45 protein-coding genes are annotated in these 57,671 nt (G+C 69.2%); 25 read left to right on the top strand and 20 right to left on the bottom strand.

The window, feature by feature from the left end; all coding sequences use genetic code 11:
- Nucleotides 1–53: 53 nt before the first annotated feature.
- A complete protein-coding gene (locus V6V89_RS13660) occupies nucleotides 54–1,637 on the top strand; it encodes a cellulase family glycosylhydrolase (protein WP_334619449.1) in 1,584 nt (527 codons plus the stop codon).
- A 223-nt stretch (nucleotides 1,638–1,860) separates the two neighbouring features.
- Here the strand turns inward: V6V89_RS13660 and V6V89_RS13655 are convergent, their stop codons facing one another.
- From V6V89_RS13655 to V6V89_RS13640, 4 genes are read right to left on the bottom strand one after another with little or no spacing between them, the layout of a single operon-like run.
- The gene (locus tag V6V89_RS13655) at nucleotides 1,861–4,431 is read right to left on the bottom strand and encodes a tetratricopeptide repeat protein (RefSeq protein ID WP_334619448.1); all 2,571 of its coding nucleotides are present in this window, start codon (nucleotides 4,429–4,431) and stop codon (nucleotides 1,861–1,863) included.
- Nucleotides 4,406–5,785: a hypothetical protein gene (locus V6V89_RS13650; RefSeq protein WP_334619447.1), complete on the bottom strand. Its 1,380-nt coding sequence runs from the start codon at nucleotides 5,783–5,785 to the stop codon at nucleotides 4,406–4,408. Before V6V89_RS13650 ends, V6V89_RS13655 begins: the two co-directional genes overlap by 26 nt.
- A 9-nt stretch (nucleotides 5,786–5,794) precedes the next feature.
- Nucleotides 5,795–6,952, bottom strand: a complete 1,158-nt coding sequence (locus tag V6V89_RS13645; RefSeq protein ID WP_334619446.1) for a hypothetical protein — start codon at nucleotides 6,950–6,952, stop codon at nucleotides 5,795–5,797.
- Nucleotides 6,949–8,070, bottom strand: a complete 1,122-nt coding sequence (locus V6V89_RS13640) for a hypothetical protein (protein ID WP_334619445.1) — start codon at nucleotides 8,068–8,070, stop codon at nucleotides 6,949–6,951. Before V6V89_RS13640 ends, V6V89_RS13645 begins: the two co-directional genes overlap by 4 nt.
- A gap of 202 nt (nucleotides 8,071–8,272) precedes the next feature.
- On the opposite strand from V6V89_RS13640, the gene V6V89_RS13635 reads away from it, so the two are divergent.
- Nucleotides 8,273–9,640 carry a pectate lyase family protein gene (locus V6V89_RS13635; protein WP_334619444.1) on the top strand — a complete coding sequence of 456 codons (1,368 nt, stop codon included), beginning with the start codon at nucleotides 8,273–8,275 and terminating at the stop codon, nucleotides 9,638–9,640.
- 16 nt (nucleotides 9,641–9,656) lie between these two features.
- Here the strand turns inward: V6V89_RS13635 and miaB are convergent, their stop codons facing one another.
- Complete coding sequence (gene miaB / locus V6V89_RS13630; RefSeq protein ID WP_334619443.1) at nucleotides 9,657–11,180, bottom strand: tRNA (N6-isopentenyl adenosine(37)-C2)-methylthiotransferase MiaB; 1,524 nt, start codon at nucleotides 11,178–11,180, stop codon at nucleotides 9,657–9,659.
- Nucleotides 11,181–11,280: 100 nt separating this feature from the next.
- Between miaB and V6V89_RS13625 the strand changes: the two genes are divergently transcribed.
- From V6V89_RS13625 to V6V89_RS13615, 4 genes are all read left to right on the top strand, one after another.
- Nucleotides 11,281–11,769: a hypothetical protein gene (locus V6V89_RS13625; RefSeq protein ID WP_334619442.1), complete on the top strand. Its 489-nt coding sequence runs from the start codon at nucleotides 11,281–11,283 to the stop codon at nucleotides 11,767–11,769.
- 74 nt (nucleotides 11,770–11,843) lie between these two features.
- On the top strand, nucleotides 11,844–12,071 hold the full coding sequence (locus V6V89_RS41715; protein WP_442935132.1) for a FitA-like ribbon-helix-helix domain-containing protein: 228 nt from the start codon (nucleotides 11,844–11,846) through the stop codon (nucleotides 12,069–12,071).
- A complete protein-coding gene (locus V6V89_RS41710; RefSeq protein ID WP_442935133.1) occupies nucleotides 12,068–12,478 on the top strand; it encodes a type II toxin-antitoxin system VapC family toxin in 411 nt (136 codons plus the stop codon). The genes V6V89_RS41715 and V6V89_RS41710 overlap by 4 nt, the downstream gene beginning before the upstream one ends.
- Before the next feature lie 5 nt (nucleotides 12,479–12,483).
- A complete protein-coding gene (locus tag V6V89_RS13615) occupies nucleotides 12,484–12,759 on the top strand; it encodes a DUF2277 family protein (protein ID WP_334619440.1) in 276 nt (91 codons plus the stop codon).
- 9 nt (nucleotides 12,760–12,768) lie between these two features.
- Here V6V89_RS13615 and V6V89_RS13610 read toward each other — a convergent pair whose 3' ends face one another.
- On the bottom strand, nucleotides 12,769–13,275 hold the full coding sequence (locus V6V89_RS13610; protein ID WP_334619439.1) for a hypothetical protein: 507 nt from the start codon (nucleotides 13,273–13,275) through the stop codon (nucleotides 12,769–12,771).
- Between the two features lie 140 nt (nucleotides 13,276–13,415).
- On the opposite strand from V6V89_RS13610, the gene V6V89_RS13605 reads away from it, so the two are divergent.
- From V6V89_RS13605 to V6V89_RS13590, 4 genes are all read left to right on the top strand, one after another.
- The gene (locus V6V89_RS13605; RefSeq protein ID WP_334619438.1) at nucleotides 13,416–14,162 is read left to right on the top strand and encodes an amino acid ABC transporter ATP-binding protein; all 747 of its coding nucleotides are present in this window, start codon (nucleotides 13,416–13,418) and stop codon (nucleotides 14,160–14,162) included.
- A gap of 61 nt (nucleotides 14,163–14,223) precedes the next feature.
- A complete protein-coding gene (locus V6V89_RS13600; protein ID WP_334619437.1) occupies nucleotides 14,224–15,108 on the top strand; it encodes a glutamate ABC transporter substrate-binding protein in 885 nt (294 codons plus the stop codon).
- 40 nt (nucleotides 15,109–15,148) lie between these two features.
- A complete protein-coding gene (locus V6V89_RS13595) occupies nucleotides 15,149–15,856 on the top strand; it encodes an amino acid ABC transporter permease (protein WP_334619436.1) in 708 nt (235 codons plus the stop codon).
- Nucleotides 15,853–16,815 (top strand): amino acid ABC transporter permease, encoded by a 963-nt coding sequence (locus tag V6V89_RS13590; RefSeq protein ID WP_334619435.1) that lies wholly within the window; start codon nucleotides 15,853–15,855, stop codon nucleotides 16,813–16,815. The genes V6V89_RS13595 and V6V89_RS13590 overlap by 4 nt, the downstream gene beginning before the upstream one ends.
- Nucleotides 16,816–16,880: 65 nt before the next feature.
- On the opposite strand, the gene rny is transcribed toward V6V89_RS13590, so the two are convergent.
- From rny to V6V89_RS13545, 9 genes are all read right to left on the bottom strand, one after another.
- The gene (gene rny, locus V6V89_RS13585) at nucleotides 16,881–18,659 is read right to left on the bottom strand and encodes a ribonuclease Y (RefSeq protein WP_334619434.1); all 1,779 of its coding nucleotides are present in this window, start codon (nucleotides 18,657–18,659) and stop codon (nucleotides 16,881–16,883) included.
- A gap of 405 nt (nucleotides 18,660–19,064) precedes the next feature.
- Entirely contained in the window at nucleotides 19,065–19,400 is a 336-nt protein-coding gene (locus tag V6V89_RS13580; protein ID WP_334619433.1) for a 3-keto-5-aminohexanoate cleavage protein, read from the bottom strand.
- A 157-nt stretch (nucleotides 19,401–19,557) separates the two neighbouring features.
- Nucleotides 19,558–20,361, bottom strand: coding sequence for a regulatory protein RecX (locus V6V89_RS13575; protein ID WP_334619432.1), 804 nt, complete (start codon nucleotides 20,359–20,361; stop codon nucleotides 19,558–19,560).
- A 14-nt stretch (nucleotides 20,362–20,375) separates the two neighbouring features.
- On the bottom strand, nucleotides 20,376–21,422 hold the full coding sequence (gene recA, locus V6V89_RS13570) for a recombinase RecA (RefSeq protein ID WP_334619431.1): 1,047 nt from the start codon (nucleotides 21,420–21,422) through the stop codon (nucleotides 20,376–20,378).
- A gap of 377 nt (nucleotides 21,423–21,799) precedes the next feature.
- The gene (locus tag V6V89_RS13565; RefSeq protein ID WP_334619430.1) at nucleotides 21,800–22,000 is read right to left on the bottom strand and encodes a DUF3046 domain-containing protein; all 201 of its coding nucleotides are present in this window, start codon (nucleotides 21,998–22,000) and stop codon (nucleotides 21,800–21,802) included.
- Between the two features lie 2 nt (nucleotides 22,001–22,002).
- Nucleotides 22,003–23,232 carry an MFS transporter gene (locus V6V89_RS13560; RefSeq protein ID WP_334619429.1) on the bottom strand — a complete coding sequence of 410 codons (1,230 nt, stop codon included), beginning with the start codon at nucleotides 23,230–23,232 and terminating at the stop codon, nucleotides 22,003–22,005.
- The gene (locus V6V89_RS13555) at nucleotides 23,229–24,371 is read right to left on the bottom strand and encodes an acyl-CoA dehydrogenase family protein (protein ID WP_334619428.1); all 1,143 of its coding nucleotides are present in this window, start codon (nucleotides 24,369–24,371) and stop codon (nucleotides 23,229–23,231) included. The genes V6V89_RS13560 and V6V89_RS13555 overlap by 4 nt, the downstream gene beginning before the upstream one ends.
- Nucleotides 24,372–24,375: 4 nt before the next feature.
- A complete protein-coding gene (locus tag V6V89_RS13550) occupies nucleotides 24,376–25,029 on the bottom strand; it encodes a UdgX family uracil-DNA binding protein (protein ID WP_334619427.1) in 654 nt (217 codons plus the stop codon).
- A gap of 18 nt (nucleotides 25,030–25,047) precedes the next feature.
- Entirely contained in the window at nucleotides 25,048–26,373 is a 1,326-nt protein-coding gene (locus V6V89_RS13545; protein ID WP_334619462.1) for an aminotransferase class I/II-fold pyridoxal phosphate-dependent enzyme, read from the bottom strand.
- Between the two features lie 35 nt (nucleotides 26,374–26,408).
- Here V6V89_RS13545 and V6V89_RS13540 point away from each other — a divergent pair, with 35 nt between their 5' ends.
- From V6V89_RS13540 to mmsB, 8 genes are all read left to right on the top strand, one after another.
- Nucleotides 26,409–27,653, top strand: a complete 1,245-nt coding sequence (locus V6V89_RS13540; RefSeq protein ID WP_334619426.1) for a bifunctional pyridoxamine 5'-phosphate oxidase family protein/GNAT family N-acetyltransferase — start codon at nucleotides 26,409–26,411, stop codon at nucleotides 27,651–27,653.
- A 10-nt stretch (nucleotides 27,654–27,663) separates the two neighbouring features.
- Nucleotides 27,664–28,290, top strand: a complete 627-nt coding sequence (gene leuE / locus V6V89_RS13535; RefSeq protein ID WP_334619425.1) for a leucine efflux protein LeuE — start codon at nucleotides 27,664–27,666, stop codon at nucleotides 28,288–28,290.
- 1,062 nt (nucleotides 28,291–29,352) lie between these two features.
- Nucleotides 29,353–30,402, top strand: coding sequence for a LacI family DNA-binding transcriptional regulator (locus tag V6V89_RS13530; RefSeq protein WP_334619424.1), 1,050 nt, complete (start codon nucleotides 29,353–29,355; stop codon nucleotides 30,400–30,402).
- Nucleotides 30,403–30,434: 32 nt separating this feature from the next.
- On the top strand, nucleotides 30,435–32,087 hold the full coding sequence (gene araB / locus V6V89_RS13525; RefSeq protein ID WP_334619423.1) for a ribulokinase: 1,653 nt from the start codon (nucleotides 30,435–30,437) through the stop codon (nucleotides 32,085–32,087).
- Nucleotides 32,084–32,749, top strand: coding sequence for an L-ribulose-5-phosphate 4-epimerase (locus V6V89_RS13520; RefSeq protein WP_334619422.1), 666 nt, complete (start codon nucleotides 32,084–32,086; stop codon nucleotides 32,747–32,749). The genes araB and V6V89_RS13520 overlap by 4 nt, the downstream gene beginning before the upstream one ends.
- A gap of 162 nt (nucleotides 32,750–32,911) precedes the next feature.
- Nucleotides 32,912–34,051 carry a multiple monosaccharide ABC transporter substrate-binding protein gene (gene chvE / locus V6V89_RS13515; protein WP_334619421.1) on the top strand — a complete coding sequence of 380 codons (1,140 nt, stop codon included), beginning with the start codon at nucleotides 32,912–32,914 and terminating at the stop codon, nucleotides 34,049–34,051.
- Nucleotides 34,052–34,121: 70 nt separating this feature from the next.
- Nucleotides 34,122–35,660 (top strand): multiple monosaccharide ABC transporter ATP-binding protein, encoded by a 1,539-nt coding sequence (gene mmsA, locus V6V89_RS13510; protein WP_334619420.1) that lies wholly within the window; start codon nucleotides 34,122–34,124, stop codon nucleotides 35,658–35,660.
- Nucleotides 35,657–36,904, top strand: a complete 1,248-nt coding sequence (gene mmsB / locus V6V89_RS13505; RefSeq protein WP_334619419.1) for a multiple monosaccharide ABC transporter permease — start codon at nucleotides 35,657–35,659, stop codon at nucleotides 36,902–36,904. The genes mmsA and mmsB overlap by 4 nt, the downstream gene beginning before the upstream one ends.
- Here mmsB and V6V89_RS13500 read toward each other — a convergent pair.
- On the bottom strand, nucleotides 36,901–37,398 hold the full coding sequence (locus V6V89_RS13500) for a hypothetical protein (RefSeq protein ID WP_334619418.1): 498 nt from the start codon (nucleotides 37,396–37,398) through the stop codon (nucleotides 36,901–36,903). The genes mmsB and V6V89_RS13500 overlap by 4 nt on opposite strands.
- 78 nt (nucleotides 37,399–37,476) lie before the next feature.
- Here V6V89_RS13500 and V6V89_RS13495 point away from each other — a divergent pair, with 78 nt between their 5' ends.
- Together V6V89_RS13495 and V6V89_RS13490 are read left to right on the top strand one after the other, a co-directional pair.
- Nucleotides 37,477–38,805, top strand: a complete 1,329-nt coding sequence (locus V6V89_RS13495) for a BTAD domain-containing putative transcriptional regulator (RefSeq protein WP_334619417.1) — start codon at nucleotides 37,477–37,479, stop codon at nucleotides 38,803–38,805.
- 66 nt (nucleotides 38,806–38,871) lie between these two features.
- A complete protein-coding gene (locus tag V6V89_RS13490) occupies nucleotides 38,872–41,628 on the top strand; it encodes a beta-L-arabinofuranosidase domain-containing protein (RefSeq protein ID WP_334619416.1) in 2,757 nt (918 codons plus the stop codon).
- Here the strand turns inward: V6V89_RS13490 and V6V89_RS13485 are convergent.
- Genes V6V89_RS13485 through V6V89_RS13470 form a run of 4 tightly spaced genes read right to left on the bottom strand, consistent with a single transcriptional unit; the run spans nucleotide 41,622 to nucleotide 48,495 of the window.
- Nucleotides 41,622–44,474 carry a glycoside hydrolase family 2 TIM barrel-domain containing protein gene (locus tag V6V89_RS13485; RefSeq protein WP_334619415.1) on the bottom strand — a complete coding sequence of 951 codons (2,853 nt, stop codon included), beginning with the start codon at nucleotides 44,472–44,474 and terminating at the stop codon, nucleotides 41,622–41,624. The genes V6V89_RS13490 and V6V89_RS13485 overlap by 7 nt on opposite strands.
- Nucleotides 44,475–44,525: 51 nt before the next feature.
- Entirely contained in the window at nucleotides 44,526–45,986 is a 1,461-nt protein-coding gene (locus tag V6V89_RS13480) for a family 43 glycosylhydrolase (protein ID WP_334619414.1), read from the bottom strand.
- A 5-nt stretch (nucleotides 45,987–45,991) separates the two neighbouring features.
- Entirely contained in the window at nucleotides 45,992–47,416 is a 1,425-nt protein-coding gene (locus V6V89_RS13475) for a family 43 glycosylhydrolase (protein WP_334619413.1), read from the bottom strand.
- A 50-nt stretch (nucleotides 47,417–47,466) separates the two neighbouring features.
- A complete protein-coding gene (locus V6V89_RS13470; RefSeq protein WP_334619412.1) occupies nucleotides 47,467–48,495 on the bottom strand; it encodes a LacI family DNA-binding transcriptional regulator in 1,029 nt (342 codons plus the stop codon).
- Nucleotides 48,496–48,969: 474 nt separating this feature from the next.
- Between V6V89_RS13470 and V6V89_RS13465 the strand changes: the two genes are divergently transcribed.
- The 5 genes from V6V89_RS13465 to V6V89_RS13445 all read left to right on the top strand — a co-directional run bounded on the left by V6V89_RS13465 (nucleotide 48,970) and on the right by V6V89_RS13445 (nucleotide 57,181).
- Entirely contained in the window at nucleotides 48,970–49,935 is a 966-nt protein-coding gene (locus V6V89_RS13465; protein WP_334619461.1) for an ABC transporter substrate-binding protein, read from the top strand.
- Between the two features lie 92 nt (nucleotides 49,936–50,027).
- The gene (locus tag V6V89_RS13460; RefSeq protein WP_334619460.1) at nucleotides 50,028–51,557 is read left to right on the top strand and encodes a sugar ABC transporter ATP-binding protein; all 1,530 of its coding nucleotides are present in this window, start codon (nucleotides 50,028–50,030) and stop codon (nucleotides 51,555–51,557) included.
- Nucleotides 51,554–52,621 (top strand): ABC transporter permease, encoded by a 1,068-nt coding sequence (locus V6V89_RS13455; RefSeq protein WP_334619411.1) that lies wholly within the window; start codon nucleotides 51,554–51,556, stop codon nucleotides 52,619–52,621. The genes V6V89_RS13460 and V6V89_RS13455 overlap by 4 nt, the downstream gene beginning before the upstream one ends.
- Nucleotides 52,618–53,604: a galactofuranose ABC transporter, permease protein YjfF gene (yjfF, locus tag V6V89_RS13450; RefSeq protein ID WP_334619410.1), complete on the top strand. Its 987-nt coding sequence runs from the start codon at nucleotides 52,618–52,620 to the stop codon at nucleotides 53,602–53,604. The genes V6V89_RS13455 and yjfF overlap by 4 nt, the downstream gene beginning before the upstream one ends.
- A gap of 73 nt (nucleotides 53,605–53,677) precedes the next feature.
- Complete coding sequence (locus V6V89_RS13445; protein WP_334619409.1) at nucleotides 53,678–57,181, top strand: alpha-L-arabinofuranosidase C-terminal domain-containing protein; 3,504 nt, start codon at nucleotides 53,678–53,680, stop codon at nucleotides 57,179–57,181.
- Nucleotides 57,182–57,671 lie beyond the last annotated feature (490 nt).

Genomic DNA, 57,671 nt, shown 5'->3' with positions numbered 1-57,671 from the left:
AGCCAGGGCAACGGTCCTTCTAGCGGCGTTTCCTCTGAACGGAGATCCCTGGCATGTCCCGTAGAGCGCTCGCGAGCGCCCTCGCAGCAGCATTCACAGCCGCCGCCGGCATCCTCGTCGCGATCGTCATCGCGCCGTCGGCGCACGCGGCCGGCACCGGCACCGGATACCTGCGCACCAGCGGCAACAAGATCATCGACAGCACCGGTGCGACCGTGCGCCTGACCGGCATCAACTGGTTCGGCATGGAGACCGACAACAAGACCTTCCACGGGCTGTGGTCCAGCAACCCGTGGCGCAGCCAGCTCGACACCATGGCGCGGCTGGGCTACAACACGCTGCGCATCCCGTACTCCAACGACGCCCTCAAGCCCGACGCGGCGGCCAACAGCATCAACACCGCCGTCAACCCCGACCTCCTCGGCCTGAGCCCGCTGCAGATCCTCGACAAGGTCATCGAGTACGTCGGCACGAAGGGGATGCGGGTCATCCTCGACCGGCACCGGCCCACCTCCGCCGGCCAGTCCGCGCTCTGGTACACCTCGACCGTCTCCGAGGCCACCTGGATCAACGACTGGAAGATGCTCGCCCAGCGGTACGCCGGCAACACCACCGTCATCGGCGCCGACCTGCACAACGAGCCGCACGCCGATGGCACCAACCCCAACGCCACCGGCGCCTGCTGGGGCTGCGGCGACCCGAACCGCGACTGGCGCCTCGCCGCCGAGCGCGCCGGCAACGCCATCCTCGGCGTACAGCCGAACTGGCTGATCTTCGTCGAGGGCGTGAGTTGTCCCAGCGGTGGCCTGTCGAACGTGTGGGACAACGACCCCAGCAACGACGAAAGCTGCGGCTGGTGGGGCGGCAACCTCTCCAAGGCCGGCGAGTTCCCGGTACGCCTCAGCGTGGCGAACCGCCTCGTCTACTCTCCCCACGAGTACGCGACGTCGGTCTACCACCAGGACTGGTTCGACGAGCCCAACTACCCGGCGAACATGCCGGCGCTGTGGGACGGGTTCTGGGGCTACCTGCACAAGCAGAACATCGCACCGATCATGATGGGTGAGTTCGGCAGTACGCTCACCAACCCGATCGACAAGGTGTGGCTCCAGGAGCTGATGAAGTACACCGGCACCGGCGTGGACGGCATGTCGTTCACGTACTGGTCGTGGAACCCCAATTCCGGTGACACCGGCGGCATCGCCCTCGACGACTGGACCAACATCAACACCGAGAAGCAGGCGATCCTCCAGCCGTACCTGATTCCACCGGTGGGCGGCAGCAGCCCGACCAGCGGTGGGCCTTCCGGTGGTCCGACCAGTAGCGCGCCCGGGGCGTGCACCGCCACGTACACGCAGACCAACGCGTGGAACAGCGGCTTCCAGGGTTCGCTCACGGTGACCAACACCGGCGGCGCGCTCAACCCGTGGAACGTGGTGTGGACGTGGCCGTCGGGTGTGACGCTCGGCAGCGGCTGGAACGCCACCGTGACCCAGAGCGCCACCACCGTGACGGCGGCCGCGCCGACGTGGAGCTCGTCCCTCGCGGGCGGCGCGTCGGTGACGATCGGCTTCACCGCGAACGGCACCGCGACCCCACCAGCCTCAGTCCGCCTGAACGGCGCCACCTGCTCCTAGCGGGCACCCCCGCAGGGGCACTCCCCCGCCGATCAAGGGCAAACGCACGTGGTTCGATCTCTTTTCCACGTGCGTTTGCCCTTGATCCATGAGAACGCCCTTGATCGACGCGGCGCGCCCGCCGGAACGGTCACCGCCCTACCCGCGGACGCCCTCGTGCGAGGGCGCGTCCGCGCGGCGCCACAGCCCGCCGGTCAGGCGCACCGAGGGCGCGTGGTGACGGCTAGACCGCCGGAGTGGGGACGGACGCCGCCTCCGTCTCCAGGCGGCTTAGGAGCGCGTCGACCTCCGCGCCACCCGAGATCTGTCCACATCGGACCGCCTCGCGTAGGTCACGGGCGGCCACCTCCAGCGTCCCCCGGTCGCGCGGCGGCCGCGGCGCCGAGTGCAGCGCGAACCCCTGGTCGTACGCGTCCGCGGCCCGCACCTGGTCACCAGCGGCCAGCCAGTTGAGCCCGATGTCGAACAGAACCCCGGTGCGGTCGACGCCGACCGACAGCCCTCGCAGGTACGCGTCGGCCGCTTCCTCGTACCGGCCGAGCCGGTACAGGCACCAGCCGATGTCGCGTTGCCGCTCGGGTTGGGCGTCGGCGAGCCGCCGCGACTGCGCGATCGACCGTTCGTACTCGGGTGCCGCCTCGTCCGCCTTCCCTTGCGACCACAGCATGTCGGCCACGCCGCGCCGGGCGTATGGGTCGTCGGGTGCGATCTCCAGCGCGTTCCGGTACACGGCGAGCGCGTCGGTCGTGTGGCCGCCGTCGAGGTGTTCGAGGGCCCAGCCGAGCGCCAGGTGGGCGCTGAGCTCGGGTGGTGGCATGGCGGCCGCCTCGCGGGCAGCCGCCACGGCCGGCGCCCAGGCGGCGACGCTGGCGAGCAGTTGGCTGCGGGTCACGAGCAGGGCGGCGGTGCGCCGTGTCGCCAGGCCGCGGTCGACGGTCTCCAGCGCTTCGGCGGTCTGCCCGCACTGCGACTGAAGATATGCCAGGTCGGCGAGGGTCGCGGGTTCGGACGAGACCGCGGCGGCCCGTTTCATGGCGTCGAGCCCCTTGGCCTTGTCGCCGAGGCCGAGGTGCGCCCAGCCGAGTGACCGCAGCAGCCCCACGTGTTCGGGCTCCCGCCACAGCGCCTCGTCGATGAGGTCGACGGCTTCGCGGTACCGGCCGGCGAACCGCAGCGCGTCGGCGTAGACCTCCTGAATATCCAAATTGTCCGGATACCGCCGAGCGTGCGCGCCGACCTCGTCGGCCGCTTCGTCGGGTGCCCGCGACGCGCTCAGCGCCTCTCGCAACCATGTCAACGCGAACGTGTCGGGTGAGCGCAGTTCGAGCGCGCGCCGCAGGTCGGGCAGCGCCTCCTCGGCGCGCCCGAGGGACACGAACACGGCACCCCGGCTGCTCAACGCCCAGGCGTCGGCGGGGTCGCCGGCAACCGCCGCCGCAAGCTGCTCCAGCGCCTCCTCGTACCGCCCAACCTGCCGATACGACTCGCCGAGCGCCGCGCGCGCCTCGGCGAAGTCCGGCAGGCGCTCGACGGCGACCTCCAGGTCGGGGATGGACTCGGCGACCTCGCCCTGCGCGTACCGGATCTGCCCGCGCGTGAGCCGCGCGTACGGGTCGTCCGGTGCCGCCTCGCACGCCTGCTCGGCCAGTTCGAGTGCCTCGGCGGGCGCTCCGCGCTGGTTGCGGACGCGGGCCAGGTCGACGAGGACGTTGACTTCGTCGGGGATCAGCTCGTGCGCGCGCCACAGCGCTTCCTCGGCCGCCTCCAGGTCTTCACGCCACCAGTGGGCCTGGCCCAGCAGCGACCAGACCACCCCGTCGGTCGGCCTGATCCTGGCCGCGACGGTGAGGTGCGCGAGTGCCCGCTCGGCGTCGCTGGCGGCGTCGGCGCCCGGGGTCTGTAGCCGGGCGTAGTACGCCTCTCCCGCCTCAGCGCGGATCCAGCCGATCTCCGGCGCCAGCGCGGCGGCCTTCTCGAAGTCGTCGATGGCCTCGTCGAGCCGGTCCTGCGCGCGCCGCACCTGAGCACGGGTGCCGAACGCGTACGCGAAGTCCGGGTCGAGCTGGATCGACTCGGTGAGCGCCTCGGCCGCCTCGTCGAACTGCTCGCCCAACCGGTGCGCCTCGCCGCGGATCGCGTACGCCTGCGCGCTCGCGGGATCGCGCGTGAGCGCCTCCTCGGCGAACCGGAGCGCCTCGGCCAGCCGGTCCTCCTCGGCTCCGCCGAGCGCCGTCTCCGCAAGCCCGACATACGCGGAGGTCATGTCCGGCGCCCCGGCGAGCGCCCGCTCGTACGAGCGCCGCGCCTCGTCGACGCGGCCCCAGCCGGACAGCGCCGCCCCGCGCTTCTGCCAGATGTCCGGGCGGTCAATGAGGGTGAGCGTGTGGTCGTACGCCTCCACCGCCTCCGAGAACTCGCCCCGCTGGGAAAGCAGGTCGGCGAGTTGCAGCCACAGCGAGGCCCACCCGGGCGCCAGCTTTGCGGCCTCCCGCACGTCGACGGCCGCCGCGTCGTCCTCACCCACCTCCAGCAGCACGTCGGCGCGCAGCAGGAAGGCGGGAACGCTGGTGTGGCCCGCGTCGATGAGCATGTCGAGCGCCGCCCGCGCGGCGGACGCTTCGCCCGCGGTCACGAGCGCCGCGGCGGTGGGCAGCAGGGTGCCGTCAGGGTTCTGCAGCGCCGGACGCGCGAGCGCTTCGAGCGCCGCGACCGGCTCGTCACCCATCAGCAGGTCGAGGCTCTCCCGCACCAGCGAACGGGCGCCCGCCTCATCGGGGGAGGAAGGTGGTTCCATATCCGGGCTTTCTCGGGGAGTGGATGGAGCTGCCGGGCCATTTGTCGCCGGCGCCGCCGCCGTGGCGGGGCGTCCAGAGCCGCTTGGCCTTGGTGCCGATCGCGTTGACGTACGCGCGGTTGTCGAACTTCTCCAGGCGCGCCGCCCACGCCGCGTTCAGCAGGCCGCGCACGGTCTCCGGCGGCGGGCCGCCGGGCTCCGCGATCCGCAGCAGGTCGAGCACGCCGCGCGCCTCGCGGTCCCAGAGCTGGGAGTCGAACCGCCGCAGCGTCGTCACGTTGTCGAGCGTGCTGAGGGCCCGGTCGGCGAACCGGTCGAGCTCGTCCCGGTTCGCCGGCTCGATCTGGCCGCCTCGCTGCCGCACCGCCTCGTGCCAGCACTCCTCGACGATGCCGACAACCGCGCCGAAGGTGCCGGACTCACCGAGCGCGCGCAGGATGCGCAGGATGACGTGGGCGCGCGCGGCCTCCGCGGGCGACCCGGCCGGGTCGCCGGCGGCAGGGGTACGCATGCGGAGCAGGATCGCCGCGGAGGCGTAGGCCGGCCCGAGCGCGTAGGTGGCGTACGCGTCGGCGACTAGGCACCCGCGGCTGCCGGCAGGCTCGGCCGCGAGCAGCTGCGCGGCGAGCGGGGTGCCCCGGCTGACCCAGGCGAGGCCCGCGTCGTACCCGAACAGCGGCACGCCCCAGATCGTCCACTCTGGAAACCACAGCTTGATGAGGCTACCCAGCGACGGCGCACCCTCCACGGGAGCCGCGTCGGCCGGGCGAGCGGGCAGCGCGAGCAGCTCGGTGCCGAGCTCGTCGAGGAGCGCGTCGGTCAGCTCGCTGATGCGGTCGTCGAGCCCCGTGTCGCGCAGCGTGAGGCCGCCCAGCAGGTCGACGTAGTCCGAGAAGAGCGTGCGGCACCGGGTGTCGGACAGGTCGTCGAAAGCGGCCCACGCGTCGGCGTACGACAGCTCGCCGCTGCGCACACTGGCCCGGATGTCCCGGATGTCCTCGAGGATCTGCCCGCACCGGTTGTTGATGTCCTCGGCCTCCTTGAGGTGGATCATCGCCCGGTCGAAGTCGGCCACCGTCTCGTTGATCTGGCGGATCTGCGCGGCGACGTCTTTCAGCGAGACGGACAGCGATTCCAGCGCCTCGTGGAACTGGGTCCCCTCGGCATCCAGCGCCGCGTCGTGCGCCTCCTTCCGGGCGGTCCGGAGCCGGTCGGCGGCGGACGCGCCGGCCTCGCGCAGGACCTTGAGGCGTTCGTGGCGGGTCTCCGCCTTCGCCACGACCTGCTGTACCTCCTCGATGTCCTCCTGGAGCTCATCCAGGCGGATCACGAGCAGGTCGGGTGGGGGCGGCACGGGACCTCCTCAGGCCGTAACGGTGCGCAGGCTGGTCACGGCGACCGCACTGAACCGCCGCGTGGTCTCGGGATCGGCTTGCGGGTTGGCGGTGCGCCACCGCCAGGCGGCGTTGAGCACCGCGCCGGGCGCGGCGCTCTCGTCGCCGCCGGCCGCCAGCCGCTGCCCGAGGCCGTCGGCGTCGAAGGCCCCGTCGTACCGCAGGCGCGGCGGCGCGTTTCGGTCGAGGAGCGCCACCAGCGCCTTGGCCTGGCGCCGCACCAGCCGCTGCGCGCGCTCGTCGAGCAGCCGCTCACCGTGTACCGCGAACCAGCGCGGCAGCACCAGGACATTGGCGTCCCGCCGGTACGCCTGCCCGACCAGCGGGCTGGCGACGAGGACGCTCAACTCGCGGATCGCCTCGACCATCGTCCACATGCGACGCGTCCAGGACGGGTGGGTCGCAGTCGCGTCCTCGAACCGGTCCGGGCGCGCCCGGAGGGTCAGCACCGCCAGCGGGTACGCCGGACCGAGCGCGTACGTCGCGTACACGTCGGCGAAGAGCTCGTGCAGCCGGTGCCGCGCCTGTGTCGGGTCGGCCCCGGTGATGGCCGCCTCCAGCTCTGCCTCCGTCGACACGTACTCCTCGACCGGACGGGCGCTGCTCTGCCCCGGCGCGGGCAGTGTGCCGGCGACCATGTGGCCCAGCTCGTGAGCGAGGATCGGCAGCCCCCACACGGTCACGTCCGGAAACCGCATCCGGATGATCCCCACCGTGCGCTCGAACCGCTCCGCGCCGGCCACCGACAGCAGCACGTCCCGCCGTATCCCCGTGCGGTCGACCAGGTCGTCGAGCACCCTCTCGGCGGCGACGGTGACGTCCGCGTACAGCGGATGTGCGCGCAGCAGGATGCCTTCCAGGACACCGAGCGCGGCGGCCTTGACGGCCGCCAGGCGCCCGGCGCGGAGCTGGTCGAGACGGGCCCAGTCGGCGGCTCCGGCGTCGACCAACTCGGTCAGTTCCCGCGTACGCTCGCGCAGCAGCACCGCGAACTCGTCGCGCACCTGCGCGCTGGTGGTGCCGAGCCCGTGCTCCCGGTGCAGCGCGGCCTCGATCTGTTCCATCTCGGCTATCTCCTGCCGCACCTGGGTGAGGAAACCCGCGTTGGCGCCGGTTGATTCACTCATGCGCCCGGCGACGCCTCCCGGATGATCGTGCGTGCGCCCCGTACCCAGCTGGGCGCCATCGTGCTGTCCACATAGTCTAGGGCGAGCACAATCACCACGGCACCGACGAGAAGCTCGGCACCTACCAGTACAGCCGTCAGGTGCGGCACCGCGAGTCCGACCAGCTTGATCAGCCCGAGCCCGGCGATTCCGGCTTGTATCAGCCCGACCATCTCCATGGCCGAGGTGTACCGCGCGGACAGCGCGGTCAGATCCAGCGACGCGGTGTCCAGCCGCGCGATTTCGAGCCCGGGGCGAACGGCGATCGCGTCGGTCTCGGCGCGCACCGCTCCGACACCGAGCAGCCATCCCACCGCCGCGTCCGTGCCGCCGTGCGCCTCCAGCCGGTCGCGCAGCTCGACGAGCTTGACCCGGGCGGTGGCGAGCCAATGGCCCGGCACCAGCCGGCGCAGCGCGTCGATGGCCGACAGCAGCGCGCGGATGCCGAGCCTCGTCAGCCTGCCGCCGAGGTCGCCGACCTGGAGCCGCTCGGTCACCGACTCCCACGCCTTGCGGGCCGCCTCCGGCGCGAGGCCCGCGGCCGCGCGAAACGGGCTGGCCAGGGCGGCGGAGGTCTGCTGGGTGATCGAGTCCAGGGTCTCAGCGACGGTCTTGCGAAGGGTGGCGGTGGCCGTCGCGAGGTCGGGCGAGGTGACCACCGCCGACTCGAAGGACCGCGTCGCGTCCGCCTCCTCGCGGTCGGTGAGCGAGGTCGCGGTGTCGCGGAGCCCGGTGAGGGCGTGGTCGAGGCTTTCCCTTGTAGACGGTGGCTCACCGGTCGCGGTCTCGCCCACCGCTTCGCCCGCCGCCAGCGCCACCTCGGCCACGTGCAGCCGGGTGGCCGCCGCGCCGAGAAGCCGCACCACATCGGTCTCGGTGGCGCCGATCCGGACCGGTTCGCCCAGTCCGGGCGGTGCGTGCAGGCCCGGCGGCACCGCGCTCGGTTCGAAGAGGCTCTGCTCGGGCAAGGAAGCGGCGAGGTCGCGTTCCAGGACGACGGCGAGGCGCTCCGCGGCGTCTTCGCGGCCGAGCGGATCGTCGAGCGCGGCGCGCAGCTCTCGACCGGCGGCAAGGACCACGAACGCCGACCTCGTGGCATAGGGGTTCATATGTGACACAGACTGTCATCGAGGCGCGAGCGTTTGAAGGCTTTCTGCTGTCGGAATCAGGACCGCATTTACATTCGTCACTATATATGATTCCATCAGGGAAAGCGCTTCCCCGGGCTGGACGCGCGGAGCCGGGCACCCTCGATCCCTCGACGTGCCTAGGAGTACCCGCATGTTCAACAGACGCCTCCGTCTCGCGCTTCTCACCACCGTCGCCGGCACCGCCACCCTGGCCGCCGGCGGCGTCGTCGCCGCCGTCACCGCGCACGCCGCGGCCGGTTGCCGGATCAACTATCAGGTCGCCAGCCAGTGGCAGGGCGGCTTCGGCGCGAACGTCACCATCACCAACCTCGGCGACCCGCTCACGGCGTGGTCCCTCACCTGGTCGTACAGCGCCGGCCAGACCGTCACGCAGGCCTGGAACGCCACCGTCACCCAGAGCGGCAGCCAGGTCACCGCCAACAACGCCAGCTACAACGGCAGCCTCGCCACCAACGCCAGCACCTCGTTCGGGTTCAACGGCAGCTGGAACAACAGCAGCAACCCGGTGCCGGCCAGCTTCGCCGTCAACGGCACCACCTGCACCGGCACGACCACGCCGACCACGCCTGGCACCAACCCCACCACGCCGGGCACCAGCCCGACGACCCCCGTGCCACCCACCAACCCGCCGGGCGGCAACACGGGCGCCCTGGTCGGGTGGGCCACCCAGGGCGGCGGCACCACCGGCGGCGGTGGCGCCGCGGCGACGACCGTCACCAGCTCGTCGGCTCTGACCAGCGCGATCTCCGGCACCAACGCCGCGGTGGTCCGGGTCTCCGGCACGATCTCGTGCTCGGGCATGCTGCGGGTCGGTTCCAACAAGACCATCGTCGGGAACGCGGGCGCGACGATCGCCGGCTGCGGCCTGAACGTGTCACAGGCGTCGAACGTCATCATCCGCAACCTCACGTTCCGCAACTGGAACGACGACGCGATCAACGTCCAGTACTCGACGAGGGTGTGGATCGACCACAACACGCTCACCAACGGGTACGACGGCGCGATCGACATCAAGCGCGCGTCCGACTACGTGACCGTGTCGTGGAACCGGATCCACGGCCACGACAAGTCGATGCTGCTCGGGCACAGCGACGACAACGCCGGTGAAGACGTCGGCCGCCTGCGCGTCTCGTACCACCACAACTGGTTCGACGGCACCAACCAGCGTCACCCGCGCGTGCGCTTCGGCAACCCGGTGCACGTCTACAACAACTACTACGCCAACATCGGCTCCTACGGTGTGGCGTCCACGATGAACGCGTGCGTGCTCGTCGAGGGCAACTACTTCGAAAACACCGACGACCCGTTCCACCGAGGCGAAGGCTCGTCCGCGGTGGGCAGCCTCGTGGCGCGCAACAACCACTTCGTCAACTCGGGCAGCGGCCAAGCCGGCGGCAGCAGCTGCGCCGGCATCCCCTACTCGTACTCGTTGGAGGCGGCCAGCGGCGTGAAGGCGTTCGTCATGAACGGCGCCGGCGCGGGCCGGATTTCTGTCTGATCGCTTCTGCGAGTGGTCAGTCGCTGGCGCAGGCCGACACCACGGCCTGCGCCGGCGGCGCACCGACCGTCGGCAGCCCCAGAAGCACACCCTGAGTACGCGGTGCGCGCCCCGCCTCGCTAGCGTCGCCGGCACGGGTGCGGCGGTGGTGCAGCGGTGCACCGTCAGCGTTGAGGTGATGCGGTGCCGCGTACGTGACCACGGTGTGCACGATGTCACCGGGCCGGATCTGATCTCCAAGGTCGCCGACGTTGAAGTGCACGAGCCTGCCGTCGCGCGCCCGCCCCGACATCCGGCCGGTGCGCTCGTCCTTGCGCCCCTCGCCGACCGACGCCAGCACCTCGACGGTCTGACCGACCAACGCCTTGTTCTCCGCCCAGGTGATCTCCTCGACGGTGGCCATCAGCCGCTCGTACCGCTCCTGGACGACCTGCTTGGGCAGCTGGTCGGGCATGGTCGCGGCGGGCGTGCCGGGCCGCTTCGAGTACTGGAAGGTGAACGCCCCCGCGAACCGCGCCTGCCGCACCACGTCGAGCGTGTGCTGGAAGTCTTCTTCGGTCTCGCCCGGGAAGCCGACGATGATGTCGGTGGTGATCGCCGCGTCCGGCATGGCCGCGCGCACCTTGTCGATGATGCCCAGGTACTTCGCCGACCGGTACGACCGGCGCATCGCCTTGAGCACCGCGTCGGAACCCGACTGGAGCGGCATGTGCAGCTGGTGGCAGACGTTGGGCGTCTCGGCCATCGCCGCGATCACGTCGTCGGTGAAGTCCTTGGGGTGCGGGCTGGTGAAGCGCACCCGCTCCAGCCCGTCGACGCCCCCGCAGGCGCGCAACAGCTCGGCGAAAGCGGACCGGCCGCCACTGCTACTCCGGTTCGGCTCGCGAGCTTCGCCGAACGCGACACCGTACGAGTTGACGTTTTGCCCCAGAAGGGTCACCTCGAGCACGCCCTCGGCGACCAGCGCCTCGACCTCGGCCAGGATCTCGCCCGGCCGGCGGTCCTTCTCCTTGCCCCGCAGCGACGGCACGATGCAGAAGGTGCACGTGTTGTTGCAGCCCACCGAGATCGACACCCAGCCGGCGTACGTCGACTCGCGGCGGGTCGGCAGCGTGGAGGGAAAGACCTCCAGCGACTCCAGGATCTCGACCTCGGCCGCGGCGTTGTGCCTGGCCCGCTCCAGCAGCACCGGCAGCGACCCGATGTTGTGCGTGCCGAACACCACGTCGACCCAGGGCGCCTTCTTGACGATCTCGCCGCGGTCCTTCTGCGCGAGGCACCCGCCGACCGCGATCTGCATGCCGGGGTGCTTGTCCTTGACCGGGCGCAGGTGGCCCAGGTTGCCGTAGAGCCGGTTGTCCGCGTTCTCCCGTACCGCGCAGGTGTTGAACACCATGACGTCCGGATTGTCCGAGTCGGCCGCGCGGATATAGCCCGCGCCCTCCAGCAGCCCGGAAATCCGCTCGGAGTCGTGGACGTTCATCTGGCAGCCATACGTGACCACCTTGTAGCTCTTCGCCACCGCGTCGTGCCTTTCCACCGCTAAAGCCTAACGGTCTCGGATCCACCTTCAACGCCCGCCGTGTTGACTCCTTGTTTTACATGCCAATTGCATCTAGGCTCTTCGCGGAGGTGCGGCGATGGTGGACGATGCGAGGCCCGGCACGGTCGGCGGCATGGTCGAGTTCCTGGCCAAATGCGCGCGGGACCCAGACTTCAATTCCGTGACCACGATGGCCATGAAGTCGACGGTCAAAAGCGTCTCCACCCTCCTCGATATCCCCAGTGACCAGCAAGTCTCCGGCCTGGACGTGGAGTCGGTCATGGACCGATTCCAGGCCGCCAAGGGAACAGCGTTTCGCAGCGCCGCCACCTATCGCACCCGCTTCCGGGTCGCGACCCAGCTCTATCTCGCATGGCTCGACGGTGACCCAGAGTGGAAGTCCATCGCCCGGACCAGGAGCAGCGACCGCACGGGACCGCACGAGAGCGCCACGAAGGAGACAATGGTCGTGGAGTTCCCCGTTGACGGCCGGTTGACGATCACCCTGGAGCTGCCTCGGAGTTTAAACAGTCAGACCGCTCAGCGTCTCCACGCACTGATCGACAGCTTCGTTGTCGAGGACTGACCTTCAAACACTCACGGACGGAGCCATGAAGCCTCTTGGAGCCAAAACGCATGCTCTGGAGCTAGACTGGAGCCATGCCGAATATCCAGGTCAAGGACGTGCCAGACGACGTCCACCAGGTTCTCCGGCGCAGAGCGGCGGCGGCTGGCCAGTCACTGCAGGAGTACCTGCTGACCAGGCTCACTCAGGAGGCTCGGCGGCCAACCATCGACGAGGTGCTGAACCGAGTAGCGCAGAGGTCAGGCGGAGCCTTGCCTCTGCACCTGGCGACCAGGCTGGTTCAGGAGGACCGCGAAAGATAATCGTTCCGGACGCCTCTGCACTCGTCGTCGCCCTCGTAGACGACGGCCCGGCAGGCGACGCGGTTCGCGCCAAGCTCCGTGGTAACGAGCTTGCCGCGCCCGCCCTCATCGACGTCGAGATAGCCTCGGTCGTTCGAAAGCACCTCCTGAACGGCGGGCTGACAGAGCATCGTGCGGCGCTGGCCATCGCCGACTTGATCGACCTGCCGATGGAACGGATCCCGCACGCCCCACTGCTCCGACGGGTGTGGGAGCTGATTGCCAACGTCACTCCTTACGACGCCGTGTACGTAGCCTTGGCAGAGACCCTTTCCGCGACCCTGCTAACCGGTGATGGCCGGCTTGCGCGAGCACCTGGCCTGAGATGTCACGTCGAAGTCATGACTGAACCAGTATCGGGAGGTTGAAGATTATGTGCCGGAGCATCGTGACGCTGCGCGAGCCGTACACGGAGAACGTCACGGACGACGACATCGAGGCGGCAGCGTTGCAGTACATCCGCAAGATTTCGGGTTTTCGGACGCCGGCCCCCCACAACGCGGAGGCCTTCGAGGCGGCCGTCGCCGCGGTCGCTGAGGCGACCCGCACCCTGCTCGCGGAGCTGGTGGTCCGTCCCGCCCCGACCGCGCTGACCCCCGCGGAGCGCACGGAAAAGAAGCGCGCCGCCCGCGCCGCCCGCGCGGGCTAACGCCCGGCGTCAGACCACGGCCAGGTCGGGCAGGCGGTACGCCGCGTCGGGCGCCCACCTCGACTGCTGGCAGATCACGGAGTCCCGGCACGGCTGGACGGTGATCGTGCACGGGCGGGCGTTGGAATGGGTCGAGCCGTCCTCCGTATCGGTGACGTCGACGTGTGCCGGCCGCAGCATGCCGTCTGGGCCAGCTAGCAGGTGGCGTCCCGGGTTGAGCGTGTCGTCGGGCACGAGGCAGTGCCGCCCGATGCGCCCGGCGAGCGCCGCCACGACGGCCACCTCGGCGAGGTCCGCCGGGGCGCCGTAGCAGTCCACGACGGTCGGGAAGTCGCCCGTGGTGTGCCATACGTCACACAGCACTCCACCGGGTGGTAACCGCACCGGGTCGGCGGCGCCGAGGGGCACCACGGGGCGCGCCAGCACCGCCGCCAGCGCGATATGCACCTCCGTGGGCGCTATCAGAGCGTCGATCGACCAGTGCCAGAGCGTGCCGCCGGCCGAGGGGGGAACCATACGCACGATGGTGACCGCCCAGCGCGGCGCGCGTGGCCGGTGTTATCCCCCTGTGACCAACTATGCGGTCTGATGACACATCGTCGCGCATAAAGTGACTGCACCGAGGGCAATCGCGATCTACAGGACGGTGGACGACGGTGACAACGGGTGAGCCGCTCATCGTGCTCGAGTCGGTCAACAAATGGTTCGGTCCCCTGCACGTGTTGCAGGACGTGAACCTGTCGATCGACGGGGGCGAGGTGGTCGTGGTGATCGGGCCGTCAGGCTCGGGCAAGTCGACGCTCTGCCGCGCGATCAACCGCTTGGAGCCGATCAACTCCGGCACGATCATCTTCGACGGGCAGCCCCTGCCGGCAGAGGGCCGAGGCCTTGCCAAGCTGCGCAGCGAGGTCGGCATGGTCTTCCAGTCGTTCAACCTCTTCGCGCACAAGACGATCCTCGAGAACGTCACGCTCGGCCCGATCAAGGTTCGCAAGGAAAAGCCGGCGGCCGCGCGCGAGCGCGCCATGACCCTGCTCGAACGGGTCGGCATCGCAAGCCAGTCGAGCAAGTACCCGGCCCAGCTCTCCGGCGGCCAGCAGCAGCGCGCGGCGATCGCGCGGGCGCTGGCGATGCAGCCGAAGGCCATGCTCTTCGACGAGCCGACCAGCGCGCTCGACCCGGAGATGGTGGGCGAGGTGCTCGACGTCATGACGTCGCTGGCACGTGAGGGCATGACGATGGTCGTGGTCACCCACGAGATGGGTTTCGCGCGGCACGCCGCCAAGCGGGTCGTCTTCATGGCCGACGGCCAGCTGGTCGAGCAGGCACCGCCCGACGAGTTCTTCGGCAGCCCGAAGAGCGACCGGGCCAAGGACTTCTTGTCGAAGATCCTGACGCACTGAGCGTCCATTGTGGAGCGACGGGCTTGATCCGGGGGCTCCCATCAAAGGAGGAGATTCTGTAATGCGTATTACGCGTATGGTGGCTGTCGCTGCCGTCGCGGCACTGTCCCTTGGCATCGCGGCCTGCGGTGGCGACGACGGTGGCGACAGCGGTGACAGCGGTTCGGGCAGCAAGAGCTTCGAAGCCGGCAGCACGATGGAAAAGCTGAACAAGGCTCAGAAGATCACCATCGGCACCAAGTTCGACCAGCCGGGCTTCGGCCTCAAGGGCCTCGACGGCAAGCCCGCCGGTTTTGACGTCGAGATCGGCAAGCTCATCGCCGACGAGCTGGGCATCGCCGACGACAAGATCACCTGGGTCGAGACGCCGTCGGCGGTCCGCGAAGAGAAGATCGAAAAGGCCGAGGTCGACCTGGTCGTCGCCACATACACGATCAACGACAAGCGCAAGGAGCGCATCGACTTCGCTGGCCCCTACTACGAGGCGGGCCAGAACATCCTGGTCAAGGCCGACGACACCTCGATCACCGGCCCGGACTCGTTCAAGGCCGGTGACAAGAAGGTCTGCTCGGTGCAGGGCTCGACGCCGGCGACCAACATCGAGAAGTACCTGGCGAACAAGGCCTCGCAGCTCGTCGTCTTCGACGTGTACCAGAAGTGCGTCGACGCGCTCACCAACGGCCAGGTCAACGCGGTGACCACCGACAACGTCATCCTGCTCGGCTTCATCGCCCGCAACGAGGGCCAGTTCAAGCTGGCCGGTGAGAACTTCACCAAGGAGCCGTACGGCATCGGCCTGAAGAAGGGCGACACCGCCTTCCGCACCTTCGTCAACGACACCCTGGAGACCCTCTTCAAGGACGGTCGCTGGGAGAAGGCTTGGAAGGACACCGCCGGCAAGTACGTCGACGAGACCCCCGCGCCGCCGACCGTCAACCGCTACTGACCACTGTGGAGAGCTGGAAGGTGAGTGTTAGGAGTTTTCCGTGAGCGTGCTCGTCGACCACTTCGACGTCTTCGCCAGTGGTTTTTGGCTCACCTTCCAGCTCTGCCTGCTGTCAGCGGTGGGTGCCCTGTTCATGGGCACCCTCGGGGCAGTCATGCGGATCTCGCCGGTGCCGCCCCTGCGCTGGGTCGGCACGGCCTACGTGACGGTGTTCCGCAACTGTCCACTGACGATCGTCTTCTTCTTCGCCGCGTTCGGGCTCCCGTCGCTGGGGTCAAACGCGGACTTCCTGAAGATCCCGGGCGTGAGTTCCCTCTTCACCCGGCTCGGCATCGATCTTCCGTACTTCCGCTTCGCGATCATCGCGCTGAGCCTCTACACCGGCGCGTTCGTCTGTGAGGCGATCCGAAGCGGCATCAACGCGGTGTCGCCGGGTCAGGCCGAAGCCGCCCGCGCCATCGGCTTGACCTTCACCCAGAACCTGCGCTACGTGGTGCTCCCCCAGGCGTGGAAAGCGGCGATCGTGCCGCTGGGCAGCGTGATCATCGCCATGATCAAGAACTCTGCGCTCGCCGGCTTCTTCGGCGTGGTCGGCGACCTGTCCAACGGCGCGCAGAACCTCACCAGCGCCCTCGGCGAGCCCATCATCCCCGTCTTCATCGGCGTCTCGATCGGGTTCCTCATCATGACCGTGCCACTCGGGCTCCTCCTCGACCGCATCGAGCGCCGCCGGGCGGTGGCCCGATGAAAGACCAGCAGACGGTCCTGTACGACGCCCCCGGCCCTCGGGCCCGCCGGATCACGCTCATTGGCAGCATCGTCGCGGTACTGCTCATCGTGGCCGGCGGGTACTTCATGATCTACAAGCCGCTCGACGAAAAGGGCCAGTTCTCGATGGACCTGTGGGGTCCGCTGATCGACCCCAACAACGAGGTCTTCCCGCTGGTCTGGGAGCGCCTCGGCGAAGGCTTCAAGGCCACGCTCATCGCGGCCGCGCTCGCCATCGTGTCCTCGCTGGTCATGGGCACCGCGCTCGCGGTGCTGCGGATCCAGCTCAAGTCGCTGGTCAAGCGCCGGTACGAGGACTTGGCCACGCCGCTCGCGTACCTGCTGCGGGGGCTGAACTGGTTCCTCTCGGCCGTCAGCCGGATCTTCGTGGAGATCTTCCGGGGCCTGCCGGTGGTCATCACGATCTTCTTCGTGGCCAGCGCGCTCCCCGACCTGGGCGTCGACCTGGGCGACATCCTCTGGTACCTGGTCATCGGCCTGACGCTCTACAACATGGTCGTGATCGGCGAGATCCTCCGCTCCGGCATGGAGGGCCTGCCCGGGGGCCAGCGGGAGGCCGCCGAGGCGATGGGGCTCAGCCCCTTCCAGACCACCCGCATGATCCTGCTGCCGCAGGCGTTCCGGATCATGCTGCCCGCACTGATCAGCCAGCTCGTCGTGGTGCTGAAGGACACGTCCCTCGGCTTCATCATCAGCTACGAAGAGGTGCTGCGGGTCAGCACGCAGATCATCCAGGCGCTGGAAGACCCGAACCCGATCCAGACGTACGCGGTGGTCGGCGCCATCTACATCCTGGTGAACTACGCACTCTCCAAGCTGGCCGAGTACGTCCAGCGCCGCCTGGCCCGCGGCCGCAAGACCCGCGCCCTGCCTGTCGAGCAGGCAGCGCCGCCCGCGGCCGTCGCCGCGGACGCGTAACCAACGCTTCCATGTGATCAAGGCGTCCCTCACGTCGTTCTAGCGACTTGAGGGACGCCTTTGATCTAGCGGGCGATCTCCGTTACCCGGGACTCGCGGACCACGGTCACGCGGATCTGGCCCGGGTACGTCAGCTCTTCCTCGATCTGCTTGGCCACGTCGCGGGCCAGCACCGCCGCCGCGATGTCGTCGACGTCGTCCGGCTTGACCATCACCCGGATCTCGCGGCCCGCCTGCATCGCGAAGACCTTCTCGACGCCCGACTTGCCGCCGGCGATCTCCTCGATCCGCTCCAGCCGCTTGACGTACGCCTCCAGGCTTTCCCGCCGCGCGCCCGGCCGCCCGCCGGAGCACGCGTCGGACGCCTGCGTGAGAACCGCTTCGATGGTCTGCGGCTGAACCTCGTTGTGGTGCGCTTCGATCGCGTGCACCACCTCATCCGACTCGCCGTACTTGCGGGCCAGGTCGGCGCCGATCAGCGCGTGACTGCCCTCGACCTCGTGCGTGAGCGCCTTGCCGATGTCGTGCAGGAACGCGCACCGCTTGATCGTCGGTATGTCCAGCCGCAGCTCAGCAGCCATGATCCCGGCGATGTGCGCGGTCTCCACCAGGTGCTTGAGCACGTTCTGGCCGTACGAGGTGCGGTAGCGCAGCCGGCCGAGCAGCGTCATCAGCTCCGGGTGCAGGTCGGTGATGCCGACCTCGACGAGCGCGTCCTCCGCCGCGCGCTCGCACAGCCGCTCGACCTCCTGCTTGGCGCTGTCGAAGACCTCTTCGATCCGGTGCGGGTGGATCCGGCCGTCGAGCACCAGCTTCTCCAGGGTCAGCCGGCCGATCTCCCGGCGTACCGGGTCGAAACACGACAGCAGCACCGCCTCCGGCGTGTCATCGATGATCAGGTTGACGCCTGTCACCGACTCGAACGCCCGGATGTTGCGACCCTCACGCCCGATGATCCGGCCCTTCATCTCATCGCCGGGCAGGTGCAGCACGCTGACCACGCTCTCGGCCGTCTGCTCGCTCGCCACCCGCTGGATCGCGTCGACGACGATGTGCCGGGCGCGCTGCTCCGCGGTGCTGCGGGCGTCGTTCTCGATGTCACGCACCAGCAGAGCCGCCTCGCGCTTCGCCTGGCCCTCGATGGCCTCCACCAGCTCGGACTTGGCCGCGTCGACGGTCAGCCCGGCAACCCGCTCCAGCTCCCGCCGCCGCGCTTCCTCCGCCTCGGCCAGCGCCGACTCGCGGGCCGCCAGCGCGGCATCCCGCTCGCCCAGTTCGGTCTCCACCGTGGCGAGCCGCCGTTCGCGCTCCGCCAGCCGCTCGGCCTGCTCGGCGTGCAACCGCTCCCGCTCGTCGATCCGGGCCGCCCGCCGCTCCGCCTCCGCTGCCTGCTCCTTGACGGTTTCGCTCAGCGCCGCGATCTCCCGCTCGCCGCTGCGGCGCGCCGCCGCGCGTACCTGCTCAGCCTCGGACTCGGCCTGCCGCTGCGCGCGCTCCAGGACGGTGTCGGCCTCCGCACGTGCGGCGTCGAGCACGCGCCGGGCCTCGGCCCGGGCCGCCCGCGCCTCCGCGCGGGCCTCGGCGGCATCCGTGCGCGCCGCGGCCGCAGCGGTCTTCGCCTGCTCGACGGCGGCGCTCGCCTCACCGGCCGCGGTGCGCAGCGCGGCAAGCGCCTGCTCCTGCCGGTCCTTCTCCGCGGTGAACTCCGGATCGTCCGCGGCGGCGACCGTCGGCGTGGCGGTAGTCAGACCCCGCAACACCCGCGCGCCAAGGACAAATCCAACGAGCACGAGTACGGCCAGCGCCAGTACCGCCGCGAACAGTGCCCACTCCGCACCAGCCATGCCGCCTCCCTCCACCGTCCGGCGCCGGAGGATGACGCCCTCCCGCTGCGCGCCGCACGGCTCACGAGTCGCCCGACCGAGGCGGCTGGCCGTGGATACGGTCCACCAGCAGCGCCCGCGGGCACCGCCACTGGCCGGTGTTATGTCGGTACCTCGTCGGCCTGGCCCAGCCAACGAGGGTCAAAGTTGATGCCGTACTGTTACGCGATCTATGTTGTGGGATTAGCCTGCGATTGGTCGGGCTTCCTCGTCTGTAACGCGAGGCTAGGTCGCGAGGACCGGTTCGGTCAAGGACTCATGATCTGACCGAAGCCGGGACGTAGGGCATCGGAACGCTCACACGCAGCTCATGGCCCATGGGGCATTGCGGGACGAGATGGAAACGCGTCACATCTTTCGGCCAGGCTACGCCGCCCCACAGGTCACTGCTGCCTCCACCAGAGCGGCATTTCCCGGCGCCATCCTGCCATCCGGCATCATCCTGGTGTCCTCCAAGCCCACCCGGGTGTCCAATCCGAGCCTGACCGCCCCGCGCAGCACCGCCCACACCGCCGGACCTTCGGCGTGCAGCAACACCGGTGGCCGCCGCCGGGGCAGCAGGGCGAGCATCCGGTGGGCGTTGGCGACCGCTTCGTCCGGATCGCACGCCATGCACTCCAGCAGGACCCGTAGGCACGGCACCCGCCAGTCCAGATAGCCGCGAGCTCCGCGCCCCTTTCCGCCGATCAAGGACGAATGCACGTGGTTTGATCTCTTTTCCGCGTGCATTTGCCCTTGATCCGTGCGGATGCCCTTGATCGGCGGTCGCTGCGTTGCCCTTGATCCACCGAGGCCGCGCTGCGCCCGGCCAGGCCGAAACGCTGTCAGGCCCAGCGGCCCCATGGTCGGTGGGGGCGGGTCAGGTCTCCTGGTCGGCCAAGGCGTCGGGGTCGACGCCGTCGGCGAACTCGGCCGCCTCGGCGCTCTGAGCCGCCAATGCGTCCTTGACCACGCGGTATGCCAGCCCGGCCGGGTATCCCTTGCGCGCCAGCATGCCGACCAGACGCCGGTACACCGACTCGGGCGAGCCGGTCGTCACGCGCAGCTTGCGATCTACCAACGCCCGCGCGGTGGCCGCCTCGGTGTCGTCGTCGAGGTCGTCGAGGGCCTCGCTGACGGTGTCGCCGGCGACGCCGCGCTGGCGCAGCTCGTTGGCCAGTGCCCGGCGCGCCAAGCCACGACCGTGGTGGCGGCTCGATACCCACGCCCGCGCGAACGCCGCGTCGTCGATCATGCCGACCTCGTCGTACCGGTCGAGCACCTCCGCGGCGGTCTCGTCGGAGATGCCGCGCTTGACGAGCGCTTTGGCGAGCTCGGCGCGGGTGCGCGGCCGCACGGCGAGCTGGCGCAGGCAGATCTCCCGCGCCACCTCAGCCTCGTCGCGTGGCTGCTCGTCGCCTCCACCGCCGCGCGCCGGGAAACCGCCCTGCCCACGCGCCGGGAAACCGCCCTGCCCAGAGGCGGCGCGATCCGACTCGGGATCAGCGGGCGCCGCGCCCTCGGGCCACTCCCACTCGTCGGCGGAGACGGCGCCGCCGTCGGCGTCAGTGCGCGCCCGCCCCCGACGAGAGCGCCCGCCAGTTCCAGTAGACGCGGATGTAGCTCGGGGCGGCGCGGCATCCCAGCCCCGCCCCGAGCGCGCTCCGCGCCGTCGTCCGGCCATATGAACCGCTCAGGTCAGAAGTCGACCGGCGGCAGCTCCGGCCCACCGGCCTCGTCGCCCGCGCCCTGCCCGACGCCGAGCTTCTCCAGGATCTTCTTCTCGATCTCGGCGGCCACGTCGGGGTTTTCCTTCAGGAACTCGCGCGCCTTCTCCTTGCCCTGGCCGAGCTGGTCACCGTCGTACGTGTACCAGGCGCCGGACTTGCGGATGATGCTCTGCTCGACGCCGACGTCGATGAGCGAGCCCTCGCGGGAGATGCCCTTGCCGTACATGATGTCGAACTCGGCCTGCTTGAACGGCGCGGCCACCTTGTTCTTGACGACCTTGACCCGGGTGCGGTTACCGACCACGTCGGTGCCGTCCTTCAGGCTCTCGATGCGCCGCACGTCGAGCCGGACCGAGGCGTAGAACTTCAGCGCCCGGCCACCCGTGGTGGTCTCCGGCGAGCCGAACATGACGCCGATCTTCTCGCGGAGCTGGTTAATGAAGATCGCGGTCGTGCCGGAGTTGTTGAGGATACCGGTGATCTTGCGGAGCGCCTGGCTCATGAGCCGCGCCTGGAGACCCACGTGGCTATCGCCCATCTCGCCCTCGATCTCGGCGCGCGGCACGAGCGCCGCCACCGAGTCGATGACGATCACGTCGAGCGCGCCGGACCGGACCAGCATGTCGGCGATCTCGAGCGCCTGCTCACCCGTGTCGGGCTGGGAAACCAGCAGCGAGTCGGTGTCTACGCCGAGCGCCTTGGCGTAGTCGGGGTCGAGCGCGTGCTCGGCGTCGATGAACGCCGCGATGCCGCCGGCCCGTTGGGCGCTGGCCACCGCGTGCAGCGCCACCGTCGTCTTACCGGACGACTCTGGTCCATAAATCTCGACCACGCGGCCACGCGGCAGGCCGCCGACGCCCAGCGCGACGTCGAGCGCGATCGAGCCGGTCGGGATGACCGCGGTCTGGATGACCGGGCGCTCGCCCAGCCGCATCACCGAGCCCTTGCCGAACTGCTTGTCGATCTGCGCGAGAGCAAGGTCTAGCGCCTTCTCCTTGTCAGGTCCTGCCGCCATTGCCGCCACCCCTAGATTCGCCGTCTTAGCGGTCGTCTTCGCCGAAGAGCTTCTCGTCACGCGGACACGCTAGGCGCTGGGTCTGACAGAAAACAGCCGACCGGCCGTGGCCTGTGGACAAGCGCCCAGGTGTGGACAATAGCCGAACATGTGTACGATGCAAGTACCAACACGTACCAACTGGCGCCGCCTCCCTGTAGCCGACCCTCCGCTCGGTCGCTTCGATTCTGGCCCTCGCTCCGCGAGGGCGGTTCGGGCGCCGAAGGCCGCCCTGTAGCCGCCAGTCGCTACGCTCCCTCCGCTTGGAGGCGGCTGCGGGCGGCGCGCCCTCACAGCTCCCTCGACTCCGGGCCGGCTGCGGGAGGCGGCGCATGACGCTAATGCAGCCGAGCGGGCACCCGGTCCGGATACGCGGCCACGACCGCCCGCCACACCACCACGGTGGCGACGCCCGCGTCGAGCGCCTGCTGGATGGTCCGGCCGTCCAACTGCGGCAGCACCTGGTCAGACGCCATGCTCGTCGCATACCCCGGCCCGAACGCCTGCTCGAGCCGCGTCCAGAAGTCGGTCAGCCGCACCCCTACGTTCCCTTCACCAAGACCGTCGGTCGCAACGCTAGCGCGACCAGCGGCACCGTCGCGATCGCCGCGAGCAGGTTCAGCGTCGCATACCCGCTCAGCTCCACAAGGAACCCGGCCAGCGCGCCGGCCGACGCTCCGGCCAGCCCCATCACCATGTCGGAGAGGCCCTGGGCGGCCGGGCGCACCTCGTCGGGCACCGACTCTGACAGCAGCGTCGAGCCGGCCACCATCGTGCACGACCAGCCCAGCCCCACCAGGAACAGCCCCACCGACAGCCGCACCGTGCTGTGCCCCGCAGTCCCGGCCAGCGCGCACGCCACGAGCAGCACCCCGACCCCACCGAGGATGACCTGCCGCCGGCCGAGCCGGTCGGTGAGCAGCCCGACCACCGGCGACAACGCGTACATGCCGGCGATGTGCAGGCTGAGCACGATCCCGACGACGCGCAGCACGTCGGCGTCGCTGTGGAACGTCCCCAGGTGCACCGGGGTCATCGACATCACCCCGACCATGACCACGTGCCCGACCGCGGCGGCCGCCATGCCGAGCCGGGCAGCGGGCAGCCCGGCGATGGCTCGCAGAGCGGGCCGGAACGAGCGCCGGGGAACGGCAGTTACCTCGGAGAGCTGTCGCGCCGTCAGGAGCGGATCAGGCCGCAGAAACACGAGCAGAATCACGGCAGCCAGCGCGAACGCGACGGCGCTGAACGCGAACGGCCCCGACAGCACCGGCAATCCGAATCCCGACGTCGCGTCGTCGGCGAGCGAGGCGAAGTTCGGCGCCGCCACCGCGCCCACGGTGGTCGCCCACACCACCAGCGACAAGTCCCGCGCCCGGCGCTCCGGCACGGCGAGATCCACCGCGGCGTACCGGGCCTGGAGGTTGGCCGTCGTGCCGCTGCCGAAGAGCATCATGCCCACGAAGAGCAGCGGCACCCACCCGGTGGCGGCCGCCACGACGATCAGCACGCTGCCCAGCCCGCCGACGAGGTACGCGAGCGCGAGCCCCGCCCGCCTTCCCCACACCGACATGACGCGGGTCGCCGGCACGGCCATCAGGGCGCCACCGACGACCGCCGCGCTCTGCGCCACCCCGGACAGCCCGGTGCCGGCCATCCGGGCGGCGAGCAGCGCCCCCACGGACAGCCCGATGGCGACACCCATGCCGCCGATGACCTGCGTGCCACACAGCAGCGCCAGCGTCCGGCGTTGAATAAGAGCGACGTTCACAGGCCGAGACTACGGCCGATGATCTCCTTCATGATTTCCGTGGTGCCGCCGTAGATGGTCTGCACCCGGCTGTTGAGCCACGCCTTCGCCACCGGGTACTCCAGCATGTACCCGTATCCGCCGTGCAGTTGCACGCACCGGTCGGCGACCCTGTTCTGTAGCTCGGTGGTCCACCACTTCGCTTTCGCGGCGTCCACTACGGACAGTCGACCCGCGTTGAACTCGTTCACGCAGTGGTTCAGAAACGTTCGCGCGATGGTGATTTCGGTGTCGAGCTCGGCGAGCACGAACCGGTTGTGCTGGAACTTCCCGATCGGCCGCCCGAACGCCTCACGCGACCGCGCGTAGTCAAGCGTGATGGCGAGCAGCCGTTCGGCGGCGGCGACCGCGGCTACCGCGATGCCAAGCCGTTCCCGGGGCAGGTTGGCCATCAGGTGATAGAAGCCGTGGTTTTCGGTGCCGATGAGGTTGTCGGCCGGCACCCGGCAGTCGTCGAAGAAGAGCTCGGCCGTGTCGTTGGCCTTCTGGCCGACCTTCGCCAGCCGGCGCCCGCGCGTGAACCCGGCCGTGCCGCGCTCGACCGCGATCAGGCTCACGCCGTGCGCACCCTGGTCCGCCGCCGTCTTGGCGACCACCACGACCAGATCCGCCATGTCGCCGTTCGTGATGAAGGTTTTCTGTCCATTCAAGACATAGAACGAACCGTCGCGCACCGCCGACGTCCGCACCCCGGCGAGGTCGGAACCGGCGCCCGGCTCGCTCATCGCGATCGCGGTGACGAGGTCTCCGGAGCAGAAGCCGGGCAGCCACCGCTTGCGCTGGTCGGGCGTGGTCAGCTCGGTCAGGTACGGCGCGACGACGTCGTTGTGCAGGCCGAAGCCCAGCCCCGAACAGCCCGACGCGACGATCTCCTCGACCAGCACCGCGTTGAACCGGAAATCGCGCTGCCCGCCACCGCCGTACTCCTCGTCGACGTCCATGCCGAGCAGCCCGGCGGCGCCTGCCTTGCGCCAGACCTCGCGGTCGACGATGCCCTGCTCTTCCCAGGAGGCGTGGTGCGGCACCGCCTCCCGTGCCAGGAACTCCCGGCACAGCGCTCGGAACTCCTCGTGGATCGGCTCGTAGAGATGCTGCTCCATACCCTCAGTCAAGCACTCCCGCAGCCACCTTGAGATCCGCCACCAGGCCGTTGTACGCGGTGTCGCGGTCGTCGGCCCGCAGCACCGCCGACGGGTGGATGGTCGCGACGAGCTTGGCGGGCTCGACCGGGAAGTCCTGCGGGCGCTGGGCGGCGTCGGGCCACGGCAGCACCTGCCCGCGCGACTGGGTCACCCGGAAAGACGGCCCGAGCAGCGCTTTGGCGGCGGTCGCGCCCAGCACCACGACGACCTTCGGCTTCAGCAGCGCGAACTCCGAGACCAGCCACGGCCGGCACGCCTCGATGTGCACCCGATCCGGGGTCTGGTGGATTCGCCGCTTACCCCGCAGCTCGAACCGGAAGTGCTTGACCGCGTTCGTGATGTAGATGTGCCGCGGATCCATGCCAGCGTCGTCGACCGCGCGGCGCAGCAGGTGCCCGGCTGGCCCGACGAACGGCAGCCCCTTCTGATCCTCGACATCGCCGGGCTGCTCGCCGACGAAGACCACCTTGGCGTGCGCGTCACCCCGGCCGAACACCACCTGGGTGGCGTCCTGATACAGCTCGCAGCCCCGACACCCGGGGGCGGCGGCTTTCAACTTGTCGAGTGACTTGGTGTCGGGTACGAACTCCTGGGCACCCACAGCGGTCTGGGCCATGCCCGTCTTTTTACCCCATCACGCGCTGAAGATGCCGGACCCGACGCCACCGGCTGCCCGCACCACGGCCGTGGCCAGCGGCGCGATGTCCGCCTCGGCGAGTCGACTCACCGTGATCCGCACCGCCGGCGGCGAGGACTGCCGGTACAGCGCGCCAGGCGCCACGGCGTACCCCAAATCACGCAGCGTGGTCACGGCGCGCGTCTCGTCCGGTACCGGAACCCAGACGTTGATGCCCGTGCGACCGCGCACGCCGAGCGCGGCGCGCAACCCCTCCCGCCGCCGGTCGTAGCTCTCGCCCGCGGCGGCGACCGCCGCCGCCACCTCCTGGTCCTGCCACAGGCGCAGGACCAGGTGCTGGAGCAGCGTCGAGACCCAGCCGGCGCCGGTCCGCATGCGGCCGGCGACGCGCGCCACCGTGGCCTCGTCGCCCGCCACCGCGGCCACGCGCAGGTCAGGGCCGTACGGCTTGGAGACCGAACGCACGAACGCCCAGGTCCGCGTCGCGCCAGCGAGCGAATGCAGCGGTACCGAGGCCAGCTCACCGGCGTGGTCATCCTCCACGAGCAGCACGTCGGGATGGGCGCGCAGCACCGCGCGCAGGGCAGCCGCGCGGTCCGCGCTCACGGCGGCGCCCGTCGGGTTCTGCGCGCGCGTCGTGACGAGCACGGCCTTCGCGCCGGAGGCCAGCGCCGCCCGCAACCCGCCCTCGGTCGGTCCGTCATCATCAACGGGTACTGGTACCGCGCGCAGCCCGAGAGCCGCTATCAGATCGAGGGCGTTGGCCCAGCCGGGATCCTCGACGGCGACCGGGTCACCGGGGCGCAGGTGTGCGGCGAGCAGCCGGTCGATGCCGTCGAGCGCGCCACTCGTGGCGGTGATGGCGGGCGCCTCGATGCCGTCCGCCGCGAGCCGCTCCCGTGCCCGCTCGGCGAACTCCGGCAGTACACCGGCGTCGGCGTACCCGATGGGGCTGGCGTTTTCGGCGGCGAGCGCGGCGAGATGCGGTCCGAGTGCCGGCAGCAGCCGGCGGTCGGACTCGCCGGTCGACAGGTCGAGCACGCCCGGCGGCACCGGCGGGCGGCGCGCGCTGCGGCTGGCCGCGACCGGCGGGCGGTGCCGGACCCGCGTGCCGTTGCGCCCGGCCGTCTCGATCACGCCGCGCTGACGCAGCGCCTGGTACGCCTTTGCGACCGTTGCGGGGCTCACGCCGAGCGTCTGGGCGAGCGCCCGCACGGCCGGCAGCGGCGCACCCGCGCCCAGTTCGCCGGCGCGCACCCCGGCCTCCACGCTGGCCGAAATCTCGACGGCGGTGGCTCCGCTGACCTGATAATGTACTGGCACAGTCACGGTTTTGTACTATAACAAAGGACGTCGTGATGTACGAGCAGACTCACCGCACGACCGCCAACCGCGACCGGGGCAGGGTGGGCTACGAGCGGGCCACCGCCCACGCGATCCTCGACGAGGCGGTGCACTGCCACTTCGCGTTCACAGTGGACGGTGAGCCGCGCCTGCTCCCGACCCTGCACGTGCGCGTCGGCGAAACCCTGTACCTGCACGGCTCCACGGGCAGCCGCCCACTGCTCGCCGCTCGTGGCGACGCCGGCCTGCCCATCTGCGTCACCGCGACCCTCCTCGACGGCCTCGTGTACGCGCGCTCGCACACCCACCACAGCGCGAACTACCGCTCCGTGGTCGCGCACGGCACCGCCCGTCTGGTCGCCGACGAGGCGGAAAAGCGCATCGCGCTGGACGCCCTGGTCGAAAAGGTGGGCCGCGGCCGGGCCGCAGACAGCCGCCCGCCCAACCGCAAGGAGCTAGCCGAGGTCGCCGTGCTCGCCCTTCCCCTGTCTGAGGTGTCAGTCAAGGCGCGCGCCGGCGGCGTCATCGACGAAGAAGAGGACTACGCGCTGCCGCACTGGGCCGGCGTGGTGCCGCTGCGCCTGGTGCCCGGCATCCCCGAGCCCGACGCCGGCGTACACGCGCCGGTCCCGGACTATCTCCGCGCGCCCCGCTCCCCGTGGCTGACACCTGTGCCGCTGCACGGTTCGCACGTGGTGCTGGAGCCGCTCGACATGTCCCATGTGGATGGTCTCTTCTCGGCGACCCGGGACCCTGCGGTATGGCAATACCTGACCCAGCCGCAGCCCCAGAGCGTCGACGGGATCGCCGAGTTCGTGGCGGAGGCGCTGCGGGCAAACCAGCGCGGCGAGCGCGTGCCGTGGGTCCAGCGCGACGCGGTTACCGGCGAGATCATCGGCACCACCTCGTACTACTTTCCCGATGAGCGCTTCCGCACGATGGAGATCGGCGGCACGTTCCTCGGGCGGCGCTGGTGGCGCACCGGCGTCAACACCGAGGCCAAGCTGCTGCTGCTCACCCACGCGTTCGAGTCGCTCGACGCCATCCGTGTCACGTGGCAGACCGACATCCGCAACGAGCGCTCGCAAGCCGCCATCGCCCGCCTCGGCGCCACCCGCGAAGGCGTCCTGCGCGCCAACCGCCGCCGCGCCGACCGCTCGTGGCGCGACTCCGTCCTGTACTCCATGACCGCGAACGAGTGGCCAAGCGCACAGGCCAGGCTGCGGGAAATGGTTCGCTCGCGCGCGGCGGCCGCGTGATCATGGCCAGGTGCTGGGAATCACCGACATCTGGACCTACGTGCTGGGCACGGTCGCGATCGTGCTGCTGCCCGGGCCGAACTCGCTCTTCGTGCTCGCCACCGCGGCCCGGCTCGGCGTCCGCGCCGGATACCGCGCGGCGGCAGGCGTCTTCCTCGGCGACTCGGTCCTGATGGTGCTGTCCGCGGCCGGCGTCGCGTCACTGCTGAACGCGTACCCACCCCTGTTCCTCGCGATCAAGTACGCGGGCGCGGCCTACCTGGGCTACGTGGGCCTGACAATGGTGCGGTCGGCGTGGCGGCGCAGGTCGGCCGTCGCGGCGCCCCCTTCGGAACCAGTGACGCCGCGCCCCTTCCGTCGATCGCTGGTGATCAGCCTGCTCAACCCGAAGGCAATCCTGTTCTTCGTCTCGTTCTTCATCCAGTTCGTCGAGCCCGGCTACCCGCATCCGGCGGTGTCGTTCCTGGTACTCGGCTTGATCGTGCAGGTGTGCAGCGTCCTGTACCTGACCCTGCTGATCTTCACGGGCACGCGCCTGGCGTCCCAGTTCCGCCGCCGCCAACGCTTGGCCAAAACCGCCACCACAGCGATAGGCGCCCTCTTCGTAACCTTCAGCCTAAAACTAGCCACGGCATAGCCACGGCACACCGCCCGCACCCGCCCGCCCCACCCCACCCGCCCACCCCACCCCCGTCGATCAAGGACAAATGCACGTGGTTCGATCTCTGATCCGCGTGCATTTGTCCTTGATCCATGCGGATGCCCTTGATCGGCGGACGGCCACCGGCCTCGCGGCGCCCGCCCGGTCGCGCCGGCTGGACCCGCCCCGCGCCAGGGCGCCGGGCACAACCCGACGCGGGCACAGCCGTGCCGCGGACACCGCGCCCGCCGATCAAGGGCAAACGCACGCGGTTCGATCTCCAAACCACGTGCATTCGGCCTTGATCGACGAGAACCACCTTGATCGACGGCTCCGCCACCGCATACCCCGGCCACCGCCAGGCAGGGCACGCGCCCATACGGCGCAGGCTGCCCGCCGCGAGCGCGGCTGCGCCGCGCGGACACCGCGCACGTCGATCAAGGGCAAACGCACGCGGTTCGATCTCCAAACCACGTGCATTCGGCCTTGATCGACGAGAACCACCTTGATCGAAGGACGCGCGCCTCGCTGTGCGCGACCGCGACCCGCCCACGGCCCCGATGGACGCACGCCAGCAGCCGGGCAGAGCGGGCGCGTGGCGCTGGCGCCGCCGGCGCGGCAAGCCGCCGCACCGCGATCGTGGCGGCCGGCCGCCCGGGAGGGCCAGCCACTCAGCCCGTACCGCGCGCCTCATCACGCTCACGCACCACACGCGTCGGTAGGGGAACAGGGCTGCGGTCCACGACGCCGATCAAGGGCATTCGCATGGATCAAGGGCAAACGCACGCAGATCAGAGATCGAACCACGTGCGTTTGCCCTTGATCGACGGAAGCGGCGGGAAGGGGTCTAAGGGAAGGGGCGGGAAGGGGCGGGAACGGGTCGAAGGGAAGGGGCGGGAAGGGGCGGGAACGGGTCGAAGGGAAGGGGCCGAAGGGAACGGGGCGGAGAGTGGGCGAGGCGGAGGGGTGCGAAATGTGCGTCGCGGGCTTGACACGGAGTATGGTGCCCGGAAGCATGCTTGTTAACGTGAACAGCCCTACAGAACAGGCGAAAGACGCATGGCGAAACGGCCCGACAACGGCACACCGACGAACGCCAGAGCCCCTCGGCGCTCGCCCGGGATGGTCGACGTCGCGCGCCTGGCCGGCGTGTCACATATGACGGTTTCCCGGGTCATCAACGATCAGCCTACCGTGAGCCAGGTCACCCGTCAGCGCGTACTTGCCGCGATGAGCGAGCTTGGCTACCGCCCCAATGTGGCTGCCCGCGCACTCGTCACCGGTCGCAGCCGCACGCTCGGCGTGATCAGTGTGGACACCACGCTGTACGGGCCGGCGTCGATGCTGCTGGCGATCGAGCGCGCCGCACGCGAGGTTGATTATTCGGTCAGCATCGCGAGCCTGCCTGGCCTCGATCGGCGCACGCTGCGAGACGCGTTCGACGCGCTCACCTCGCAAGCGGTCGAAGGGATAATCGCCATCACGCCGCACGTGGCGGCCACTGCCGCGCTCCGGCACGTGCCCAAGGATGTTCCCGTCGTAGCGGTCGAGGGTGGCAAGGGTCCACTGCCGACGGTCGCGGTCGACCAGTACCTCGGCGCCTCGGAGGCGACCCGGCACCTGCTCTCGCTCGGGCACCGTACGGTGGGCCACATCGCCGGCCCCTCCGATTGGTACGAGGCGCAGGAGCGCGAGCGCGGCTGGCGCGAAATGCTGGTCGCCGAAGGCCGCGAGGTGCCCGAGGTGGTGCGGGGTGACTGGAGCCCGCGCTCGGGCTACGCGGCAGCCAAGCAGTTGCTCGAAGAGAGAACCCGAAATGTGACGGCGCTGTTCGTCGCCAACGACCAGATGGCGATCGGTGCCCTGCGCGCCCTCGGCGAGGCGGGGATCTCCGTGCCGCGCCAGATGAGCCTCGTCGGGTTCGACGACATCCCGGAAGCCGAGTTCTTCTCTCCGCCGCTGACCACGTTGAGGCAGGAGTTCGGTGAGGTGGGCCGGCGCAGCCTGGAACTGCTGCTGGAGCAGGTCGAGGGCGCGCCCCGCACCCGCCGCCGCCTCGTGATACCGCCCCAGTTCGTGATCCGCGACAGCACAGCATCCCCTGAGTAAGTACACCAACCCACGAAGGACACAACCACCCCATGAGTGACCGGTATGTCGTAGGTGTCGACTACGGGACCCTGTCGGGACGGGCCCTCGTGGTCCGGGTCGACGACGGCACCGAGGTCGGCACCGCCGTCCACGAGTACAAGCACGCGGTCATCGACCGCGTGCTGCCCGCCACCGGCGAGGCGCTACCGCCCGACTGGGCGCTCCAGGACCCCGAGGACTACATCGACGTTCTCCGGACGGCTGTGCCCGCGGCGGTGGCCGCCGCGGGCATCGATCCGGCAGACGTCATCGGCATCGCCACCGACTTCACGGCATGCACGGTGCTTCCCGCACAAAGCGACGGCACGCCGCTGTGCTGGTTGCCCGAGTACCAAGGCCGCCCGCACGCCTACCCGAAGCTGTGGAAGCACCACGCCGCCCAGGGCCAGGCGGACCGCATCAACGCGCTCGCTCACGAGCGTGGCGAGCCGTGGATCAATCGGTACGGCGGCAAGATCTCCTCGGAGTGGCAGTTCGCCAAGGGCCTCCAGATGCTGGAGGAGGATCCGGAGGTCTACGCGCGCGCCGAGCGGTGGATCGAGGCCGCGGACTGGATCATCTGGCAGCTCTGCGGCTCAGAGACCCGCAATGTCTGCACCGCCGGTTACAAGGGCATCCGCCAGGACGGCCAGTACCCGAACCGGGAGTATCTGGCCGCGTTGAACCCCGGCTTCGCCGACTTCGTCGAGAAGATCGACTTTCCGCTGCTGCCGCTCGGCGCCCGCGCCGGCGGGCTGACCGCGCAGGCCGCGGAGTGGACCGGCCTGACCGAGGGCATCGCGGTCGCGGTGGGCAATGTGGACGCGCACGTGACCGCGCCCGCCGCGCGGGCGATCGAGCCGGGTCAGATGGTCATGATCATGGGTACGTCGACCTGCCACGTCATGAACGGCACGACCCTCGCCGAGGTGCCCGGTATGTGCGGCGTCGTCGAGGGCGGCATCGTGGAGGGCAGCTGGGGGTACGAGGCGGGTCAGAGCGGCGTCGGCGACATCTTCGCCTGGTTCGTCGACTCGTCGCTGCCGGCCGAGTACCGCGACGAAGCCGCCCGTCGAGGCGTCAGCCCGCACGCGTATCTGAGTGATCTGGCCGCCGAGCAGCGGGTCGGCCAGCACGGCCTCGTGGCGCTGGACTGGCACAACGGCAACCGTTCGGTGCTGGTCGACCACGAGCTGTCCGGCGTGATCGTCGGCCTGACGATCGCCACGAAGCCGGAAGAGGTGTACCGGGCGCTGCTGGAGGCGACCGCGTTCGGCACCCGCACCATCGTCGACGCGTTCGAGGGCTCCGGCGTGCCCGTGCGGGAGCTCGTGGTGGCCGGTGGCCTGTTGAAGAACCGCTTCCTCATGCAGATGTACGCGGATGTCACCGGCCGTCCCCTCTCGGTCATCGACTCCGAGCAGGGCCCGGCGCTGGGTTCCGCGATACACGCCGCGGTGGCCGCGGGCGCCTACCCCGACGTGCCGGCCGCCGCCGCTGCCATGGGCCGCGTGCAGCGGCGGGTCTACGAGCCCGACGACGAGCGCGCGAAGGCCTACGACGCGCTCTACGAGGAGTACCGCCAGCTGCACGACTACTTCGGGCGTGGTACGAACGACGTGCTGCACCGCCTGCGCAGGATCCGGAACGAGGCACACGCATGAAAGCAACCCACAGCGTCGACAAGCTGCGGGCAGAACTCGTCGGGCTGCACCACGAGCTGATCCGCTGGGGTCTCGTGGTGTGGACGGCGGGCAACGTCTCGGCCCGGGTGCCGGGCGAAGACCTGTTCGTGATCAAGCCGAGCGGCGTCTCGTACGACGACCTGACGCCCGAGTCGATGGTGGTCTGCGACCTCGACGGCAAGCTGGTCGAGGGTGACCTGTCGCCGTCGAGCGACACGGCGGCGCACGCGTACGTGTACCGCGCCATGCCGGAGGTCGGCGGCGTCGTGCACACGCACTCGACGTACGCGTCGGCGTGGTCGGCGCGCGGCGAGGCGATCCCGTGTGTGCTGACCGCGATGGCCGACGAGTTCGGTGGCGAGATCCCGGTGGGCCCGTTCGCTCTGATCGGCAACGACGACATCGGCAAGGGCATCGTCTCTACGCTCAGCGGCCACCGTTCCCCCGCCGTCCTGATGCAGAACCACGGCGTCTTCACGATCGGCAAGAGCGCGAAGGCGGCCGTGAAGGCCGCGGTGATGTGTGAAGATGTCGCACGCACCGTGCACATCGCGCGCTCCTTGGGGCCTCTGATCCCGATCGCGCACTCAGACGTCGACAAGTTGTACGACCGGTACCAGAACGTCTACGGGCAGCGCTGAGCCACATCTATCCCGGTCCTAAGGATCATGGGCGTGTTACAAGAACGTGACACTGTGATGCCCATCCTGGACCTTGACGGAACAGATGTGAACGTTAACGCTGTCCATCTGGTGTCACCTGAGCGTCAGGCAATGACACCGGTTCCTGAGAGAGGAAAGCCTGTGAGCAGAAAGATCTTGGTCGCTCTTGGCGGCGTCGCGCTGGCGCTCAGCCTGGCGGCCTGCGGCGGCGAAGGAGCGGGCACTGACTCCAGCACCAGCGGAGACAAGCCTGCCGATTTGACCATTGGTGTGTCGATGCCGACACAGACCTCCGAGCGATGGATCGCCGACGGAAACTCCGTGAAGGAGAAGCTGACGGCGAAGGGGTACAAGGTCGACCTGCAGTACGCGAACGATGACATCCCCACCCAGTCCCAGCAGGTTGACCAGATGATCACCCAGGGCGCCGACGTCCTGGTCATCGCGGCGATCGACGGCACGGCGCTGAGCAGCCAGCTGCAGGCGGCGGCCGACAAGAAGATCCCGGTCATCGCCTACGACCGGCTGATCCGCGACAGCAAGAACGTCGACTTCTACGTCAGCTTCGACAACTACAAGGTGGGCGTCGCCCAGGCCAACGCGCTGCTGACGGGCCTCGGCCTGCTCAAGGCCGACGGCTCGAAGGGCACGGCGACCGGGCCGTTCAACGTCGAGCTCTTCGCCGGCTCGCTGGACGACAACAACGCGCACTTCTTCTTCAGCGGCGCGATGGACACCCTCAAGCCGTTCCTGGAAGCCGGCACTCTGAAGGTCAAGTCGGGCCAGACGAAGATCGAGCAGGTGGCGATCCTGCGCTGGCAGCAGGAGACGGCGCAGAAGCGCATGGAAGACCTGCTGACCAAGAGCTACAACGATGGCAGCAAGGTCCAGGGCGTCCTGTCGCCGTACGACGGCCTCTCCCGCGGCATCATCACCGCGCTGCAGAACGCCGGCTACGGTTCGGCCGCCAACCCGATGCCGCCGGTCACTGGCCAGGACGCCGAGATCGCGTCGGTCAAGCTGATCAACGACGGGGTCCAGAACTCGACGATCTTCAAGGACACCCGCCTGCTCGCCGAGCAGGCCGTGACCGCGGCCGAGGCGTTCCTGCAGGACAAGACTCCGACCGCGAACGACACCAAGACGTACGACAATGGCGTCAAGGTCGTTCCGTCGTACCTGCTGCCGGTCGTGACCGTGTACAAGGACAACATCAAGAAGGAATTGATCGACTCCGGCTACTACACCGCTGAGGAAGTCGCCGCCGGTCAGGCCAAGTAAGACCGGGGATCGGGCTCGGTGGTGCTGGCCACCCCGGGCCCGATCCTCTTTCAACGCAACAAGGAGAATCATGGACGACGCCATTCTCGAGATGCGCGGGATCACCAAGAGGTTTCCCGGTGTCACGGCGCTGCAGGACGTCTCCATCACCGTCCGGCGGGGTGAGATCCACGCCATCTGCGGCGAAAACGGGGCTGGCAAGTCCACGCTCATGAAGGTGCTGTCCGGGGTGTACCCGACGGGCAGCTACGACGGCGAGATCATCTTCGACGGCCAGCCGGTGCACTTCAGCGGCATCCGCGACAGCGAGCACGTCGGCATCGTGATCATCCACCAGGAGCTGGCCCTGGTGCCGTACCTGTCGATCGCGGAAAACATCTTCCTCGGCAACGAGCGCCGCGGGGCCAGCACGCTCATCGACTGGCACCGCACGAACGCCGAGGCCGGCAAGCTGCTGGAGTCGGTCGGCCTGGGTGAAAACCCGGTCACGCCGGTGATCCAGCTCGGCGTCGGCAAGCAGCAGCTCGTCGAGATCGCCAAGGCGCTGTCGAAAGAGGTGCGCCTGCTGATCCTGGACGAGCCGACCGCCGCCCTCAACGACATCGACTCGGCGCACCTGCTCGGCCTGCTGCGCAAGCTGAAGGAGCGCGGCATCACCTGCATCATGATCTCGCACAAGCTCAACGAGATCACCGCGATCGCCGACTCCACCACGGTCATCCGCGACGGCAAGACGGTCGAGACACTCGACGTGCGCGCCGGAGACGTGACGCAGGAACGGATCATCCGCGGCATGGTGGGCCGCGACCTGGAGAGCTTCTACCCCGACCGCGTCTCGTCGCCGGGCGAAGAGGTGCTCCGGATCGAAGGCTGGACGGTCCGGCATCCCGTACAGGACCGCAATGTCGTCGAGGGCGCCAATCTCAACGTGCGCGCCGGCGAGGTGGTCGGCATCGCCGGGCTGATGGGCGCGGGCCGCACCGAGCTCGCGATGAGCGTGTTCGGCCGCTCGTACGGCCGCGACATCTCCGGCCGGCTCTACATGCACGGCAAGGAGATCAAGGCCCGCAACGTGGCGGAGGCGATCGACAACGGCATCGCGTACGCGACGGAGGACCGCAAGCGGTACGGGCTCAACCTGATCGCGGACGTCGCCCGTAACATCTCCGCCGCCGCCCTCGGTAAGCTCTCCCGCGCCGGGTGGGTCAACGGCAACGAGGAGATCAAGGTAGCCGAGCAGAAGCGCCGCGACATGAACATCAAGACGCCGACCGTCATGTCGGTCGTGGGTCAGCTCTCCGGCGGCAACCAGCAGAAGGTCGTGCTGTCGAAGTGGCTGCTCACCGACCCGGACGTGCTGATCCTCGACGAGCCCACCCGCGGCATCGACGTCGGCGCCAAGTACGAGATCTACACGATCATCAACAGGCTGGTGGCGGACGGCAAGGCCGTCGTCGTCATCTCTTCCGAGCTGCCCGAGCTGCTCGGCATCTGTGACCGCATCTACACGCTCTCTGCCGGCCGCATCACCGGCGAACTGCCGGTGGCCGAAGCCACGCAGGAAAACCTCATGGCGCTCATGACGAAGGAGAAGGAGCTCGCCGCATGACAAGCACCAAACCAACGGCGGCGGAGGAGACCGCGTCGGAGAGCGCCCCTGCCGCGGCGTTGCACACCGGGATCAGCGACCCTCGTACGCTGATCATGCGTAACCTGCGCCAGAGCGGCATCTACGTCGCTTTCATCGCCATCATCGCGCTGTTCGCTGTCCTGACGGACGGCGTGTTGCTGAGTCCGGGCAACATCACCAACATCGTCCTGCAGTACTCCTACATCCTGGTGCTCGCGATCGGCATGGTGATCGTGATCATCGCCGGCCACATCGACCTGTCCGTGGGCTCGGTGGTCGCGCTCACCGGCGCGGTCTCGGCCGTGCTCGTCATCCAGCAGGACTACCCGTGGTGGGCCGGCATGGTGGCGGCGCTGGCGGTCGGCGTAGCGGTCGGCGCGTGGCACGGCTTCTGGGTGGCGTATGTCGGGATCCCGGCGTTCATCGTGACCCTGGCCGGCATGCTCCTGTTCCGCGGGCTCACGCTCCAGGTGCTCGACAACATCTCGCTCTCGCCGTTCCCGTCCGAGTACCAGAAGGTGGCGAACGGGTTCCTCAATGGCCTGCTCGGTGGGCAGGGCTACGACGCGTTCACGCTGCTCATCGCGGCCGTCGCGGTCGGCGGCTACGCGGTGTTCGGCTTCCGGACCCGGCTGGCGCGCATCCGCTACCAGCAGCCGGTCGAGTCGTTCCCGCTGTTCGTCACCAAGGTGCTGGCGGTCGGCGCCGTCGTCATGTACTTCGCCTGGCAGCTGGCCCACGCGCGCGGCCTGCCGATCGTGCTGATCATCCTCGCGGTGCTCGTGCTCGCGTACGGGCTCGTGACCCAGCGCACTGTCTTCGGCCGCCAGGTCTACGCGATCGGCGGCAACCTGTCGGCGGCGCTGCTGTCCGGCGTCAAGGTCAAGAAGGTCAACTTCTGGATCTTCGTCAACATGGGCTTCCTGGCCGGTGTCGCCGGCGTCATCTACTCCTCGCGAGCGAACGGCGCACAGCCCGCGGCCGGCAACATGTTCGAGCTCGACGCCATCGCGGCCGCCTTCATCGGCGGCGCGGCCGTCTCGGGCGGCGTCGGCAGGGTGGTTGGTGCCGTGGTCGGCGGCCTCATCATGGCGGTCATGAGCAACGGCATGCAGCTCATGGGCGTCGACCAGTCGACACAGTCGGTCGTGAAGGGCCTCGTGCTGCTGATCGCCGTCGCGTTCGACATCTACAACAAGCGCCGCGCCGGCGCGACCCGCTAGCCGGACAGTTCGGCGCAGAGCTCGCGCTCGGTGCCGTGGTACATCGTCACGGTCTTGTACGACGTAGCGTCGAAGGCGATGGTGTAGAGACCGTCGAAGACGTAGATGCCGCGGGGGCGGTTACCGCCGCCCTCGCGGAACCCGAACAGCGCCGGCCCGACGACGTACCACACGGAGTTGGTGACGAGGGTGCCGCCGGGGGCGTACTCGACCATGGCGTTGCCGCTCAGGTCCACCTCGACGGACGCACCGCTCGCGGCGTTAGTCACCTTCAGCACGAGGTCGCCCACATAGGCCTCGCGCTTCGTGGAACCGTCCGGGTAACGCTCGAACACCCGGGTCCGCACCTCGTCGACCACCGGTTCGGCGCGCACCGGGAAGTCACACCGGGCACCGGCGGGCACTTCCCAGGGCGAGGACGGTGCCGGCACCCAACCGCCGCGGGTCGCCGCCCGGGCGGGGTCGGCCGCCACGAGCACAGCCAGCAAAGACACGATCCCAATGATCAATTTACGCATGACGGGAGTCTCTCCGAGGCGGCTCACCACCGGCTCACCGTGTAACCATTCGGCATGGAGTTCCGACTGCTCGGGTCGTTCGAGGCGCGGCACGAGGGGCGGCCGATTCCGGTCGGCCGCCGGCGCCAGGAGCGCTGCCTGCTCGCCATCCTGCTGCTGGAGGCCGGCCACGCCGTGCCGATCGACCGGCTGGTCGACCTGGTGTGGGACGGCGACCCGCCACGCAGCGCCCGGAGCACCGTGCACACGTACGTCAACCGGCTGCGTGCCGCGCTCGCACCGTACGGCGTCGCCGTCGAGACCCGCGACGACGGGTACGCGGTCGATCCAGCCGGCCACGCCGTCGACACCGCACGCTTCACGGAGCTGGCGCGCCGCGCAGCCATCGCCACGGACCCCGCGGAGCGGGTGAAGCTGGCGGTCGAGGCGCTCGGGCTGTGGCACGGGCCGCTGCTGGCCGGCCTGGCCGGCGACGGCTTGCGCCGCCGCATCGGCGCCGGCCTCGAAGACCTGCGCCTCACGACGGCCGAGATCTGCGCGCAGGTCCAGCTCGATATGGGGTACCACTACCGCGTCATCGCCGACCTGATGGTCCTCGCCGAGGCATACCCGGCGCGGGAGGGGCTGGTCGCGAGCGTCATGACGGCGCTGTACCGGGCCGCCCGCCAGGCCGACGCCTTGCGCCTCTACGACCTGGCGCACAAGGCCCTCGTCGGCGAGCTGGGCGTGGAGCCCGGCCCGGAGCTGGAGACGGTGCACCAGCGCATCCGCAGCGGCGACCCGCGATTGGAGCGGCCGGCGGCGCCGGTGTACGCGGTGCGGGTCCGCGAGGTCTGGCTGCCGTGGAGCGTCGGCGGTCACCCCGCGCTGGAGTTCTGCAACACGTACGCGGGTTGGCGCGGTGAACGGCAGCCGGGTGCGGAGTGGCTGCGCGGGTACCCGACGCTCGCCGTCTGGGCCGGCCACCAGGATCTCGTGGACGAGGCCACGGTGAACCGCCTTCTCGACGAGGCGCGGCGCGATCCGCTCGGTGCCTCGGCCGTTCTCGACGAAGCCCGGGCCCTGCGCGCCGACCTGTACGCGTGCCTCACGGACCCGGACGACGCCGCCGCCTTCGCCGCGGTGGCCCGGTACGTCGTGGCGGCGGCGCGGGTCTCGGTGTACGAGCGCGGCACGGACGGGCTTGGACGCTGGCGCCTGTCCCGCGAGACCGGCCTGCGGACGCCGCTGTACGCCGCCGCGCGCAGCGCTGGCGAGTTGCTCGCCGACCCCCGCAGGTGGTCGGTATGCGCGTGCCCCAGCCCGCGCTGCGGCTGGCTCTTCATCGACCACAGTGGACAGCGTCGCTGGTGCAGCCTCGCTACCTGCGGTCCGGGGTCTTGACGCAGCGGCCTTCGCGGTTGAGGATGTGTTTCATACCGTCGGTGTTAACGTTAACAAAGGGCTGACATGGCACTTCCCCTGAACCGCCGGCACTTCCTGCGCAACGCTTCACTCGCCGCGGCGGCACCCGCGATAGGCGCCGCCGTGGCGAGTCCCGCGGCAGCCGCCGCGCCGGCCACGTGGAGCGTCCGGCCATTCGCACTCAAAGACATCGCGCTCGGCGACGGTCTGTTCGCCGACAAGCGCCGCCTGATGCTCGACTTCGGCCGCGGATACGACGTCGACCGGATGCTTCAGGTCTTCCGTGCCAACGCCGGACTGTCAACACTGGGCGCCGTCGCACCCGGCGGGTGGGAGGGCCTCGACGGCGAGGCGAACGGCAACCTGCGCGGCCACTTCACCGGCCACTTCCTCACCATGCTGGCGCAGGCCTACGGCAGCACCGGCGAGGCGGTCTTCGCCGACCGCATCCGGTACATGGTGGGCGCGCTCGTCGACGTCCGCGAGGCGCTGCGGCGCCCGCCCGCCGTGCTGAGCGTCGCGGGCAGGTTCGGCGCGGCGGCGGAGACCCCGCGCGGCTCCTATCAGTACGTCGACCTGCCGGCCACGGCGCTCGGTGGCGCGGCGGCGGTCACCATCGCCGCGTGGGTCAAGCCGATGCACGGGGGCAACTGGGCGCGGGTGTTCGATTTCGGCAACAACACCACGCGCTACCTGTACCTGGCGGCCCGCAACGCGGGCGGTGTGCCGCGCTTCGCCATCACCACCAGCGGGCCGGGCGGCGAGCAGGGCATCAACGGCACGGCACCGCTACCGCTGGGCGAGTGGAGCCACGTCGCGGTCACTATCGCGGGCGGCACCGGCACCCTGTACGTCGACGGTGTCGCGGTCGGCACCAACACGGCGATGACCCTCAACCCCGCCGCGCTCGGCACGCTCACCAACAACTGGCTCGGCCGCTCGAACTACGCCGGCGACCCGGTTTTCGCCGGCGCCTTCGACGAGGTGAACATCTGGTCCCGCGCGCTGAGCGCCGCTGAGGTGGCCGCGCTCCAGCACGCGCCAGCGACCGGGGACCTCGCCTCGTACGCGATGGACGAGACCACCGGCGGCACGTTCGCCGACGCGTCCGGGCGCGGGCAGCACGCCACGCTGCGCCGCACCTGGGGCGGACCGAGCCACCCCGGCTTCCTGGCCGCGTACCCGGAGACGCAGTTCATCGCGCTGGAGTCGATGACGAGCGGCAACTACACGGTGGTGTGGGCGCCGTACTACACCGCACACAAGATCCTGCGCGGGCTGCTCGACGCATACCTCAACACCGGCGACGAGCGGGCCCTCGACCTCGCGAGCGGCATGTGCGACTGGATGCACTCGCGCCTGTCCACGCTGCCGGAGAGCACGCTCCAGCGAATGTGGGGCATCTTCTCCAGCGGCGAGTTCGGCGGCATCGTCGAGGCGATCTGCGACCTGCACACGGTCACCGGCAAGGCCGAGCACCTGGCGCTGGCCCGCCTCTTCGACCTCGACCGGCTCATCGACTCCTGTGTCGCCGGTCAGGACATCCTCGACGGCATGCACGCCAACCAGCACATCCCGATCCTCACCGGGCTCGTGCGGCTGTACGACGAGACCCGAGAGGAGCGGTACCTCACGGCCGCGAAGAACTTCTGGGGCATGGTGGTGCCGACCCGGATGTACGGCATCGGCGGCACCAGCACCGTCGAGTTCTGGCGGGCGCCGGGCGTCATCGCCGGCACGCTCAGCGACACCAACGCGGAGACCTGTTGCGCGTACAACATGTTGAAGCTGAGCCGGATGCTGTTCTTCCACGAGCAGGACCCGAAGTACATGGACTACTACGAGCGGGCGCTCTACAACCAGGTGCTGGGCTCCAAACAGGACCGTGCGGACGCGGAGAAGCCGCTCGTCACTTACTTCATCGGGCTGATGCCCGGCCACGTGCGCGACTACACGCCGAAGCAGGGCACCACCTGCTGCGAGGGCACCGGCATGGAGAGCGCCACGAAATACCAGGACTCGGTGTACTTCGAGGGCGGCGACGGCTTGTACGTCAACCTCTTCAGTCCGTCCACAGTGACCTGGGGCGGTGTCACGATCACGCAGAGCACGAGCTTCCCATTCGAGCAGGGCACCACGCTAACGGTGCGCGGCAAGGCTACGTTCGACCTGCACCTGCGGGTGCCGAGCTGGGCGCGCGACGGCTTCGAGGTGACCGTGAACGACCGCACGCTGACCCGCGTCCCGGAGCCCGGCACGTACCTCACGATCTCGCGCACCTGGCGCGACGGCGACGCGGTGCGCGTGCGGATGCCGTTCCGGCTGCGGGTGGAGCGGGCGCTCGACGACCCGACCGTGCAGACCCTCTTCTACGGTCCCATCAACCTCGTCGGGCGGGACGCCCGCACCACGTTCCTGCCGGTCGCCCTGTATCCCACAGCGGCGCTGGATGGCGACCTGATCGGCGCGCTCACGCCAGTGCCGGACAAGCCGTTGCATTTCACGCTCGGCGGCATCGAGTTCGCGCCGTTCTTCGAGGGCACCGAGGACCCCACGCACGCGTACGTCGAGCGGGTCGAGCCGCGGGTGGTCTTCGCCGGGCTGGACTCGCAAGTGGCCAACCCGGCGCGCGCCGACGGCACCACGCTGCTCGACGACGTGTGGGCCGAGGCTCCGTTCCGCACCCACCACGCCCTGATCCTGCGCGCGAAGGCGGTAGTGGAGACCTGGCAGGCACTGGGCGCCCTGACCGACAAGGACGCCCAGCGCATAGTGAACACGGCTCGCCGCGCGGCCTACTGAGCCTCGAAACCGAGCGTCAGCGTCGCTGGGGTAGCGCGGAACTGGTGTTGTGGGAGGACACCCGGGCCGCAGGATGCGGTGCCGATGCCGTTTTGCGCGACGTCCAGGTTGACGTACAGCCGGTCGCGGCGTACCAGATCCGTCGGGTGCGCCGCGGCCGCCAGGTCTTCGGTGGTCCACGGCCGCACCGTCAGGTCGAAGTGCGGCGCGCCCGTGATCCGCAGCCGGCCTTCGCCCGAAAGCTCCGCCCAGCGCACCTCGCGGCGGTTGCCGTTCTCCTGCGGGTACACGTAGGGGGTCTGTAGCTCGTCGACCGTGTGCGTGTACGTGCCGACGCGGACGGCCGCCGTGGTGTCCCGGTACGCCTCGCCGGGGCCGAGCCCGAACCAGGTCACGGTGTCCAGAGTGGTGGGCACGGCCATCCGCAGGCCCAGGCGCGGCAGCGGAGCCTCCCAAGGGCCGGCCGGCTCGACGCCGAGCCTGAGCCAGAGCTGTCCATCGGCGGCCCACCACGTGTAGGTGGCGAGCATGCCGAGGTCGGTGCCCGCCGGCGCGACCCGGGTGCGCACGGTCAGCCCGTCGGCGCCGGGCTCGACGGCGAGCACGGCGTGCGTCAGCCGGTCGAGGCCGATCGAGCGCCAGGCGGCCGCCATGATGCTTCCCTCACCCCAGCCGCGCAGGTCGTTGTCGGTCGGCGCCCGCCACAGGTCGAGCTTCGGCCCGTCGACCACGAGGTCACCGATTCGCAGCAGCGTGCCGGTGACCCGATCGAACACGGCCGGCCCAAGCAGGATGTGCTCCCCGTCCACTGTGGCTGGCGCATCTGGGGAGGGCGACGTGGTCTGCTCGACCGGGCCGGCTTGACCCCACGCGATCTCGTGACCCGCGGGTGCCCACGGCTCGTCCTTGGCGAGAACAGCGCTCACCGTGACCCAGCCCGCGCCCGCGTACGGCAAATCGACGGTCGTGCTCTGCCCCGGCGCGAGGACAGGCACGTCGAGGTCGCCCTCGGCGCCGTCGAGGGCGCGCCATGAGAACGTCAGGTGCCCCGTGTCCGCGAAGTCGTACCCGTTGCGCACCCGCACGGTCCGCCCATCGAGATCCACCTCGATCCGGACCGGCTCGATCACCTTCTTGTACTCGATGAGGCCGGGCGACGGCGTCCGGTCCGGGAAGACAAGCCCGTCCGCGACGAAGTTGCCGTCGTGCAGGACCTCACCGAAGTCGCCGCCGTACCCGAAGAAGTCCCGCCCGTCAGCGGTCTTCGTGCGTACGCCGTGGTCGATCCACTCCCACACGAAGCCACCCTGGCAGCGCGGGTACTCCTCGAACAGCCGCTGGTACTCGCGGAGGCCACCGGGCCCGTTGCCCATGGCGTGGGCGTACTCGCAGAGGATGAACGGCAGGCCGCGCCTGTGCGCGTCGGCCGCGGGGTCCTTCGTGGAGTCTTCCGTGCCCTGGCCGATCAGCTCGACCTCGGCGTGGCTCGCGTACATCCGGCTGTAGACGTCGACGTACGTGCTGTCCCAGTCGCCCTCGTAGTGGATGGGGCGGTCGGGGTCGCGGGTGCGCGCCCACTCCGACATGGCGGCGAGGTTGGCGCCGGTGCCGCACTCGTTGCCCAGCGACCACATGACGACGCTGGCGTGGTTCTTGTCGCGCTCCACCATCCGCGCCATGCGGTCGAGGCACGCGTCCCGCCACTGTGGATCGTCGGCCGGGTTGTCCCGCCAGTCCACCATGTGGAAACCGTGCGTCTCCAGGTCGCACTCGTCGACGACCCACAACCCGTACTCGTCACACAGATCCAGAAATTCGGTGCTGGGCGGGTAGTGGCTGGTGCGGACGGCGTTGATGTTGTGCCGCTTCATCAGGAGGATGTCGCGCACCATGGTCTCGCGGCTGAGCGTGCGCCCGTGGTCGGGATCCCACTCGTGCCGGTTCACGCCGCGCAGCAGCAGGCGCTGGCCGTTCACCTTCAACAGGCCGTCCTCGACGACCACGCGGCGAAAGCCGATCCGCACTGGCACGCGCTCGCCGCCGGCGACCAGCTCGCCGTCGTACAGGTGCGGCGCCTCGGCGGTCCACGGCGTGACCCGCTCGATGACGTGGGGTCCGGCGGGGTCGGCGTCGTGCAGGCCCAGGGCCGGCACGCTCAGCCGCGCCGGCGCGTCCGTGTCCACGCGAAGCGTGCCCTGCCCGGTGGTGTGGTCGTAGTCGGCGTGCACGAAGAAGTCGTCGAGGGCGCCGTCCGGGCGGCAGAGCACCCGTACGGTCCGGAAGATGCCCGACAGCCACCACATGTCCTGGTCTTCGAGGTAGCTGGCAGCCGACCACTGGTGCACGCGCACCGCCAGCACGTTGCGGCCGGTCCGCAGCACGTCGGTCACGTCGAACTCGGTGGGCAGCCGGCTGCCCTTGCCGTCGCCGAGGTGCTCACCGTTCAGCCACACAGCGAAGCAGGAGTCGACGCCCTCGAAGCGCAGCACGCGTCGGCCGGCCGGCCAGTCGTCCGGGAGCGTGAACTCGCGCCGGTACTCGCCGGTCGGGTTGGCGTCCGGCACGCGGGGCGGGTCGATCGGAAACGGGTAGATGACGTTCGTGTACGCGGGCGCACCGTAGCCGCGCATCTGCCAGCACGACGGCACGTCGAGCAGGTCCCAGCCGGCGTCGTCGAAGTCCGGCACCTCGAAGCCGCCTGTGGCGTCGGCCAGACGGGCGGCGAGCCGGAACCGCCATTGGCCGTCGAGCTCGACGGTGGGTGCGTCGGAGTGGAACCAGGCGCGCGGTTGGCGGCGCCCGTTGCCGGGGGCTGGGCTGGTGACGTACGCGTGCGAGTTGATCACGCTCTCAGCCTAACCCAGCCCCCGGCGCTCCTTACATGTGCGGGAGCGACCTCAGACGGGGTTGAGCTGCCACTGCTGGCAGTTGTTGTTGAGCCACGCCCACTGGCGCACGTCGGCGCCGTCGGCCGTGCCGCAGTTGGCGACGTCGGCCACCTTGCCGCTGCTCGCGTTGACCAGCCGCACCCAGCCGCCGGTGGCGCTCACCACCAGCCGGAAACGCTGGCAGATGTTGTTGAGCCACGACCATTGCCGGATGTCGGCACCGTCGGCCGTGGAGCAGTTGGCCACGTCGAGCACCTTGCCGCTGGCCACGTTGACCAGTCGGTTGGTGTCGTCGCCCTGGTCTTCGATCCGCCACCGCTGGTTGGCGCCGCCGCTGCACGTCCACTGCTGCACGTTGGCGCCATCGGCGGTCGACGAGCTGGCCAGGTCGAGGCACTTGCCGCTGTTGCGGTTCACGAGCGTGTACGCCGTCGGCGTGGCCGCCGTCTCACCAGCCGGACCGTCCAGCGTGGCGCCGAGCCGCACGGGAGCGCCGAAGTTCGGCGTACCGTCCGCGTTCCACGTGAACTTCTGTGCCCGCGTGGTGCGGTTGTTGTCGCACCCGTCGCTGGCGGCGTCGTTCGCGTGATAGACGATCCAGTCCTCGGTGCCGTCCGGCGACTTGAAGAACCCGTTGTGCCCCGGCCCGTAGACGCCGTTGGCGTCGTTGCGCTGGAACACCGGCCCCGACTTGGTCCACGACGAGGCGCTGAGCGGGTTGGAGCCGGTAAGGCTGAGCAGGCCCAGCTTGTAGTCGGGCGTCCAGCAGCCGCTCGCCGAGTACACGATGAACGTGCGCCCGTTGCGGTACAGCGGTTCGGGCCCTTCGTTGACCGTGCCGCCCTGCCGTTCCCAGCTCTGCGTCGGCGTCGAGATGGTGCTGAACGAGCCGCTGACCGTGTACGGGTTGCTCATCGGGGCGATGACGAGGTTCTGGGTACCGCCACCGGATGCGCTGCCCATGAAGTACAGCGAGCCGTTGACCTGGAGCACGCTGCCGTCGATGAGCCAGAAGTTCGCCAGCGTCGCCCGGTACGTGTACGGGCCCATCGGGTCGCTGCCGGCGCTCTCCAGCACGTGCGACCGTTGGGTGGGGATGTAGTCGGACACGTTCTGCCCGCCGGTGTAGTAGATGTACCAGCGGCCGTTGAGGAAGTGCATCTCTGGTGCCCAGAAGTTGCAGCACCGGGAGGCCGTGGTGTCGTTCCAGACCTGCACGCTGGGCGCGCTCGCCAGCCCGGCCAGGGTCGGCGACTTGCGGATGGTAAGGGTCGACGTCCACGACGTGGTGATCAGGTAGTAGTTGCCGTTGTGGTATTGGAGCCAGGGGTCGGCACCCTTCACCGACTTGATGGGGTTGGTGAACGGGCGGCCGGGCGCCGCCGCGGCGGGCCGTGCCACCCCGACGGCGAGCGTCGTGAGCAGCACGGTCACCACAGCGAGCCAGGCCCGGGAGCGGGAACGGCTCATGGCGGTCACTCCAGGACGTAGGTCGCGTCCGCCCGGTCGGTGGCGGTGCTGACCGGCTGGATGTACATGAGGTTGTTGGAGTGCCGGATGTAGCGCCCGGCGAAGTTGTATGACTCGAACGACACCGCGGCGGAGTCAGCGAGCCCGGCGCGGCGGTAGAACGACGCGTCGTTGCGGAAGAGCGTGGAGCCGTCGTTGCGCTCGACGTAGAGCTCGTAGTTCTTGTGGCGCAGGAAGTACCCCGGGCGGTTGGTCGACTCCAGCGACACCGTGCCGCTGCCGGCGAGCCCGGTCACGATCCGGAACTGTGAGTCGGCGAGCGCGGTCACGTTCGCTTCCAGCCGGGCCCGGAACTCCCAGTGCCGGATGAAGCGGTCCGGGAGGTTGTACGACTTGAACCGGTACGGCGTCACGCCGTCAGCGACCGGGATGCCGAAGTTGGGCGTGCCGTCGGCGTTCCAGTAGAGCTTTTGCAGCCGCGTGCGCCGGTTGGGGTCGTTGAGCGGGTCGCCGGAAATGTCGCGGTAGCTGCGGTCGTGGTAGACGAGGATGTCGCTTTGCCCGTCTTCGGAGACGGTGAACGAGTTGTGCCCCGGCCCGTACTGGCTGGTGTTCGCGTTGCTGGTGAAGACCGGCTGGGCGCTCTTGGTCCACGACGATGGGTTCATGAGGTTGCTGGTCGCCGAGGCGGTGAGCAGGCCGAGGCAGTAGTTCGCGTCGGTGGCGCTCGCCGAGTACGCCATGAACACGCGCCCGTTGCGCTGGATCACCGCGGGTCCCTCGTTCACCCGGTGCCCGATCGTCTCCCAGGAGTGTGTCGGCACGGAGATGCGCGCGGGTGTGCCGGAGATGGTCCACGGGTTGGACATGGGCGCGAGGTACAGGTTGGTGCCGCTGCCCACCGCCGGGTCGTTCTGCGCCCACGAGAGATAACGGGTTCCATTGTGGACGAAAGTTGTGGCGTCGAGGGAGAACGTGTTGAGCGGCAGCGCGATCCGGCCCTTCTCGGTCCAGGTGCCGCTGAGCGGGTTCGCGCTCGTGTTCTCCAGCACGTACGGCCGGATGGCCCAGATGTCGTTGGTGCGTCCGGCGGCGAAGTAGATGTACCACCGGCCGTCGATGTAGTGGATTTCCGGCGCCCAGATGTGCGCGCCCATCTCACCGCTGGTGTGCCGTCGCCAGATGACCGTTTCGGACGCGCTGGCGAGTCCCTGGAGCGTGGTGGCCCGGCGCATCACGATGCGGTCGTACTCGGGCGCGGTGGCGGTGAAGTAGTAGTACCCGTCGGTGTGCTTGACGATGTGCGGGTCGGCCCGCCGCGCGATCAGCGGGTTGGTGAATTGGACCCCGGGTGAGGCCGACGCCGGCCCGGTACTGACCAGCATGGTGGCCAGTACCGCGAGCACAGCGATCGACGCGAATCTGCGCATTGACGCCTCCTGGTGTTAGCGTTCACATGGCCAGCCCGTGCCGTTGGTTTTCATCTCCCCGTGCTCTCCCGCACCACCAGTTCCGGTGGGAACCGCATGTGCTGCTGGGTCCTTACGCCGGCCATGATCTGCTCGACGAGCAGTTCCAGGCTGGCGCGCCCGAGTGCCGCGAAGTCCTGCTGCACCGTGGTCAACGGTGGCAGCAGGTACGCCGCCTCGGGTATGTCGTCGAACCCCACGACGCTCACCTCGGTCGGCACGTCCCGTCCCGCCTCGTGCAGGGCACGGAGCGCACCGAGTGCCATCTGGTCGTTGCCGCAGAAGATCGCGGTGACGTCCGGATCGGAAGCGAGCATGCGCGCCGCCTCGTAGCCGGACCGCGAACTCCAGTCGCCGGACAGCACCGGCGCCTCCGGAGCTCCGACCTGCCGCAGGGTGGTGCGCCATCCGGTCACCCGTTCCCGGGTCTCGGGCCACTCGGGTGGACCGGAGATGTGGTGGACCGTGGCGTGGCCCAGGTCGACGAGGTGCTTGGTGGCCATCGCCGCGCCGGCGATGTTGTCGACGCTCACCATGGGCACGCCCATGGCCTCGCCGACCCCGATACCGACGAGCGGGATGTCGGCTGGCACGCGCGCGAGCGCGGCCAGCGCCGAGTCCATCGGCGCCACCGTGATGATGCCTTCGACCGCCTGCTCGCGCAGCCGGTTGATGGCGTTCGCGACCGATCCCTCGTCGAGCGAGCGAGCACTCGCGACGCTGACGAAGTATCCGGCGTCGCGGGCGGCACGCTCTATCGCATACACAGTGGACGATGGACCGACGAGGGTGGTGTCGAACGTGACCAGCCCGAGCGTGTGCGACCGGTTGGTCACCAGCGCGCGGGCGGCCGAGTTACGGCGGTAGTCCAGCTCTTCCATGGCGCGCAGCACCCGCTCGCGGGTCTCGCTGCGCACGCTGGGGTGCTCGTTGAGCACCCGCGACACGGTCTGGTGCGAGACGCCTGCCAGCCGGGCGACGTCCATCATCACCGGTTTGCCCCGCGCTCGACGTTCACCCCCGTGGGCAAGCCCGGTCATGCGCCACCACCCGCAGCCGGCCCGGATTCGGAGAAGCGAGCGGGGCGAGCGCCAGCCAGCGCAGTCATGTGGGGAACCCACGTCGACGCGACATGAGCACCTCCCATCTCCGGCCGGTTACGAATGTGTGGTGGCAGTGTTAACGCTCACACCGGCAGACGTCAAGTGGCGACTTAAATCGATCACCACCGACGTCTTCCACGCACCCACGCGGGACATCACAATTAAGTGAAGCCCTTGACGAGGTGCCACGTGAGCGTTAACACTCTCGCAAACACCACGTCACGCAACCGAAGCGCAGGGCCCACCCCGACCCCGACCGCATCGTCATGGCATGCCGAGAACGTACGCGTCCAGAGGCGGAACTCATCCCTTGAAGGAGGCTCCCGACTTCCGGCGGATGTTAGCGCTAACAGTGACGAATGGTAATAATGCTATCCCGATGAGGAGAGTGCAGTGCTCAGAAAGATATCCATGATCATCGCCGCCGGGCTGCTTGCCACGCCCCTGGCCGCCTGTGGCGGTGACGGCGACTCCGGCAATGACGCGGGCTCGGGCAGCGACAAGATCGTTCTGGGCTTCTCCCAGGTCGGTGCCGAGAGCGGCTGGCGTACCGCCAACACCAAGTCGATCCAGGACTCCGCCAAGGAGGCCGGCATCGAGTTGAAGTTCTCCGACGCGCAGCAGAAGCAGGAGAACCAGATCAAAGCGATCCGCTCGTACATCCAGCAGAAGGTCGACATCATCGCCTTCTCGCCGGTCGTGGAGTCGGGCTGGGACACCGTGCTCAAGGAGGCCAAGGACGCCGACATCCCGGTGATCCTGACCGACCGCGCGGTTGACTCGACCGACACGTCGCTGTACAAGACCTTCATCGGCTCCGACTTCGTCGAGGAGGGCAAGAAGGCCGGCGACTGGCTCGTCAAGGAGTACGAGGGCAAGACCGAGACGGTGAACATCGTCGAGCTCCAGGGCACCACCGGCTCGGCTCCCGCGAACGACCGCAAGAAGGGCTTCGGCGACGTCATCGCGGCCGACCCGAAGTTCAAGGTCATCGCTTCGCAGACCGGCGACTTCACGCGCGCCAAGGGCAAGGAGGTCATGGAGGCCTTCCTGAAGGCCAACCCGGACATCGATGTGCTCTACGCGCACAACGACGACATGGGCCTGGGCGCGATCGAGGCCATCGAGGGCGCGGGCAAGAAGCCGGGCGTCGACATCAAGATCATCACGGTCGACGCGGTGAAGGACGGCATGCAGGCCCTCGCCGACGGCAAGATCAACTACATCGTCGAGTGCAGCCCGCTGCTTGGCCCACAGCTCATGGACCTGGTGGAGAAGGTGCACGCGGGCGAGACTGTGCCAGCCCGGGTAGTCACCGAGGAGACCACGTTCACGCAGGAGCAGGCCAAGGCGGTACTGCCCACCCGGCAGTACTGACCTGACGTTAGAGCCCGGTAGTTGACCCCCTGGGGTCAACTACCGGGCCGTACAGGGAAAGGCGAGCACGAGTGAGTACAGCCATCTTGACGATGACGGGGATCAGCAAGGAGTTCCCCGGCGTCAAGGCGCTCAGCGACGTCGACTTCCGGCTAGTCCCGGGCGAGGTGCACGCCCTCATGGGCGAGAACGGCGCCGGCAAGTCGACGCTGATCAAGGTGTTGACCGGGGTCTACGACATCGACCAGGGTCAGATCAGCCTGGACGGCACGGATGTGCGATTCAGCGGGCCGCTGCAGGCCCAGCAGGCCGGCATCAGCACCGTTTACCAGGAGGTCAACCTCTGCCCGAACCTCTCGGTCGCGGAAAACATCTTCATCGGCCGCGAGCCGCGACGGTTCGGCAAGATCCAGTGGTCGCAGATGGAGAAGCGGGCCGCTGCGTTGCTCAAGCGGCTCCAGCTCGACATCGACGTCACGGCGCAGCTCAGCTCGTACTCCCTCGCGGTACAGCAGATGGTCGCCATCGCCCGCGCAATCGACATCTCGGCCAAGGTGCTGATCCTCGACGAGCCCACGTCGAGCCTCGACGCCAGCGAGGTCGAGCAACTCTTCCGCGTCATGCGCCAGCTCAAGGACGAAGGCGTCGCGATCCTCTTCGTGACCCACTTCCTCGACCAGGTCTTCAGCATCTCCGACCGGATCACCGTGCTGCGCAACGGCCGGCTGGTCGGCGAGTACGTCACCCGCGACCTCACCCTCATCGACCTGGTCGGGAAGATGATCGGCAAGGAACTCGAGGTGCTGGAGAAGCTGGAGGAGCAGCCCAAGCCCGCGCTCGCCGCGCTGGAGCGGGGCCAGCCGCTGATCGAAGCGCAGGACCTCGGCCGCAAGGGCGCCGTGGCGCCATTCAGCCTCACCATCCACTCCGGAGAGGTGGTCGGCCTCGCCGGCCTGCTGGGTTCTGGACGCACCGAGGTGGCCCGGCTGTTCTACGGCGCCGACAAGGCTGACCACGGCCAGATCCTGGTCGACGGCAAGCCGGTGGCGATGCGCGGCCCGCGCTCCGCGATGGGCCACGACATCGCGTTCTGTTCGGAAAACCGGCGCGCCGAAGGCCTCATCGAAGAGCTCACCGTCCGCGAAAACATCATCCTCGCCATGCAGGCGGTACGCGGTTGGACGCGGCCGATCCCCCGGCGTCGTCAGGACGAGTTCGTCGACAAGTACATCAAGGCGCTCGACATCAGGCCCGCCAATCCCGAGGCCGAGGTGCGCAACCTCTCCGGCGGCAACCAGCAGAAGGTACTGCTGGCCCGCTGGCTGATCACCGAACCGCGGCTGCTGATCCTCGACGAGCCCACCCGCGGCATCGACATCGGCGCCAAGACCGAGATCCAGCGCCTCGTCGCCGCGCTGTCCGACGGTGGGATGGCGGTGCTCTTCGTCTCGGCGGAGCTGGAAGAGGTGCTCCGGCTCAGCCACAAGATCGCAGTACTGCGCGACCGGCACCTCATCGCCGAGATGGCGAACGACGACGAGGTGGACGCCGACCGCATCATGGAGACCATCGCGAGTGGAGGCGGGGGCATGACCGTGTCGGCTGCGGGAGGCGTCGCATGACCACCATCACCAGGCTCTCCAAGCACCGGCTGTTCTGGCCGGTCGTCCTCTTGGTCGTCCTCCTGCTGAGCAACCTGATCTTCACGCCGAACTTCTTCAAGGTCGAGGTGCGCGACGACCACCTGTACGGCAGCGTGATCGACATTCTCCGCTTCGGCGCGCCGCTGATCCTGGTGGCTCTGGGCATGACGCTGGTGATCGCCACCGGCGGCATCGACCTGTCGGTGGGCTCGGTGGTCGCGATCTGCGGCGCCCTCGCCTGCTGGCGGATCAGCGAACAGGGCGACCAGAACAGCGTCGGCGGCGTGCTCGTGGCCATCGGCCTCGCGCTCGGCCTCGCACTGCTGCTGGGCGTATGGAACGGGTTCCTCGTGGCCGGCATCGGCATCCAGCCGATCATCGCGACGCTCATCCTGATGGTCGCCGGTCGCGGCCTCGCCCAGCTCATCACGGGCGGGCAGATCATCACGATCAACAGCTCGCCGTACAAGGTGATCGGCGCCGGATACCTGCTCACGTTCCCGGTCCCGGTGCTCATCGCGGCGGTCGTGACCGTGATCGCGGTGCTGCTGACCAGGCGCACCGCGCTCGGCATGCTCGTCGAGTCGGTCGGCGGCAACGCCGAGGCCAGCCGCCTCGCCGGCATCCGGTCGCGGCGGATCAAGCTGATGGCGTACATGTTCGCCGCCCTCTGTGCCGGCATCGCCGGCCTGATGATCAGCTCGAACGTATCCAGTGCCGACGGCAACTACGCCGGCCTCTGGTACGAGCTGGACGCGATCCTCGCGGTGGTCATCGGTGGCACGCTGCTGACCGGCGGCCGGTTCTCGATCGGCGGCACCGTCATCGGCGCCCTGATCATCCAGACGCTCACCACGACCATCTACACGATCGGCGTACCGCCCGAGACCACGCTGCTGGTCAAGGCGCTCGTGGTCACGGTCGTCTGCCTCGTCCAGTCGCCGTCCTTCCGCGAGAAGGTCTTCAAGAGCCGACGTCAACGACCGCCGACAACCCCCGCGCCGACCCCGGACGCACCGACGAAGGTGGAGGTGCCGGCATGAGCACGCTCTCCGAGGTGCGGTCCCGGATCTCCTGGCCCAACCAGAAGTACCTGCCGGTGCTGGCGACGTTCAGCCTGCTGGCCCTCATGTACGGCGTCGGCGCGGGGAACTACGAGGCGTTCGGCGACGCGCAGGTGGTGCTCAACGTCTTCATCGACAACGGGTTCCTGCTCGTCGTCGCGGTGGGCATGACGTTCGTGATCCTGACCGGCGGGATCGACCTGTCGGTCGGCTCGGTGGTGGCGCTCACCACCATGCTCTCCGCGTCGCTGCTGGAAGAGCGCGGCTGGCCAGCGTTCGTGGTGCTGCCGCTCGTGCTGCTCGTCGGTTCGGCGCTCGGGTTCGGCATGGGCTGCATCATCCACTACTTCGACATCCAGCCGTTCATCGTCACGCTCGCCGGGATGTTCCTCGCCCGCGGGCTCTGCTACACGATCGGCACCTCGTCGATCCCGATCGACGACCCGTTCTGGGTGTCGATGGCGCAGTCGCGCATCCGGTTCGGTGAGTACTTCGTCTCGCCGAGCGTGGTCATCGCGATCGTCGTGGTGCTGATCGCCGCGTTCGTGCTCGCATACACGCGGCTCGGGCGCAACACGTACGCGATCGGCGGCAACCCGCGGTCGGCGCTGCTGATGGGCCTTCCGGTCGCGCGCACCAAGATCGCCGTCTACACGATCAGCGGCTTTTGCTCAGCCCTCGGCGGCGTGCTGCTCAGCTTCTACATGCTCTCCGGGTACGGCCTGCACGCGGTGGGCATGGAGCTCGACGCGATCGCCGCGGTCGTCATCGGTGGCACCCTGCTGACCGGCGGCTCGGGGTACGTGCTCGGCACCCTGCTGGGCGTCCTCGTCCTCGGCGTGATCCAAACGCTGATCACCTTCGACGGCCGCCTGAGCAGCTGGTGGACCAAGATCGTCATTGGCGCCTTGCTCTTCGTCTTCATCCTGCTCCAACGCGTCATCACCGCAAGAAAGCGCTGACCCTTCACCCCGCCGGTCTCACGCCTGTCGAAATACGGTTCGGCAGGCGCGAGACCGGTCGAAAGGACGCGTCGTGACCAGACCGCTCGCCGCCTTGGTAGCGTTCACACTCGTCATCGCCGCGCCCGCACCGGCGTACGCGGCCGACCCCGAACTCCCCGCCGGCGCCACCGTGGACACCTTCGACGGCACGTCCCTCGGCGCGGACTGGGAGGTGCTGAACAACGACCCGACCCGGTGGTCGCTGACCGAGCGCCCCGGGTACCTGCGCATCAACTCCCTCACCGGCGACACCCACCAGTCGACCAACAACGCCCGTAACCTCTTCCTCCAGGACCTGCCTGCCGGCGACTTCCAGATCGTGGCGTCCTTCGAGGCACCCGTGTCGCTCGACTTCCAGGGCGCCGGCATCCTTGCCTGGCAGGACACCGACAACTACCTGCGCGCCGGCCTCACCAACGTCAGCTTCGGGGGCGGCCCGGTCATCGAAAACGCGCTGGAGGTCAACGCGGCCTTCTCCTCCACCTTCGCCGCGCGGCCCGGCTCGACCGGCGAGACCCTCAAGGTGGCCCGGGCCGGCGACGTCTTCACCACGTCCTACTGGGACGGTGCGGCGTGGGTGCAGGCCGCGCAGGTCACCTCCGCGCTCGACATCAAGAAGGTCGGCGTCTACGCGCTGTCGGCGCAGGACGGCACGACGCTGGTCGCCGACTTCGACTACGTCGCGATCCTCGCGCCCGACGGGCAGCCCGTCGTTCCGGACAGCCCGTTCGCGCTGGAGAGTTCCGGCGGGTCACCTTCGGATCCCGCTGGGAGCCGTGGTGACCCACAACGGCGAACGACCCGAATTCCGGTTACGTACTTCGATGTGGCCGCGACCGGCGCGGTGACCGCCTCCGACAAGCGCGCCGCCACCCAGCTCGTGGTGCGCGCGGCCGACACCGGCGACGGCACCGTCACGCTCACCGAGGTCGCCTCCGGTGACCGCCTCACCGTCCGAACCAACGGGCGGGTAGCGCTCGCCGACAACCCGCGCGCTGGCAGCGACCGCTTCAAGCTGGTCGACGCGGGCGGCGGCAAGATCCGCATCTCCGCCCCCGGCGGGTACCTGACGGTGACCGACGGCCAGCTGACGGTCGCCGCCACCGGGAGCAAGTTCGTGGTGCGACCGTACGCGATCGGCGGCGAGCTGACCGCGGACGGCGACGCGACCGGCAAGCCCATGAGCGACCGCCTCTACGGCATCTTCTACGAAGACATCAACTACGCGGCCGACGGCGGTCTCTACGCCGAGCTGGTCCGCAACCGGTCCTTCGAGTTCAACAGCGTCGACAACAGCAGCTTCACCGGCCTCACCGCGTGGTCCAAGGTGGAGCGCGGCGCCACCGGCACCGTCACGGTCGCCAGCGCCGAACCGCTCAACGACAAGAACCTCAACCATCTCGTGCTGGAGTCGAGCGGCGCTGGCGTCGGCATCAGCAACACCGGCTTCAACGCCGGCGTCGTGGTCCGCGAGGGCGCGGCGTACGACTTCTCGGTGTGGGCCCGCACCACGTCACCCACCGGCACGCCGCTGACCGTGACGGTGGAGAGCGGCTCCACTGTGTACGGTCAAGCTCAGGTGACGGTCGCCTCCGACACCTGGACGAAGTACACCGCCCGGATCAGCGCCACCGGCAGCACCAGCACCGGCCGGCTCGTGGTGACGGCGGGCTCCGCGGGCACGATCCGGCTCGACATGGTGTCGCTGTTCCCCAAGGACACCTACAAGGGTCGCAAGAACGGCATGCGCAAGGACCTCGCGCAGTCGATCGCCGCGCTCCAGCCGAAGTTCCTGCGCTTCCCCGGCGGCTGCGTCACCAACGTGGGCAACTACGCGCCCTTCCCGGACCGGCGGCGCATCTACCGCTGGAAGGAGACCGTCGGGCCGGTCGAGCAGCGCCCGACCAACTTCAACTTCTGGGGCTACAACCAGACGTACGGCATCGGGTACTTCGAGTACTTCCAGTTCGCCGAGGACATCGGCGCCGAGGCGCTGCCCGTCGTCTCGGTCGGCGTCAACGGCTGCAACGAGAACCGGCCGCTCGCAGAGGACCAGCTCGGTCCCTGGGTACAGGACACATTGGACCTCATCGAATTCGCCAACGGTGGCGTCGACACCGAGTGGGGCGCGGTGCGGGCGGCCATGGGTCACCCGAAGCCGTTCGGGCTGGAGTACATCGGGCTCGGCAACGAGGAGATCTACCCCGAGTTCTACCGCAACTACCCCCACTTCGCGCGGGCAATCGAAGCTGCGTACCCGGACATCAAGATCATCACTAACAGCGGGCAGACGTCCGCCGGTGCCATCTTCGACCGCGGCTGGGAGTTCGCCCGCGAGCAGAACGCGGACATGGTCGACGAGCACTACTACAACAGCCCCGAGTGGTTCCTCGCCAACAACCGCCGCTACGACAGCTACGACCGCAACGGGCCGAAGGTGTTCGTCGGCGAGTACGCCTCGCGCGGCAACACCTTCTACAACGCGCTCTCCGAGGCGTCGTTCATCACGGGGCTGGAGCGCAACTCCGACGTGGTCGAGCTGGCCTCGTACGCGCCGCTACTGGCCAATGTGGACCACGTGCAGTGGTCACCCGACCTGATCTGGTTCTCGGGCGACCAGCTGTACGGCTCGACGAGCTACTACGTGCAGAAGATGTTCTCCGAGAACGCGGGCGGCTCGGTGCTGCCCAGCGCGTACACGCCCGGCCCGAACGGACCGCCCGCGCCAGCCGACATCGCCGGCTCCGTCGGTCTCGCCACCTGGAACACGCAGGCGGTGTACGACGACGTGAGGGTGACGGCGGCTGACGGTACGACGCTGTTCGCCGACGACTTCTCGGCCGGTGCCGGCGCCTGGTCTCCGCAGACCGGCACCTGGGCCGTCCAGGACGGCGCGTACGCCCAGTCGTCCGGCGCCACCGACGCGCGCTCGACCGCCGGCAGCGTCGACTGGTCGAACTACACGCTGGAGCTGACCGCCCGCAAGACCGGCGGGGCCGAGGGCTTCCTGGTGATGTTCGGCGTCAAGGACACCGGCAACTACTACTGGTGGAACCTCGGCGGCTGGGGCAACACGACATCCGCCGTCGAGAAGGCCACCGGCGGCGCCAAGGCGACCATCGGCACGAGCGGAAACACCATCGAGACCGGCCGCACCTACCAGATCAAGATCACGGTGAACGGGCGGGCCATCACGACGTACCTCGACGGCGTGAAGGTCAACGACGTGTACGACAACCTCGGCACCGTCGAGCCGCTCTACCAGGTGGTCACCCGCGACGACAACGGTGACACGGTGCTCAAGGTGGTCAACGCCCGCGACACCGCCGCCCGCACCGCGGTGCGCCTCGACGGTGCGACCGTTGGCTCGACGGCCAAGGTGACGTCGTACACGGCGTCATCCCCGTCCGACATGAACACCCTGCACGAGCCGACGAAGGCGGTACCGGTGACGTTCCGCCAGGGCGGCCTGGGCAGTTCGTTCGAGTACGACTTCCCAGCCCAGTCCGTAACCTTCATCCGCCTGTCCCAGTAGTTCGGGGGCCCGCCGATCAAGGGCGAACGCACGTGGTTGGATCTCTTTTCCGCGTGCATTTGCCCTTGATCGATGTGATTGCCCTTGATCGGCGGGCGAGACGCCGCCATCGCCCCGCAGGGCCGCGTCGACAGGGCGTAGATCTAGACGAGAGCAGGAAGTGGCTGTCAGATTCATGGATTTCGAGCTGCCGCGACGCCCGTTGTGCTCAATGCCGCTGCTCCCGCAGCCTCACCCTCCGCGTCCCCACACCCCACCCCCGCCATAAAAGATCAGGGCGCCCCCCAGGTCGCGCTAACGACTTGAGGGACGCCCTGATCACGGAGAGGGCGCGGCGGGAATGGCCGCCGATACCAGGCAGCCCGGGCATCGCCCGGGATTGATCGTGAATCGCGGAGGGTGCGGCTGCGGGAGCAGCGGTCTGTGCCGCGACGGACGCCGCGGCAGCCCAAAACTCGATCCTGATCCTGACGCGGACCTGGCGGCGTTA

It is taken from the genome of Micromonospora sp. CPCC 206061 (assembly GCF_036906915.1).
In the GTDB taxonomy this organism is placed as follows: Bacteria; Actinomycetota; Actinomycetes; order Mycobacteriales; family Micromonosporaceae; genus Phytohabitans.
Note: the sequence above shows the minus strand (reverse complement) of the source record. Positions and strands in the feature narration are given on the sequence as shown.

Excerpts from the sequence above, each read along its gene's own strand:
- V6V89_RS13660 (WP_334619449.1), top strand. The coding sequence starts at position 54 with ATGTCCCGTAGAGCGCTCGCGAGCGCCCTCGCAGCAGCATTCACAGCC.
- V6V89_RS13655 (WP_334619448.1), bottom strand. The coding sequence starts at position 4,431 with ATGGAACCACCTTCCTCCCCCGATGAGGCGGGCGCCCGTTCGCTGGTG.
- V6V89_RS13645 (WP_334619446.1), bottom strand. The coding sequence starts at position 6,952 with ATGAGTGAATCAACCGGCGCCAACGCGGGTTTCCTCACCCAGGTGCGG.
- V6V89_RS13635 (WP_334619444.1), top strand. The coding sequence starts at position 8,273 with ATGTTCAACAGACGCCTCCGTCTCGCGCTTCTCACCACCGTCGCCGGC.
- V6V89_RS13625 (WP_334619442.1), top strand. The coding sequence starts at position 11,281 with ATGGTGGACGATGCGAGGCCCGGCACGGTCGGCGGCATGGTCGAGTTC.
- V6V89_RS41715 (WP_442935132.1), top strand. The coding sequence starts at position 11,844 with ATGCCGAATATCCAGGTCAAGGACGTGCCAGACGACGTCCACCAGGTT.
- V6V89_RS13615 (WP_334619440.1), top strand. The coding sequence starts at position 12,484 with ATGTGCCGGAGCATCGTGACGCTGCGCGAGCCGTACACGGAGAACGTC.
- V6V89_RS13610 (WP_334619439.1), bottom strand. The coding sequence starts at position 13,275 with ATGGTTCCCCCCTCGGCCGGCGGCACGCTCTGGCACTGGTCGATCGAC.
- V6V89_RS13600 (WP_334619437.1), top strand. The coding sequence starts at position 14,224 with ATGCGTATTACGCGTATGGTGGCTGTCGCTGCCGTCGCGGCACTGTCC.
- V6V89_RS13590 (WP_334619435.1), top strand. The coding sequence starts at position 15,853 with ATGAAAGACCAGCAGACGGTCCTGTACGACGCCCCCGGCCCTCGGGCC.
- rny (WP_334619434.1), bottom strand. The coding sequence starts at position 18,659 with ATGGCTGGTGCGGAGTGGGCACTGTTCGCGGCGGTACTGGCGCTGGCC.
- V6V89_RS13575 (WP_334619432.1), bottom strand. The coding sequence starts at position 20,361 with ATGGCCGGACGACGGCGCGGAGCGCGCTCGGGGCGGGGCTGGGATGCC.
- recA (WP_334619431.1), bottom strand. The coding sequence starts at position 21,422 with ATGGCGGCAGGACCTGACAAGGAGAAGGCGCTAGACCTTGCTCTCGCG.
- V6V89_RS13555 (WP_334619428.1), bottom strand. The coding sequence starts at position 24,371 with ATGGAGCAGCATCTCTACGAGCCGATCCACGAGGAGTTCCGAGCGCTG.
- V6V89_RS13550 (WP_334619427.1), bottom strand. The coding sequence starts at position 25,029 with ATGGCCCAGACCGCTGTGGGTGCCCAGGAGTTCGTACCCGACACCAAG.
- V6V89_RS13540 (WP_334619426.1), top strand. The coding sequence starts at position 26,409 with ATGTACGAGCAGACTCACCGCACGACCGCCAACCGCGACCGGGGCAGG.
- V6V89_RS13530 (WP_334619424.1), top strand. The coding sequence starts at position 29,353 with ATGGCGAAACGGCCCGACAACGGCACACCGACGAACGCCAGAGCCCCT.
- araB (WP_334619423.1), top strand. The coding sequence starts at position 30,435 with ATGAGTGACCGGTATGTCGTAGGTGTCGACTACGGGACCCTGTCGGGA.
- V6V89_RS13520 (WP_334619422.1), top strand. The coding sequence starts at position 32,084 with ATGAAAGCAACCCACAGCGTCGACAAGCTGCGGGCAGAACTCGTCGGG.
- mmsA (WP_334619420.1), top strand. The coding sequence starts at position 34,122 with ATGGACGACGCCATTCTCGAGATGCGCGGGATCACCAAGAGGTTTCCC.
- mmsB (WP_334619419.1), top strand. The coding sequence starts at position 35,657 with ATGACAAGCACCAAACCAACGGCGGCGGAGGAGACCGCGTCGGAGAGC.
- V6V89_RS13495 (WP_334619417.1), top strand. The coding sequence starts at position 37,477 with ATGGAGTTCCGACTGCTCGGGTCGTTCGAGGCGCGGCACGAGGGGCGG.
- V6V89_RS13490 (WP_334619416.1), top strand. The coding sequence starts at position 38,872 with ATGGCACTTCCCCTGAACCGCCGGCACTTCCTGCGCAACGCTTCACTC.
- V6V89_RS13480 (WP_334619414.1), bottom strand. The coding sequence starts at position 45,986 with ATGAGCCGTTCCCGCTCCCGGGCCTGGCTCGCTGTGGTGACCGTGCTG.
- V6V89_RS13475 (WP_334619413.1), bottom strand. The coding sequence starts at position 47,416 with ATGCGCAGATTCGCGTCGATCGCTGTGCTCGCGGTACTGGCCACCATG.
- V6V89_RS13470 (WP_334619412.1), bottom strand. The coding sequence starts at position 48,495 with ATGACCGGGCTTGCCCACGGGGGTGAACGTCGAGCGCGGGGCAAACCG.
- V6V89_RS13465 (WP_334619461.1), top strand. The coding sequence starts at position 48,970 with ATGATCATCGCCGCCGGGCTGCTTGCCACGCCCCTGGCCGCCTGTGGC.
- V6V89_RS13460 (WP_334619460.1), top strand. The coding sequence starts at position 50,028 with ATGACGGGGATCAGCAAGGAGTTCCCCGGCGTCAAGGCGCTCAGCGAC.
- V6V89_RS13455 (WP_334619411.1), top strand. The coding sequence starts at position 51,554 with ATGACCACCATCACCAGGCTCTCCAAGCACCGGCTGTTCTGGCCGGTC.
- yjfF (WP_334619410.1), top strand. The coding sequence starts at position 52,618 with ATGAGCACGCTCTCCGAGGTGCGGTCCCGGATCTCCTGGCCCAACCAG.